Origin of the sequence: Mycolicibacterium sarraceniae (assembly GCF_010731875.1) — a bacterium.
Classification (GTDB): domain Bacteria; phylum Actinomycetota; class Actinomycetes; order Mycobacteriales; family Mycobacteriaceae; genus Mycobacterium; species Mycobacterium sarraceniae.
Genome location: NZ_AP022595.1, coordinates 3,466,858 through 3,524,528, shown reverse-complemented (window position 1 = coordinate 3,524,528; position 57,671 = coordinate 3,466,858). Strand labels below are relative to the sequence as shown.

Genomic DNA, 57,671 nt, shown 5'->3' with positions numbered 1-57,671 from the left:
CGGTCGGCGGCACCGCGACACCGAGGACGTCGCCGAGCGAGTGTGCCTGGTCGGTGGACACCGCCAGCACCCGATCACCGGCCAGCGCCGCGCGCACCGCCGTCGCCGAGGCCAGCGTCGACTTTCCGACCCCGCCCTTGCCGACGAAGAAGCTGATCCGGGCCTGGTCGGTCAGGCCCGCATCGGCGGGGGCGTCACCAGAGGTCACTCAGCCCTCGACCCATTTCTTCAGATCCTTGAGTGCCGTGTCGGTCAACCGCCGCTCAGCCTTGCGCTTGAGCAGCCCGATTATCGGGATGACCAGCTCCACCGAGAGCTCGTAGGTGACGTCGGTTCCAGAACCCTTGGGGGCCAACGTGTATGCGCCGTCGAGCGCCCTCAGCAGCGAGCTGGACACCAGTGACCAGCGCACCGACTTGCGGTCGGCTGGCCATTCGTAGGACAGCACCATGGTGTCCTTGAGCACCGCGGCATCCAGCACCAGCCGGGCGGTCAGCGGGTAACCCTCTTCGTCAGAATCGAGAACCTCGGTCTCCTGGTATTCAGAGACCCACTGCGGGTATGCACCGATATCGGCGATGGCGTCCATCACAGTGCGAGGATCCGCGTCGATGTAGATGGTCTGCGCCGTCTTGTCAGCCACTGTTGCCAATTCCCGTCGCTTTGCGCTGCGCGACCCGAGACGATCGCGCTCCCTCGGCCACAAACGGTACCCTCCCGGCCCAGGGTGTGACCCGATATCAGCGCCCGGGCGTCACGCCCACCGGGCGTCCCGCCTCCAGTGTCGCTTTCACCTCGAAGGCCATCCGTTTTCCAGCGACCCGGCGCGCATGGTTCACCTTGGGCAGCTTCATCTTGGCCAGTTGCCAGGCCGCAATACCGGAGGGCTCGGCGTGCAGGAAATAGTGCAGCAGCACACCGTCGAGCACCGGCTCGAGCCAGATTTCCATAGTGCCGGTGAGCGGGCCGGTGACGGTCCACCGGACGCCCTTGTCGGCACGATCCTCGACGACCTCCAGCCGCAGATCCGGCCACCATCGCCGCCAGCTCGCGCGATCATTGACCGCACGTCCCACCGCCGCCGGATCAGCCGCCACGAAGGTCTCGTCGGCGACCTGGATGCTGTTCATGGGCACTAGCTTCACATATCGGACCCCCGCGGCCACCTCCCGCCCGTTGACTACGCTGGTTGGCATGCGTGAATACAGCGTTCCCGCGTCGTTCACCATCGGTGAACACGACAACGTCGCCAGCTCCGTCTACTCCCACGAGAGCACCGATCCGGACTACGTGATCGCCCAGCGTCTCATCGACGGCGCCTGGGCGGACGTCACCTGTGCCGAGGTGGCCGCCCAGATCCGCTCGGCGGCGCTGGGATTGATCGCCCACGGGGTGCAGGCCGGTGACCGGGTCGCGATCCTGTCGGCGACCCGGTACGAGTGGGTCGTTCTCGATTACGCGATCCTGTCGATCGGCGGGGTCACCGTCCCCATCTACGAGACGTCCTCGGCCGAGCAGGTCCACTGGGTACTGGAGGATTCGGCCGCGGTGCTCGTGTTCACCGAGACCGAGGCGCATGCCCAGATGGTGTCCGAGCTGCATGAGGCTCTGCCTGCCCTGCGCAAGACGCTGCGCGCCGACGCTCTCGACGAGCTGGCCGAGTCCGCGGCCGGCGCCGACCCCGCCGAGCTAGACCGCCGGCTGGCCGGGCTGCGGTCCGCCGACCCGGCGACCCTGATCTACACCTCGGGCACCACCGGCCGCCCCAAGGGCGTCGCGCTGACCCACGCCAACCTGCTGTCTGAAATCCGTGGCGCCACAGCCTGTTTCCCGACCCTGCTGCGCCAGAACGAACGACTGCTGGTTTTTCTGCCGCTGGCGCATGTGCTGGCGCGCGGCCTGTCGATGACCGCGATCACCAACAAGGTGACCGTCGGCTACACCAGCGATATCAAGAATCTGGTGCCGATGCTGCAGGTGTTCAAGCCGACGATCGTCGTGTCGGTGCCCCGAGTATTCGAAAAGGTCTACAACACAGCGGAATTGAATGCCCGCGACGGTGGCAAGAGCAAGGTCTTCGAGCTAGCCACCAAGACGGCGATCGCCTACAGCGAGGCCCTCGAAGCCGGACAGCCCAACCTCCTGCTCAAGGCCGCCCACACCGTCTTCGACCGGCTGGTCTATGGCACGCTGCGTGCTGCCCTCGGTGGCGACTGCCGCGCGGCGATCTCCGGTGGCGCGCCACTGGGCAAACGGCTGGGCCACTTCTACCGCGGCGTCGGACTGTCGATCTATGAAGGCTATGGGCTGACCGAGACCAGTGCGGCGATCACCGTGAACCGGATCGGCGAGCTCAAGGTGGGCACCGTCGGCAAGCTGGTACCGGGTAACAGCATGGCGATCGCCGGCGACGGCGAGCTGCTGGTCAAGGGCGGCGTGGTATCAGACGGCTACTGGCGCAACGACAAAGCCACCAGCGAGGCGATCATCGACGGCTGGTTCCACACCGGCGACTTGGCCAGTGTGGATGCCGACGGGTTCCTGTCGATCACCGGCCGCAAGAAGGAGATCATCGTGACGGCGGGGGGCAAGAACGTTGCCCCCGCGGTACTCGAGGACGCGCTGCGGGCCCATCCGCTGATCAGCCAGGCGATGGCCGTCGGCGACAACCAGCCGTTCATCGGTGTGCTGATCGCCATCGACCCCGAGGCATTCGACGTGTGGAAGTCCCACCACGGCAAGTCGGCCGGCGCCTCCGTCAGTGACCTGCGGGAGGATCCCGATCTGATCGCCGAGATCGAGTTGGCCATCAAGGACGCCAATCAGCATGTGTCGCATGCGGAATCGATCCGCAAGTTCCGGATCCTGCCGTGCGACTTCACCGTTGCCACCGGCGAGCTGACGCCGACACTCAAGGTCAAGCGCAATGTGGTGGCGGAGAAGTTTGCCGCCGATATCGACGCGATCTATACAAAGTGAGCAACACCATGCGATTCATGTACCGCATGATGCGCGTCGCCGGTGTCGTCGGCGCAGGCCCTCAAGGATCAACATGCCGATGAGTGCACGAGCACGACCGAGGACAGGGCGACATGGTGTGCCGAAAACATGAAAGCGCACCCCACCTGGACCCGGAATGCGTTTGACGGGTGCCCCGGCACCGATACCTAGCCACGAACCGCGGTGACGCGGTGCAGCAGCCAGGCCAGCGGAATCGTGACGGCCAGCGTCAGCAGGAACAAGCCCGGAAGTGAGCCGGTGAACAACGGCCAGCCCAGCACCGTGCCGAGCACCACCGCCATCACCAGGACGTGTAGCAGGAAGATCTCGTAGGAGATCTCACCGAGCCAGACCATAAGCTTGCTGGCCAGCAGCCGGTCGACCATCCCGCGCTCACCCAACGTGGGCGCCGCCACCACCAGCGTCGCGATGGCGGCGTACAGCATCGCCTTGGTCAGTGGCTCCCACAGCGGTACCGGGCCAAGAGTGACCGCGCCCGCCAGCGGGGTGGACACCACCAGGAAGAGCAGCCCCGCGGCAACCGCCAGCAACCCGGCCCGCCAGCGCACTCCCATGACATGCAGCACCGCCACGGCCATCCCGCCCGCGAAGGGGGCCAGCTGCGCCGGCAGCCACATCCCCGCCGAATTCGGCAGCCAGTCGGTTGTGTTGAGCACGATCAGCCATACCGGACTGATCGCGGCCAGGCCGGCCAGCCCGATCAGCAGCCGGCGCGGGTGCCATTGATCACCGCACAGCACCACCAGCAGCAGATGGGCCAGCAGCGGCAGTACCGCGTAGAACGCCACCTCCACGGCCAGGCTCCAGGTCTGCGACAAGCCACGATGAAGGTAGGTGACCAGATAGTTGTCGGTGTAGATCTGGGTCAGGGTGAGGTGGCGGACCAACCCCGCGAGACTCTGCCCGGGGTTGGGTCCGGTCGAGTAGAACGAGTAAACCCCGTAGGCCAGTAAGACCGTCACCACGTAGGCGGGCATGATCCGGCGCAGCCGGCGCTGAGCGTAGGCCCGGGCCGACGGTGCCACCGTCGCATCGGCCGCCGCGGCGACCCACGGGCGGAACAACAGGAAACCGGACAGCGCGAAGAAGATCGAGACGCCGACCTCCAGACGAGCCCACACCAGGCCGATGTAGCCGTGGGTGAGCTTGCCGGTCGCGAACGCCGCGTGGGTGCCGACCACCAACAGCGCCGCCACTGCCCGCAGCCCGGTGAGCGCGTCCCGCCGCCCGCCTACCCGGCGGGATACCCCGGCGCGGAGGTCGAGGTGGGGGCCGACGCGCACCCGGATGAGGGTACTCCTCAGATCAGACCGGCGACGAAGGCCGCAACCTGGTCCGGGTAGGGCGGCCGCTCGTAGGCGCTGTGCGCAGCGCGATCGCGTCCGGCCGAGCAGATCGGGTCACCACCGCTGCAGACGTCGATCGCGCGGCCGGCGAACTGGCCCGTGCTCGACAGCGGGCTGCCGAACCGGGCGCCGGGATTGCCGAACACCGCGACCGCGGCGACCTGACCGGCACTGGCCGGCGGCAGCGGTGGAGCCGATCCGATGCTGCCGATCCGCGGTCCGACCGGCGGAACACCGGCCAGCATCGAGACCGCCGCCGCACCCTGGGAGAACCCGCCCAGCACCAGCGATGTCTGCGGGCACCGGACACCCATGTCCGCGATGCGGGCGGCTGCGTCGTCGGCGCCGGAGGCGGCGGCGAGGAAGTTCAGGCTGGCCGGGTAGTTCACTCCGTAGGTGTCCATGGTCCGGCCGCCCAGCCGGGCCGCGAGGGCATCGGCGAACGCCTGGCCCACCCGGCCGACGCCGGGCGGTTCGCCGGTGCCGCGGGCGAAGATCACCTCGACGTCAGGACAGTCGTCGGCCCGTGCGGTGCCGACTGGGGCGAACAGCACCGTCACGGCGGCCAGAATGCCGACGAGTGACGCGATCCTGCTCATGCTCATGCTCATGCTCATGCTCATCGGCACATCGTCACACGGTGCGATCGACCGCACCCAGGAGTTCGGAAAGCCGCGCCGTGTGCGCGGCCCAGTTCCAGTCCGTCTCGACCCACTGTCGGCCGGACTCCCCCATCCGCGCGGCCAATGCGGGATCGGCGAGGATGCCCGAGACGGCGTCGGCGATCTGCTCGATCGAGCGCCCGTCGACCACCCGGCCGGTCTCGCCCTCCTTGACCGCTTCGGGGGCACCGCCCGAGTCACCGGCAACCACCGGCACCCCGGTGGCCGATGCTTCCAGGAAGACGATACCCAGCCCTTCCACGTCCAGGCCGGAACCCCTTGTGCGACAGGGCATTGCGAAGACATCGGCCATCGCGTAGTGGCCGGGCAGTTCGGCGCTGGGCACCGCGCCGGTGAAGATGACGTGATCGCTCACGCCGACGTTGCCGGCCAGCTCGTGCAGGTCCTCGGCGTAGGGTCCGCTGCCGACGATCACCAGAACGGCATCACTGATCCGGCGGCGGATGCCGGGCAGCGCCTTGATCAGCATGTCCTGGCCCTTACGCGGCACCAGCCGGGACAGGCAGACGATCGTCGGCCGCTGACCCAAGCGATAGCGAGTGCGCAATTCGGCCCTGGCCGCGGGGTCCGGCCGGAACCGGTCGGAGTCAACGCCGGCCGGTAGGTGTTCCAGGGCCGCGTTCGGACCGAACGCGGCGGCGACCCGGCCGCGGGTGTAGTGACTGATGAACGTCACGATGTCGGTGTCCTCGCCGATGCGCCGCAACGCCGAACGGGCGACCGGCAGCATCGACCAGCCCACCTCATGGCCGTGGGTGCTGGCCAGCACGCGGCGCGCACCAGCGCCGCGAGCCCGGTTGGCCAGCAGCGCCAACGGCGCGGCGGCGCCGAACCACACGGTTTCGATTCCGTGCTCGCGGATCAGGGCCCGCATCCTGCGGTCCACCCCCGGCTCAGGAATCATCAATGTGCCGGGGTGCCGCACAACGCGGTAGCCGGCCGCCTGGTCGTAGTCGTCGGCGCCCTTCCACTTCGGGGCATAGACCGTGAGCTCGTGTTCACCGGTGTCGGCCAGCCGGTCGATGAAGTGCTCGAGGTAAGACTGGATACCGCCACGGCGGGGCGGAAAGTCATTGGTGACCAGCAGGATCCGCGTCATCGGTTACCTAGGCTAGCGGGTCAGCCACTGTGCCCACCGGGCGCGTAGCGCCGCGGTATCGGCGCCGAGCGCGCGCTGCACCGCGGTCGCGAAGTCGCCGTGACCGGGCCCGCAGGCCTGCCCGTACAGCCGGCGCAACGCGTCGACGCCGTAGCTGTCAGCGACGAACCGCGCGAACCACCAGGCACGGTCATAACCCCGCTCGCGCTGCGGGCCGGCCACGTCCAGGTCGGCGTCGACCGGAAGCGCGGTGTTAGCCGCGGCGTCGGGTGGCAGCGGCTCGGGCGGCCGCGCCACGAAGTCGGCCACCCCCTCGACCAGCCAGCGCGGCGCGTCCAGTGCGGTATCGGCCCGCGCCGCGAAGTGAAACAGCTCGTGGGTCAACACAATTCGCAGCGATCCTGCGCTCATGCCGGCGGCCCCCGGAGCGAACACCATCCGCTGACCGGTGGCGTGGTGGTGGGCGAAGTCGACGCCGTCGGCGACCGATACCGCGGCGATGTCCGCCCAGTTCCCACTCGGCGCCAGGCCGGCCTCGGCGACGAACTGGGCTTGCGAGTCCGCGGCGATCACGACGATCTCGTGGTCCCAGTCGGTGCCCCAGAACCTCTCGACGGCACCGACGGCATCGCCGGTGGCGCTGGCGATCCGGGTGAGCAGGCCATCGGTACCGGCACCACCCAGGCTGATCAGCCGCACGATGCGCCCGTCACCAACGACCAGTGGGGCCGGGGTGGGAACCGCGACGGCCGGCGCGGGTGGCGCACCGGGCGGGACGGACGCCGTGGCGATCAGCGCCGAGCCCACCAGCAGTTCGGTAACCAACACGACGGCGAGAATGACGCCCAGCCGGCGCCGCCGGTCAGTAGCGGCGGACGTTGTAGATCGGGGCGTTGTTGACCGGGGAGATCATCACCGGGCGGCCGAACGTGGAAGCGTGGACCATCATGCCGTCACCGATGTAGATCGCCGAGTGCGAGGCGTCGGAGTAGTAGTTGACCACGTCACCGGGCTGCATCTGGTCCATCGAGACCGGCTGACCGCCGTTGGCCAGCGCCTGACTGGAGTGCGGCAGGAAGATGCCGGCCTGTCGGAAGGCCCACATCACCAGGCCGGAGCAGTCGAACTGGTTGGGACCGGAACCGCCCCAGACGTAGGGGTCGCCGATTCGGGTCAGGGCGGCCTGCACGGCGACGGCAGCCTGGTCGCCACCCGGACCGGGGGCGGGGACCGCGGCCATCGGAATGATCTGCGCTGCGTCCGGTGGCGGCGGGGCGTCTGGCGGCAGCAGAGCGGGCAGCGCGTCCGGCGCTGGCGGGGGCACATCGGCCAGCGGCGGCAGACCCGCCGGGGCATCCAAGGCCACGATGTCGGCCGGCGGGACCGGTCCGGGTGCGGCGAGCGCCGTCCGCTGGTCGGGGGTCAGAGTCTGGTAGCGCGACTTCACCGCCGTGATCTGGACCTGAAGTTGGGACTGCTTGCGCTGCAGGTCGGCGCGCACCGCGGCGGCCTGTTCGGCGGCCGTCTTGGCGTCGGCGGCCGACTTGGCCGAGGCGGCCTCGGCCTGGCGAAGTTCATCGTCAGCCCGCCGATAGTTCTGCATCTGGGCGGACATCTCGGTGGCCATCGCGCGCTGCACGGTCAGCTTGTCGATCAGGCCCTGGGGCGACTCGGCGGTCAGGATGGCGCTCAGTCCGTCCGTGCTGCCGCCCATGTATACCGCGACAGCAAATTTGTCGACCGCGCCTTGATAGGTAGTCAACTGGGCTCTAGCCGCCTCCGCGGCGACGAGGTCGTCGGCGTGCTTCTTCTCGGCGGCACCCTCTGCTTGCAGCTTCTTCTCAAGATCAAGCTGAGCGGAATGCATCGACTCGGTGAGTTGTTCTGCTTGTCGTGACAGTTCGTTCAGCTTTGCCACACCGTCTTCGGCAGGGTCGGCATGCACCGACCCGGAGATAACAACCGAAAAGAGCGTCAGCGCCGCAACTACACCTACTAGCGGGCGTTTCACAACGCGTTTAGTCAGGTAGCTGCGGTCAAAGCTCAAGATTGCGCATCCTTTAAGTGCCGTCGATGTTATCGCATCGAGTGCCTCAGGTCTCGAATAGGTTACGAAATGGCATCAGCGTTGTCCAACCATGGCGACAGTTCTCAACAGACTCTCAGCCTCACCGACAACACCAGTCACAACCTTCCGTCCAACCTATCAGGCCCCTAGCTCGCCAGTCCTGAACCTCCGTGGCGGTGGATCGGCACCAGCTTCAAACGCGGCGCCAAACCGGCCTCAGCCAGCACTTCCAGTGCCGCGCGCTCATCTTCCAGCAAAGTCTGCGGTACACCGAGCAATACGCTCACCACACAGTCGCGGCATCCCGATCCGCGTACGGCGCAGTCGTCGCAGTCGATGACGACCGGTTCGGTTGAGTCTATTTCCATCTCGGGTCTCCTCTCTCATCGTGTTGGCCGCAGGCTAACGCCCACCCCCGACAAGTCCTGGTCCGCCCGGAGTGGCGCCGCCGTCCTGTCGGTGGGGATGCCTACCGTCAACTGCTGTGGCGGGGTACCTAGATGCCGGTGTTGGTGCTGCGCACCGGGGTGGTGCGCAGCTGAGCTTCGCCGATGTCGATCCGGCCGCCGACGTGTCACTGCGGGAGACCACCTTCGTGGTCGTCGACCTGGAGACCACCGGCGGTCGCGCCACCGCCTCCGCCGACGGGTTGCGCGATGCCATCACCGAGATCGGCGCGGTCAAGGTCCGTGGCGGCAAGGTGCTCGGCGAGTTCGCCACCTTGGTGGATCCCCAGCGGAGCATCCCCCCGCAGATCGTGCAGCTAACCGGGATCACCACCGCGATGGTGCACGATGCGCCCACCATCGCCGCGGTGCTGCCGATGTTCCTGGAGTTCGCCCGCGGTGCCGTGCTCGTGGCGCACAACGCCGGCTTCGACATCGGCTTCCTGCGCTCGGCCGCCGAACAATGCGGTATCGAATGGCCCCGCCCCCCGGTGCTGTGCACGGTGAAGCTGGCCCGGCGCGTGCTCACCCGCGAGGAGGCGCCCAGCGTGCGGCTGGCCACGCTGGCCGCGCTGGTCGGCTCCGCCACCCAGCCCAACCACCGTGCCCTGGATGACGCCCGCGCGACCGTCGACGTGCTACATGCGCTGATCGAACGCGTCGGCAATCAGGGCGTGCACACCTTCACCGATCTGCGCGGATACCTGCCCAACATCTCCAATGTCCAACGGGGCAAGCGGGTTCTGGCCCGCGACCTGCCGCACCGCCCGGGGGTGTACCTGTTCCGCGGGCCGACCGGCGAGGTGCTCTACATCGGCACCGCGACCGATCTGCGCCGCCGGGTAGGTCAGTACTTCACCGGTGCCGATCCGCGGGGGCGGATGAAAGAAATGGTGGGTCTGGCCACCAAGGTCGACCACGTCGAGTGCGCTCATCCGCTGGAGGCCGGGGTGCGCGAGCTGCGACTGCTGGCCGCCCATGCCCCGCCGTACAATCGCCGCTCCCGCTTCCCGCACCGCTGGTGGTGGGTGGCGCTCACCGACGAGGCGTTCCCCCGGCTCTCGGTTGCCCGCGAACCGCGCCACGACCACGCGATCGGTCCGTTCCGGTCGCGGGCCGAGGCGACCGACACCGCCGATCTGACGGCCCGGTTCACCGGAGTGCGCACCTGCACGGCCCGCATTGGGCGCGGAGCGGAGCACGGCCCGAAATGTCCCGAGCGCGAGGTCGCCGGATGTCCCGCACCGCGTGGGATCTCCGCCGCCGACTACGCCGCCGCACCCCTGCGGGTCGCCGCGCTGATCAATGGGCTGGACAACAGCGCGCTGGCGGCGGCCGTCGACCAGGTCGCTGAGCTGGCCGGGCGAGCCCGGTATGAAAGCGCCGCGCGGCTGCGCGATCACATCGCCGCGGCAGTCGACGTGCTCTGGCGCGGCCAGCGCCTGCGGGCGCTGGCCGCGCTCGAGGAACTCGTCGCCGCCGCGCCGGACGGTGCAGGCGGCTGGCAACTCGTGATCGTGCGGCATGGGCAACTCGCCGCGGCGGGGGTCGCTGCGCGTCGCGTCCCCCCGATGCCCGTCGTCGAAGCCCTACAAGCGTGTGCGCAAACCGTGCTCCCCCGCCCGGCCCCGCTGGGCGGGGCACTCGTCGAAGAAACCGCACTCATCGCCCGGTGGCTCAACGCTCCCGGCGTACGCATCGTCAATGCGACAACAGGTTTGGCGTCGCCGCTGCATTCAGCGGGGCGGTGGGCGCAGTGGGCTGCAACGGCCCGATCGGCGCGCATCGCCGCCGAGCAAGCCGAACGACTGGACTCAGAGCTGTTGCGTGAAGCGCACCCAACGTGCCAGGAGCTGCTCGGCCGCGCCGGAATCGATCGCCTCGGCGGCGCGCGCCAGCCCGTCCTCCCAGCACGGCAACCATTCGGCGTGGCTGGATAGTCCGCCGTGGGCGACCATCGCCCCGGCCGCATTCAGAATCACCGCGTCGCGCACGGGTCCCTGCGCCCCGCCGAGCACCTCGCGCGCGGACTGGGCGTTCGCCTCGGCCTCGCCGCCGACGAGCTCCTCAATGCGGGCCCGCGCGAAACCGAATCCCAGCGGGTCGAAGGTCAGCTTGTCGATGGTGCCCGCCTGCACCCGCCAGATGGTGCTCGTCGTCGTGGTGGTCAGCTCGTCGAGGCCGTCGTCGCCGTGCACCACGAGCACGCTGCAGCGCCGGGCGGCGAATACCCCGGCCATCACCTCGGCCAGATCGCCGAACGCGCAGCCGATCAGTCCCGCTCGCGGGCTGGCCGGATTGGTCAGCGGGCCAAGCAGATTGAAAACCGTCGGTACGCCGATCTCGCGGCGCGGCGGTCCCGCGAACTTGTAGGACGGGTGGAACACGGGCGCGAAGCAGAACCCGATCCCCACCTCGGCCACGCTGCGGGCCACCGCATCGGGACCCAGATCGATGCGCACGCCCAGCGCCTCGAGCATATCGGCCCCGCCGCTTTTGGAGGACGCCGCCCGATTGCCGTGTTTGACCACCGGGATGCCGGCGGCGGCGACCACGATCGCGGCCATCGTCGAGAGGTTCACGGTGTTGGCGCGATCCCCGCCGGTGCCGACGATGTCGACGGTCTCGGTGCCGATCACATCGGTAGGCACCATCCGCGCGTACGTCAGCATCGTGTCGGCCAACTCACGCACCTCGGCGGGCGTCGGGCGCTTCATTTTCATCGACACGCCGAAGGCGGCGATTTGGGCCGGCGTCGCGGCACCCGTCATGATCTGGTCCATCGCCCAGTGCGCCTGCCCCGGTTCGAGTTCCAGGCTGGCGGTCAACCGGTCTAGGACCTGCGACCATGACGATTTCGGCTGGTCGGCACCGGGCTGCGATGCGGGGTGAGTCACGCGCCGATATTCCCATGCCGCACGGGCACTCCACACCCCGGTTTTCGGACAGTTATGACGAATTCGGGCCCTGGCTTTACCTCAACAACTACAAAGCGTCATACTTCTTGATGTGACGAGCGCTGTTGGCACCTCGGGAACTGCGATCACATCGCGCGTACATTCGCTGAACCGGCCGAACATGGTCAGTGTTGGCACCATCGTGTGGCTTTCCAGTGAGCTGATGTTCTTTGCTGGGCTGTTCGCGATGTACTTCACTGCCCGTGCGCAGGCCGGCGGAGTGTGGCCGCCGCCGCCCACGGAACTGAACCTGTTTCAGGCGGTTCCGGTGACGCTGGTGCTGATCGCGTCGTCGTTCACCTGCCAGATGGGTGTGTTCGCGGCCGAGCGTGGTGACGTCTACGGGCTGCGCCGCTGGTATGTGATCACCTTGGCGATGGGCACCTTCTTCGTCGCCGGCCAGGCCTACGAGTATTTCCATCTGGTCACCCACGGCACGACCATCGCGGGCAGCGCGTACGGCAGCGTGTTCTACCTCGCCACCGGTTTCCACGGCTTACACGTCATCGGTGGCCTGGTCGCCTTCATACTTCTTCTGTTGCGCACGACGATGAGTAAGTTCACGCCCGCTCAGGCAACGGCGGCCATCGTGGTGTCCTACTACTGGCACTTCGTCGACATCGTGTGGATCGCCCTGTTCGCGACGATCTACTTCATCCGATGAGAAGGGGTTCGATGCTCAAAAGATCGGCGCGGGTGAAGGAACCGATGAACGACAAATCGCGTCGTCGCCTTCGTCGCCGCCTGACCGGCGCGGTGCTGCTGCTGGTTGGTCTCGGGTTTGCCGGCGGCTTGGCCGCAACACTCACGCCCACCCCGCAGGTCGCGGTCGCCGACGAATCGCAGTCAGCCCTGCTGCGCACCGGCAAGCAGCTCTTCGACACCTCATGCATCTCCTGCCACGGCACCAATCTCCAGGGTGTCGAGGGCCGCGGCCCCAGCCTGATCGGTGTCGGCGAAGCCGCGGTGTACTTCCAGGTGTCCACCGGCCGCATGCCGGCGATGCGGGGCGAAGCCCAGGCGCCGCGCAAGGACCCGATCTTCGACGAGTCTCAGATCGACGCGCTCGGTGCCTACGTCCAGGCCAACGGCGGCGGCCCGCTCGTTCCGCGCGACGCCAACGGCCAGATCGCCGACCACTCGCTGCTCGGTAACAACGTCGCCCGCGGCGGTGACCTGTTCCGCCTCAACTGCGCCTCGTGCCATAACTTCACCGGTAAGGGCGGCGCACTGTCGTCGGGCAAGTACGCGCCCGATCTCGGGCCGGCCACTCCCGCGCAGATCTACACCGCGATGCTGACCGGTCCGCAGAACATGCCCAAGTTCGGTGACCGCCAGCTCTCCCCCGAGGAGAAGCGCGACATCATCGCCTATGTCCGGATGGCGACCCGCGCGCCGGATCCCGGCGGCTACGGCCTCGGCGGCTTCGGACCGTCGTCCGAGGGTATGGCGGTCTGGATTATCGGCATGGTCGCTGCTATCGCGGCGGCGCTGTGGATCGGAGCGAGGTCATCATGAGTGAGGTGAATCGGCCGAGCGACGAGCAGCTCGCTGCGATGTCACGCGAGGAGCTCCTCGAGCTCGGCGGCAAGCTCGACGGCGTCGACATCATCCTCAAGGAGCCGCGCTGGCCGGTCGAGGGCACCAAAGCCGAGAAGCGTGCCGAGCGCCTGGTGGCAATCTGGCTGCTGCTGGGCGGCCTGTTCGGCCTCGCGCTGCTGCTGGTGTTCATCTTCTGGCCGTGGCAGTGGGACGGCTCGAACGAGGCCTCGCTCGCCGAATACGCCACCCCGCTGTACGGGTTGACGTTCGGCATGTCGATCCTGGCGATCGGCATCGGCGCGGTGCTGTTCCAGAAGAAGTTCATCCCCGAAGAGATCACCGTCCAGGACCGTCACGATGGCGCCTCCCCGGAGATCGAGCGCAAGACCGTGGTGGCCAACCTCACCGACGCGCTCGAAGGCTCGACGATCAAGCGGCGCAAGCTCGTTGGGCTGTCGCTGGGGATCGGGCTCGGCGCGTTCGGCGCGGGCACTCTGGTGGCATTCATCGGTGGCCTGATCAAGAACCCGTGGAAGCCCGTTGTCCCCACCGCCGAGGGCAAGAAGGCGATCCTGTGGACGTCGGGCTGGACCCCGCGGTTCACCGGCGAGACCATCTACCTCGCTCGCGCTACCGGCCTGCCTGGCCAGTCACCGTTCGTCCGGCTTCGGCCCGAGGACATCGACGCCGGCGGTATGGAGACGGTGTTCCCGTGGCGGGAGAGCGACGGCGACGGCACCACCGTCGAGAGCCATGAGCGGCTGGCGGAAATCGCGATGGGTGTGCGCAATCCGGTGATGCTGATCCGCATCAAGCCAGCCGACATGCCCAAGGTGGTCAAGCGTGCGGGCCAGGAGAGCTTCAACTTCGGTGACCTGTTCGCCTACACCAAGGTCTGCTCACACCTGGGCTGCCCGGCCTCGCTCTACGAGCAGCAGACCTACCGCATCCTGTGCCCGTGCCACCAATCGCAGTTCGATGCACTGCATTTCGCACGGCCGATCTTCGGTCCGGCTGCGCGCGCGTTGGCGCAGTTGCCGATCACGATTAACCAGGACGGGTATCTGGTCGCCAACGGCGACTTCGCCGAACCCGTCGGACCCGCCTTCTGGGAGCGCACATCATGAGTCCGAAACTCGGAGACGTCCTGGCCGCCCAAGGTGACGCGATCGATTCTCGTTACCACCCGTCGGCAGCGGTACGTCGCGGCATCCTGAACAAGGTCTTCCCCACGCACTGGTCGTTCCTGCTGGGTGAGATCGCCTTGTACAGCTTCATCGTGCTGCTGCTCACCGGCGTATACCTGTCACTGTTCTTCGACCCGTCGATGGCCGAAGTCACGTATCAGGGTGTCTACCAACCCCTTCGGGGCGTGGAGATGTCCAAGGCCTTTGCATCCGCCCTCGACATCAGCTTCGAGGTCCGCGGCGGCCTGTTCGTCCGGCAGGTGCACCACTGGGCCGCGCTGCTGTTCGCCGCGGCGATCATGGTCCACCTGGCGCGCATCTTCTTCACCGGTGCGTTCCGTAGGCCTCGCGAGGCCAACTGGGTGATCGGCTCGCTGCTGCTGATCCTGGCCATGTTCGAGGGCTACTTCGGCTACTCGCTGCCCGATGACCTGCTCTCCGGTATCGGCCTGCGCGCCGCCCTGTCGTCGATCACGATGAGCGTGCCGATCGTCGGAACCTGGTTGCACTGGGCGCTTTTCGGCGGCGACTTCCCCTGCGGTGGACTCGGCTACCAGTGCAGCACTGTGGGCACCATGCTCCCCCGCATGTACGCCCTGCACATCCTGCTGATCCCGGGCATCATCCTGGCGCTCATTGGCGCTCACATGGCGCTGGTGTGGTTCCAGAAGCACACGCAGTTCCCCGGCCCCGGCCGCACCGAGAAGAACGTCGTCGGGGTGCGCGTCATGCCGGTGTTCGCGGTCAAGTCCGGCGCGTTCTTCGCGATGACCACCGGCATCCTGGGCCTGATGGGTGGTCTGCTGCAGATCAACCCGATCTGGCAACTCGGCCCCTACAAGCCGTCCCAGGTGTCGGCCGGCAGCCAGCCCGACTTCTACATGATGTGGACGGAAGGCCTGGCCCGTATCTTCCCGCCGTGGGAGCTGTACTTCTGGCACCACACGATTCCGGCGGCGTTCTGGGTCGCGATGTCCATGGGCATCGTGTTCGGCTTGCTGATCGCGTATCCGTTCCTGGAGAAGAAGTTCACCGGGGACAACGCGCACCACAACCTATTACAACGCCCGCGTGACGCTCCGACGCGCACCGCGATCGGTGCCATGGCCATCTCGCTGTACATGGTCTGGACACTGGCCGCGATGAACGACATCATCGCGCTGAAGTTCCACATCTCGCTGAACGCGACGACCTGGATCGGCCGCATCGGCTCACTGGTGTTGCCGCCGCTGATCTTCTTCATCGCCTACCGGTGGGCGGTCGGCCTGCAGCGCAGCGACCGCGACGTGCTCGAGCACGGCATCGAGACCGGCATCCTCAAGCGGCTGCCGCACGGTGCCTACATCGAGCTGCACCAGCCGCTGGGCCCGGTCGACGAGCATGGCCACCCCATCCCGTTGGAATACGCCGGCGCGGCATTGCCCAAGCGGATGAACAAGCTGGGCTCGGGCGGCAAGACCGGCCACGGCAGCTTCCTCACCGCGGATCCTGCGTCCGAGGATGCTGCGCTCAACGAGGCCGCACACGCCTCTGAGCACCGGGCGCTCACCGCGCTAAAGGACTGGCAGGACGGCGAGTCCAACGGCAACGGCAACGGCAACGGCAACGGCAACGGCCAGCACCACTAGGCCCACAACGAACGAACCCCGGTCCCCTAAGGGACCGGGGTTCGTTCGTTGGTGAGTGGCCGAGTCTGCGTACCGCGCAGCCAGTCTGCACACCAATCGGCAGTCAGTCCAGATGCACGCGCTCACCGCAGTCTGGCAAGCCACTGCCGAGCTGCCGAACTACTCCGTCACCGCCAGCTGGCCGTCCAGCTGGCGCAGATAGATCACCGGGACAGCCGGCATGGCGATCGTGATGACGGCCGCCAGGCCCAAGGCCACCCAGGCCGCGGTGTCGTTGTCCACCGCCAGCAGATACGTCGCGGTCGACACTCCGACCAGCGCCAGTCCGATCGCGCCGCCCAGCATGGCCGTACAGCGCAGCCACAGCCGGTCCAGCTCGGTGGCGGGGATCAGCGGATCGGCCCGCCGAGACGCCGACGATTGGGCGAAATCGGGCTGATAACGCTCATACGGGTCCACGGTCGAGCCGAACACCTTCAGCTTCTCCGTTCGGGCCTCTGTGCCGCGTGCCGAGGCAGACGGCGTCGCAGAGGCCCCTGACGCCGGCGTGGGGCGGGATGAACCCGCCGGCTTGAGCGGTTCGGGCGGCGTCAGCCGTGCATCGGCCAGCGCGGTCCGCCGGGCCCGGATCAGCAGCGGGATCGCCCCGACGATGATCAGCGCCGACACCGCGATAATGCTGTACAGCAGCCACGGGGTGCGCGAGCTGTCGTTACCGGCGATATGCCCCCGGCTCATATCGACCAGCGCGACGATCGCCACGACCGTCACCGCCAGCAGCACCAGCCAGATCGCGCCGCACACCCCCACCAGCAGTCGATCCACCGTCTCCGGTGATCGCCGGTCCTCCTCCGTTGTCCCGGCCACCGGGAGCTCTGTTTCGCGTGCCATCAGCAACTAGTCTGCGCGGCATTGTTCTGATTGGACGACAACACCACTCCGTCGCTGGTCGTGATCGAGCAATTCAGCCTACTGACCAGGAACAGGCTGGACGCCTGCACCGAGCCGACATCGGACTGCGAAATCGGTGTCACCGTCAGCGACCACGGGATATAGACGTTGCGCTGGGTCCGCTGACGCCCTGAGGCGTCGACGTAGGTCACCGAGATGATGTCACCTGGAGCCTTCGTGCCGGTGACCGAATACGTCACCTGACGCGGGCCGGCCGGCGTCGTCGTGGTGGTCGTCGGGGGCCGCGGCGCCGTCGTCGTAGTCACAGGTGGTGGTGCCTCCGTCGTTACTGGCGGGGTGGTGGTGGCGGGGCGGGGTTCCGTCGTCACCGTCACTGTCTCGGGGGGTGGCGGAGGAGGCTCCTCGGTCGTCACCGGCGGGGGCGGCGGGGCGGCGGCAGGGTGGTGGTGATGATCTCGTCCTGCACCGGCGGGGGCTTGACGGTGGTGGTCGCCGGAGTGGCCAGCTTGTTGGTATCGGTGCTGGTCACCAGCAGCGAGACCGACACCACCAGTGCGATGGCGGCGACGATTGCGGTGATCCCGACAACCCATGGCCACCTGGGCGGCTGGCCCTCGTCGATGAACTCAGTACCCGAGTCATAGGTGTCGTAGTCATACAGTGCGGGGTCGGGCGCCACGAAGGGACCTGCGGTGTACTGCTCAGCTTCCGGCGCGGAATAGGCGTGAAAGCCCGTACCGGTGGGTGTCTCACCCACCTCGCCCGACTCCTCATCCGGCGGATTCGGCCCGCTCATGCTCGCCTGTCCTCTTTCGACTACATCACCGCGGCACGCGGGCCAAGGACTGGCACGCTGCGCACCGGCGGCTCCCGTTGCCCTGGCAAGACCCTACCCAACCAGGCGGGCCAGGTAGACCGCAGCACACCGTTCGCGCGAGGTGAAGTCTCGATTGTTACCTTGGCCCAGGCGTTCAGTGCTTCTCGGGTCCGATGTAGTACTCGAACACCAGACCGCATACCGCCGCGATCACAAAGACCACACCGGCCGCGATCAGCCAGGGCAGCCACAGCGCGGCACCGACTGCTGCCGTCGAGAAGGACAGCGCGATCAGGATGGGCCACCAGCTGTGCGGCGCGTAGAACCCCAACTCCCCTGCGCCGTCGCTGATTTCAGCGTCCTCATAGTCCTCGGGCCGGGTATCCAGGCGACGCGCGACGAACCGGAAGAAGGTGCCGGTGATCAGTGACAGACCGGCGGTGAGCACCAGCGCGGTGGTGCCGGCCCACTCGATGCCGCCGTACTGGAACACCGCGGTCAGCACGCCGTAGACAACAGCGGCGAGGACGAAAAAGGCGGTCAGGATCTCGAAAAGCCTGGCTTCAATATGCATCTGCTCATCCCCTACTTGCTCGCCTGCGGGATCACTTGCTCGCCCCGACGGGTATCGAACGGGTGGGTGGTGATGGCCACTGGCGACTGATTGATCGACTGCAGGGCCTCGGCGTTGGTCTTGCCGGCGATGCGCGCCTGTAGGTAGGCCTTGAAATCATTGGCCGAGACCACCCGAACCTCGAAGTTCATCATCGAGTGATAGGTGCCGCACATCTCCGCGCAACGCCCGACGAACGCGCCGGTCTCGGTGATCTCGGCGACCTGGAACTTGTTCTCGGTGTGGTTGGCTTCCGGGTTCGGGAAGACGTCACGCTTGAACAGGAACTCCGGCACCCAGAACGAGTGGATGACGTCGGCGGAAGCGACCTGGAACTCAATGCGCTTGCCGACCGGCAACACCAGCACCGGGATCTCGTTGCTGGTGCCCAGCGTCTCGACCTTGTCGAAGTTCAGGTAGGTGCGGTCCTGCGGATTCAAGCCACGCACCGCGCCGACCTTCTCCTCGCCGTGGGCGTCGACACCCTCGGGCTTGGAGACCATCGCGGCCTTGCGGGCGGCATCGGCGCCGTCGTAGTTGAGTGTGCCGTCCTTGAAGTCGACCTTCTGGTAGCCGAACTTCCAGTTCCACTGGAACGCCGTGACGTCGATGACGACCTCGGGATTGGGATCCCGGTGCATCATCTTTTCCTGCACGACGACGGTGAAGTAGAACAGCACCGAAATAATCAGGAACGGGATAACCGTGAGCACGAGCTCCAGCGGCATGTTGTAGCCGAACTGGCGGGGCAGCTCCTCGTCGGCAGGGGCGTTCTTCTTCTTGCGATGGAACGCCATCGCCCAGAACGTCAGGCCCCACACGATGATGCCAACCACGAACGCGGAGATGACCGACCAGACCCAAAGGTCTCGGTTGGTCTGCGCCTCATGGGTGATGCCCTTGGGCCAACCCAGGCCGAATACTTCCTGCCAGCTGCACCCGCTGAGAGTGAGCGCCAGCGCACCGAAAGTGACGGCTAGCGCCAGCACCCGAAACCGGGAACCGCGGGTCTTCACGTAGGCGCCTCCTGCTCGCGGGAACTTTTCGCGAATCGAATACTACGCAGCGTAGACCACACCTGAACACCCAGCCCGGTTGATCGCTCGCTTGCGGCATACTAGGCCCGGTGTGCGGACTGCTTGCCCTGGTTAGAGACCCCGCGCTCCCCGTCACTGAAGATATGGTCGAGGCGGTGGCGGGCGCGTCGCATCTGATGCGCCACCGAGGACCCGACGAGCCCGGAACCTGGTCGGACGACCGGGTGGTGCTGGGGTTCAATCGGCTGTCGATCATCGACATCGCCCATTCGCACCAGCCGTTGCGCTGGGGGCCGCCCGAGGAACCCGACCGCTACGTCCTGGTCTTCAACGGCGAGATCTACAACTATGTGGAGTTGCGTACGCAGCTGCGTTCCGAGTTCGGCGCGGTCTTCGCCACCGACGGCGACGGTGAGGCGATCGTGGCCGCCTACCACCACTGGGGCACCACGGCACTGAGCCGGCTGCGCGGGATGTTTGCGTTCGCGCTGTGGGACACCAAGAACCAGGAGTTGTTCTGCGCCCGCGACCCATTCGGCATCAAGCCGCTGTTCATGGCCACCGGGCCGGGCGGCACCGCCGTCGGCAGTGAGAAGAAGTGCCTGCTGGGCCTGGCCGTGGAGGTCGGCATCAATCTGGCCATCGAGGAGCGCGCGTTGCAGCACTACACGGTGCTGCAGTACGTGCCCGAACCCGAGACGTTGCACCGCGGAATCCGCCGGCTCGAGTCCGGCTGCCACGCGGTGATCCGGCCCGGTCAGCAGCCGAAAGTCACCCGCTACTTCGTACCGAAATTCGGCGCCGCCGCATTCACCTCGGGCGGCGCGCAGGCCCGCTACGACGAAATCACCGCGGTCCTGGAGGACTCGGTGGCCAAGCACATGCGCGCCGACGTGACGGTCGGTGCGTTTCTGTCGGGTGGTATCGATTCGACGGCGATCGCCGCGCTGGCCATCCGGCACAATCCACGGCTGATCACGTTCACCACCGGATTCGAGCGGGAAGGCTTCTCCGAGGTCGATGTCGCCGTGGCGTCGGCCGAGGCGATCGGCGCGCGCCATGTCGCCAAGGTGGTCAGCCAAGCCGAGTTCGTGGCCGCGCTGCCCGAAATCGTTTGGTATCTCGACGAACCCGTCGCCGACCCGGCGCTGGTGCCATTGTTCTTCATCGCCCGCGAAGCCCGCAAGCACGTCAAGGTGGTGCTGAGCGGTGAAGGCGCCGACGAGCTTTTCGGCGGGTACACGATCTATCGGGAACCGTTGTCGCTCAAGGGATTCGACTATCTTCCCCGGCCACTCCGCAAGTCACTCGGCCGGGCGTCGCGGCCGTTGCCGGAGGGTATGCGCGGCAAAAGCCTGCTGCATCGAGGCTCGCTGACGCTCGAGGAGCGTTACTACGGCAACGCCCGCAGCTTCTCCGATGAGCAACTGCGCGCCGTGCTGCCGGGTTTCGACCCGTCATGGACGCACACTGACATCACCGCGGCGATCTACGCCGAGTCGGCCGGCTGGGACCCAGTGGCCCGGATGCAGCACATCGACCTGTTCACCTGGCTGCGCGGCGACATCCTGGTCAAGGCCGACAAGATGACGATGGCCAACTCGCTGGAACTGCGAGTGCCATTCCTGGACCCCGAGGTGTTCGCGGTGGCCTCCCGGCTGCCGCATGACCAGAAGATCACCCGGACCACCACCAAGTACGCACTGCGTCGCGCGCTGGAGCCGATCGTGCCCGCGCATGTGCTCAACCGGGCGAAGCTCGGCTTCCCGGTGCCGATCCGGCACTGGCTGCGCGCTGGCGAGCTGATGGACTGGGCCTACGGGATGATCGACGCCTCACAGGCCGGCCATCTGGTCGATATCGCCGCCGTGCGCGCGATGCTCGATGCGCATCGCGCCGGCGAGGGCGATCACAGCCGCCGATTGTGGACGGTGCTGATCTTCATGCTGTGGCACGCCATCTTCGTCGAGCGCAGCATCGTGCCGACGATCAGCGAGCCGCAGTATCCCGTCCAGCTTTAGGCCAGGGCTGCGGCAGTCTTTAGGCCAGGGCTGCGGCAATCTCGTCGGCGGCCTCGGCGCCGTAGGCATCCTTGATCCGCGCGATTCCGGCAGCCTTGTCCCAGGTCCATTCCTGCGGACCCGGCGCCTCCAACACCAGCGTGGCGACCAGCGAGGCAAGCTGCGCGGCACGCTCCAGGCTCAGGCCGGCACCACGCCCGGTGAGGAATCCGGCGCGGAAGGCGTCGCCGATCCCGGTCGGGTCGTCCTTCTGCTTCTCGGGCAGCACGTCGACGTGGATGAATGTGCCATCGCGGCCCACGAGGTCGACGCCGTTTTCGCCCAGCGTGGTGACGCGCAGCTGAATCTGGCTCATCACCTCGGCTTCCGACCAGCCGGACTTCTGCAGCAGCAGATCCCACTCATAGTCGTTGGTGAACAGGTAGGTGGCGCCGTCGATGAGGCGGCGGATCTCGTCGCCGGACAGCCGCGCCAGCTGCTGACTGGGATCGGCGGCGAACGCCAGGCCCAACGCCCGGCACTCCTCGGTGTGCAGGAACATCGCCTCGGGGTCGTTGGCACCGACGATCACCAATTCCGGTGCGCCACTTCGCTCTACGAGATCGGCGAGCTTGATATCGCGGGCCTCCGACATCGCGCCCGGGTAGAACGACGCGATCTGGGCCATGTCCTCATCGGTAGTGCAGACGAACCGCGCGGTGTAGGCGGTCTTGGACACCAGGACGTGGGAGGTGTCCACACCGTGGGCCTCCAGCCAATGGCGGTATTCGTCGAAATCCGACCCGACGGCACCGACCAGTGTCGGGTTGCCGCCGAGCAGGCCCATCGCGTAGGCCATGTTGCCCGCGACGCCGCCGCGGTGCACCACAAGATCGTCGACCAGAAAGCTCAGCGACACCTTCTGCAGGTGCTCAGCCAGGAGCTGTTCGGAGAACCGCCCAGGAAACCGCATCAGGTGGTCGGTGGCAATGGATCCGGTCACCGCGATCGTCACGGAGCGCCGCCCTTCATTCGCTAGTGGGACTAGCACGCTCGGTGCGCTAGCCTGCGTACAAGAGCCGACTATATGGCCCGGCATCGGCCCCGCTGCGGCGGGTGCTTGAAGTTTCGGCCTCCGCAATGATCCCAGGGAGACGTATCGATGGCTGGCCCGATTCCGCCGCATCAGCAGGTCGGGGCCGAGGGTCAACCCATTCCCGGGCCGCCCCCGTGCTCCGAGCCCTACCCCGACGGGCCGTATGGCGCGCCGGGAATGCCCGCCCAGGGGCCCTATCCCGGCGTGTATCCGGGCCAATTGCCGCCACCGGTCAGCTACCCGAAGCCGCGCCGGCGCGTGGGGCTGTGGCTGGGCCTGCTGGCACTGGTCATGGTGGGCGCGATCGTCGCGGGTGTTCTGATCATCCGCACCGGGCAGCCCAGCACGACGACGGCCGGTGGGTTCACCGATGCGTCGGCCAAGGCGGCGATCACGAACTACCTGACGGCGTTGTCCAAGGGCGATACCGAGGCGATCGCGCGCAACAACCTGTGCGGGATGTACGATGGGGTGAAGGACCGTAAGTCGGATCTGGCGCTGGCCAAGCTGTCCAGCGACGCGTTCCGCAGGCAGTTCTCCGGGGCCGAGGTGACCTCGATCGACTCGATCGTGCCCTGGTCGAACTACCAGGCCCAGGTGCTTTTCACGATGAAGGGTGCATCCTCGGGGTCACGCGGTAACCGCGGCGAGGAGCAGGGCGTGGCGCAGTTGCTGCATCAGGGCAATCAGCTGCTGGTCTGCTCGTATCTACTGCGAACGGCCGCCCAGTACTGACTGGACGGCCGCTTGCGGACGAGCGTGAAGGATTGTTTCAGTTGAACGAATCGCCGCAGGCGCAGGAGCCGGTGGCGTTCGGGTTGTCGATCGTGAAGCCCTGCTTCTCGATGGTGTCGACGAAGTCGATCGTGGCGCCCTGGATGTAGGGGGCGCTCATCCGGTCGACGGTCAGGTTGACGCCGCCGAACTCGCTGATCAGGTCACCGTCGAGGGTGCGGTCGTCGAAGAACAGGTTGTAGCGCAGGCCGGCACAGCCACCGGGCTGAACGGCGATCCGAAGCGCCAGGTCGTCGCGGCCCTCCTGGTCCAACAGCGCCTTGGCCTTCGCGGCCGCGGCATCGGTCAGGACCGCTCCGTGGGTCTCGGTCGTGGTCTCGGTCGACTGATCGGAAACAGTCATTGCGTCTCCCTTAAAAGCAGATGTCGGTGGGGATTCATCCCACCTCGTCAACGGTACCTTGTCCGGGAGCTATTCCCGAGTTGATGCGGTGGATACCGCCCAGGTCGGCCGCGGTCCGGCGGGCCAGGCCGGTGAGCTGGTTGGCGGCGTCGTCCATGGCCACCTGCACCGAGCCGGCGTAGTCGGCGATCGCGTGCGCCGCGGTGATCCCCGCGGCCGCCAGCTCCGGCGGCGCAAGGGTGACCTGCCCGGCCAGCACCAGCACCGGGATACCGCGGGCCAGCGCACCGCCGGCCAGCGCACTGACCACCTTGCCGTGCAACGACTGATCATCGAAGCGGCCCTCGCCGGTGACGATCACCTCGGCGGCCGCGATGTCATCGGCCAGCCCGGTGAATTCGGCGATGACAGCCGCCCCGGATTCGCGCCGGCCGCCGACGGCCAGCAGTGCGGCCCCCAGTCCCCCGGCCGCTCCCGCGCCGGGCAGCGGGCTGATCGGGTGACCGGCCAGCGTATCGAGTTCGGCTGCCCACGCGGTCATCCGCTGTTCGAGCATCTCCACGGTCGCCGGATCGGCGCCCTTCTGGGGGCCGAAGACCCGCGCGGCGCCCCTTGGGCCGAGCAGCGGGTGTTCGACGTCGGTGGCGGCGATCAGCTCGACGCCGGTCATCTTCTCCTTGGCCGCGGCGAGCCCGCCGAGAGCCTCGATGAGCCCGCGCCCGCCGTCACTGCAGGAGCTGCCGCCCAGGCCGACGACGATCCGGTGCGCGCCGGCGTCCAGTGCGGCGCCGACCAGTTGGCCCACGCCGCGGCTGTGCGCGGCGACCGCGGTGTCCGGGGTGGGCGCGCTGCCCAGCACAGTCAGCCCACAGGCCTGCGCGCACTCGATGTAGGCCGTCGATGTCGCGGCGTCGTAGACCCATTCGGCGTCGACGGCATCGGTCAGCGGACCGGACACCCGGGTGTGATGAATATCGCCGAGCCGGCTGGCCAGCACCCCCACGAAGCCGGGACCGCCGTCGGACTGCGGCGCAAGAGTCAGCTCGTCGGAGGGCCGGGCTTGGCACCAACCCGCGGCGATGGACTCGGCGGCTTCGACGGCGGTCAGGCTGTCGCCGTAACAGTCCGGCGCGATCAGCACCCGCATTCCTGCAGGGTAGCCTGGCAGGCGTGAAGCTGCTGGGCCGCAAGAACGATGAGGGCGACGCCAAGGCCGAGCCGGCCGAGGTCGACCAACCCGCCGTCTCGCCGCGGGTCACCGCGCCCAAGGGCAAACCGACACCGAAGCGCAGCGAGTCCGCCAAGCGCCGGGGGCCGGTCGCGCCGGCACCGATGACATCGGCCGAGGCGCGCAAGCGTCGCAAGGAGATGCGCTCCACCCTGACCAAGGAGGAGCGCAAGGCCGAGAAGGCGCAGCGCCGCACCACGATGAACGAGCGGCGCGAGCGGATGATGTCCGGCGAAGAGGCCTACCTGCTGCCTCGCGATCAGGGCCCGGTACGCCGCTTCGCGCGCGACATCGTCGACTCGCGGCGCAATGTGCTGGGGCTGTTCATGCCGGCCGCGCTTGGCCTGATCTTCGTCATGCTCGCCGTGCCCCAGGTCCAGCTGTTGATCTCCCCGGCGATGCTGGTGCTGATGGCTGTCATGGCGATCGACGGAATCCTGTTGGGCCGCAAGGTCAACAAGGCGGTCGACGCCAAGTTCCCGGATAACGCCGAAGGTGCGTTCAAGCTCGGGATGTACGCTGCGGGCCGAGCCTCTCAGATGCGCCGTATGCGCGCGCCGCGACCGCAGGTCGAGCGCGGCGCCAAGATCTCCTGAGCCGACCAGACGCGGTGCGCACGCTGGTACTCGGCGGAGTCAGGTCGGGCAAGTCTCGTTGGGCCGAAACGGCGATCGCCGCTGAGCCTGCCGTGCGCTACGTCGCCACCGGTGCGGCCGCCGACGCCGATCCGGCGTGGGCTCAGCGGGTCGCCGCGCATCGCGATCGCCGGCCCGCGTCGTGGAGCACTGTCGAAACCACCGATGTGGCAACCCTTCTGCGCGATGGTCCGCCGGCCGCGACCTTGGTCGACGATCTCGGCGGCTGGCTGACCGCGGCGCTGGACCGCCGCGGATGGGAGGGCGGTTCGGTGACCGCCGATATCGACGGACTCGTCAGCGCCGTCGACGAGTTCGCCGGCCCGCTGGCGTTGGTCAGCCCGGAAGTGGGCCTGACCGTGGTCGCGTCGACCGCGTCTGCCAGGCGGTTCACAGACGAGCTCGGCACACTCAACCAACGACTCGCCCAGTGTTGTGAGCAGGTGATCCTGGTGGTTGCGGGACTACCGGTCTGGGTCAAACCGACGAAGGCGTTGAACTGATGGATTTCCCCGCGGTCACACCGCCAGACTCCCGTGCCGCCGCCGCGGCCAAGCGCCGCCAAGACATCCTCACCAAACCGGCCGGTGCGCTCGGCCGACTCGAGGATCTCTCGGTGTGGGTTTCCGGCTGCCAAGGGCTCTGTCCACCACAGCAATTCGAACGTGCCCGGGTGGTGGTGTTCGCCGGTGACCACGGGGTCGCGCGCACCGGAGTCTCGGCCTATCCCCCGGAGGTCACCGCGCAGATGGTGGCCAACATCGATGGCGGCGGTGCCGCGATCAACGTGCTGGCTGGTGTCGCGGGCGCATCGGTTCGCGTCGTCGACATAGCGGTGGACTGCGACGCGCCGCTGACCGAGGCGATCGGCGCGGACAAGGTCCGCCGCTCCAGCGGCAATATCGCCATCGAGGACGCGCTCAGCGCCGACGAGGTGCTCGCCGCCCTGGAGGCGGGCCGCCGACTCGCCGACGAGGAGGTCGACGCCGGTGCCGATCTACTGATCGCCGGCGATATGGGTATCGGGAACACCACCGCGGCGACGGCGTTGATCGCCACGCTGACCGACACCGAGCCGGTGGCGGTGGTGGGCCGCGGCACGGGTATCGACGACGCGGCGTGGGCGCGCAAGACGGCGGCGGTGCGCGATGCAATGTTTCGGGCCAGGCAGTTTCGCGCGGATCCGGTCGGATTGTTGCGCACGTGCGGCGGGGCGGATCTGGCCGCGATGACCGGTTTCTGCGCGCAGGCCGCGGTGCGGCGCACTCCCCTGCTGCTCGACGGTGTGGTGGTCACGGCGGCCGCACTGGTCGCCGATCGCCTGGCACCGGGCGCGCGGGCCTGGTGGCAGGCCGGGCACCGGTCGACCGAGCCCGCGCACACCCTGGCGCTCGCCCACCTGGACTTGGTGCCGATCGTCGACCTGGGCCTGCGTCTGGGCGAGGGCACCGGCGCCGCAGTGGCGCTGCCGGTGCTGCGGGCGGCCGTCGCGACGCTGGCGTCGATGGCGACCTTCGAGGGTTCCGGCGTTTCCGAGCGCGCATCGGACTGACCGTGTTTCTTTCGCTGCCAACCGCTTTCGCATTCGGAACGGTGTTGCCCGTCCCGCTGCGGGGTGCGGAGTTCGGCCGGTCGACGATGACGGCGCTACCGATCGTCGGTGCCGTCCTCGGCGCGCTGGCCGCGGCGGTGCTGTGGGCCGGCGGATGGGCGTTCGGCGGGCACAACCCACTGGCCGGGGTGCTGGCCGTCGCCGCGCTGCTGCTGGCCACCCGGGGCCTGCACATCGACGGGTTGTCCGACACCGTCGACGGACTGGGCTGTTACGGGCCGCCGGAGCGGGCGCTGCAGGTGATGCGGGACGGCACGGCCGGCCCGTTCGGGGTCGCGGCCATCGTCATCGTGGTGGCCACCCAAGCACTGGCGTTCGCCACCGCACCCGCGACGTGGACCGGGGTGTTGGCAGTGGTGACCGCCCTGACCACCGGCCGGGTGGCCGCGGTGCTGGCCTGCCGGCGGGGGGTGCCTGCGGCCGGTGGGAGCTCGCTCGGAGCGCAGGTGGCCGGCAGTCAGCCGCTCGCCGTCGCCCTGGGTTGGTCCGTACTCGTGGCCGCGCTTGCCGCTACGGCGACGCCTCGGCTGTGGCAGGGACCGCTGGTGGTCTTGGCCGCACTGGGCCTCGCGGTGCTCGTGGTCAACCACGGTGTGCGCCGCTTCGGCGGTATCACCGGCGACGTGCTGGGCGCGGTGATCGAGCTGACGACCACACTCACCATCCTCGGTCTGGTGGCCGGCGCTAGCTGAGCCGGGCCATCCAGCCGTGCGTATCGGCGAAGGTGCCGCGCTGGATGCCGGTCAACGTGTCGCGCAACGCCATCGTCACCTCACCGGGCTGCCCGTCGGCGATGGTGAATTCGCCCCCGGACCCGTCACTACCGTACTTGACGTGCGAGACCGGGGTGATGACGGCGGCAGTGCCGCAGGCGAACACCTCGGTGATCTCCCCCGCGGCGGCGCCCTTACGCCATTCCTCGACGTCGATCTTGCGTTCTTCGACGGCGAAACCGGCATCGCTGGCCAGCTGCAGCAGCGAATCGCGGGTGATGCCGGGCAGCAGCGAGCCGGACAGTTCCGGGGTCACCAGGCGCGCCGAACCGCCGCTGCCGAAGACGAAGAACAGGTTCATCCCGCCCATCTCCTCGATGTAGCGGCGTTCGATGGCGTCGAGCCACACCACCTGATCGCAGCCGTGGTCGGCCGCTTCGGCCTGCGCCAGCAGCGAGGCGGCGTAGTTACCGCCGAACTTCGCCGCACCGGTGCCGCCGGGGCTGGCCCGGACGTATTCGGTGGACAGCCACACGCTGACGGGTTTGATACCGCCCTTGAAGTAGGCACCGGCCGGTGAGGCGATTACCAGGTAGCGGTATTCGGAGGCGGGCCGTACTCCCAGGCCGGGCTCGGTGGCGATGACGAAGGGCCGCAGGTACAGCGACGCCTCGCCACCGGCGGGCGGCACCCACTGCTGGTCGACGTCGATCAGCTGGCGCAGGGATTCGATGAACAGTTCCTCGGGCAGTTCCGGGATTGCCAGCCGCCGCGCCGAGTTGCGCAGCCGGGCAGCATTGGCCTCCGGGCGGAACGACACGATCGATCCGCCGGCCCACCGATACGCCTTCAGGCCCTCGAAAATCTCCTGGGCGTAGTGCAGAACGATGGCCGACGGGTCCAGCTCGATGGGGCCGTAGGGCACGACGCGGGCGTCGTGCCAACCCAGTTCGTCGGTGTAGAGCACCGAGACCATGTGGTCGGTGTGGAATCGGCCGAAACCGGGGTCGGCCAGAATCTGAGCCCGTACCTCATCGCTCGCCGGATTCGCGTTGCGCTCAACCGTGAACTCGAGGGGGCCGTCTGTCATACGGGAAATTGTAGACCGGGCCGCTAGCGAGTTTTGACCTCGACAAAGGGCGGCTTGACCACTTCGCACTCCAATGCGCGGCCCCGGACGTCGACGTTGACCAGCGCACCGTTGTCGATTCCGGCGTCGGCGTCGATGAGGGCAAGGGCGATACCGACTTTCAGCGTCGGCGAGAACGTGCCCGACGTCGTGACACCCACCGGCTGCAAACCATTGAGCACCGTCAGATCGGGGCGCAGCACACCCTTGCCGGTCGCGCGCAGGCCGCGCAGCAGCCGGCGTGGGCCGGCCTCCTTCTCGGCCAGCAGGGCTTCGCGACCCCAGAACGCGTCCTTCTTCCAGCCGATCGCCCAGCCGCAGCGGGCCTGCAGGGGCGAAATGTCCAGCGACAGCTCGTGGCCGTGCAAGGGGTAGCCCATTTCGGTGCGCAGGGTGTCGCGGGCACCCAGCCCGGCGAGTTGTCCACCCGCGCCCTGTACCTTGGCCACCAGGGCGTCGAACACCACCCGCGCAGAGTCCCACGGCGGCAGCAGCTCGTAGCCCTGCTCCCCGGTGTATCCGGTGCGGCAGACCCGCACCGGCACACCGGAGTACGTGGCGTCGGCGTAACCCATGTAGTCCATGTCGGTGGGCAGCCCGAGCGCGCCGAGCACGTCGGCCGAGCGCGGACCCTGCACCGCCAGCACCGCATACGACCGGTGCTCGTTGGTGATCGAAATGCCCTCTGGCGCAGCCGCTTGTAAGGCATCGACCACGGCCGCGGTGTTGGCGGCGTTGGGCACCAGGAAGACCTCGTCATCGCTGACGTAGTAGGCGATGAGATCGTCGATCACCCCGCCGTCCGGTGTGCAGCACAAGGTGTATTGCGCCTTACCCGGACCGACCCGGCGCAGGTCGTTGGTGAGTGCGGAATTCACGAACTCCGCCGCACCCGGGCCGACCACCAGTGCCTTGCCCAGATGGCTGACGTCGAACAGGCCCACGGCTTCGCGGGTGGCGGTGTGTTCGCCGACCGTCCCGGCGTAGGACACCGGCATCAGCCACCCGCCGAACGAGGCGAAGGTGGCGCCCAGCTCACGGTGTGCAGCGTCGAGGGGCCCATGCAACAGATCGGATGTGTCGGTCACGGCCAACAACACTAATGCCCCGCGATTAGTGTGAAACCTCGTGAGCACTGAAGTCGGCTATCCCGCACCCACCGTCACCGTCGCGACCTCGCTGCCCAAGCGGGCACTCGGGGCCGTGTTGATCGTCCCGGTCGTGACCGGGCCCGATGGCGACGGCTCCGCGACGGTCGTGGGCGGCCCGTTCCTCGACGCCGAGACCATCGGTGAGATCCAGGTCAGCCTGCGCGCGCTAGGCGCCAAGGGTGGCCCCGAGCAGGTCACCCGCCTACACGTGCCGTCACTGGCCGTCGGCAGCGTTCTGACCGTCGGGCTCGGCGCCGATCGTGACGAGTGGCCGGCCGATGTGATCCGGCGTGCCGCCGGTGTGGCGGCGCGCTCGCTGTCCGGGGTGGAGACCGTCATCACCACGCTGACCGAGTTGCACTTGGAGGCCGCTGTCGAGGGGCTGATCCTGGGCAGCTACCGCTTCACTGAGTTCCGCAGCGCCAAGACCGCACCGAAGGACGCGGCGCTGGGCAAGATCGTCGCACTGAGCACTGCGACTGGCGCGAAGAGGGACGCGGTGCGGGCCACCGCCATCGCGACGGCAGTAGCCACCGCCCGCGATTTCGTCAACACCCCGCCCAGCCACCTGTTCCCTGGCGAATTCGCCAAGCGCGCCAAGGCTTTGGGCGAGGTGGCCGGCCTGGAGGTCGAGGTGCTCGACGACAAGGCACTGGCCAAGGCGGGCTACGGTGGCATCGTCGGGGTGGGCAAGGGCTCCTCGCGCCCGCCGAGGCTGGTGCGTCTCGCCCATCGCGGCGCGAAGGGCAAGAAGGGCAAGACGGTCGCATTGGTCGGCAAGGGCATCACGTTCGACACCGGCGGCATCTCGATCAAGCCGGCCGCCTCGATGCACCACATGACCTCCGATATGGGTGGTGCCGCGGCGGTGATCGCCACAGTGGTGCTGGCCGCCAAGCAGGGCCTGCCGATCGATGTGATCGCCACGGTGCCGATGGCCGAGAACATGCCGTCGTCGACCGCGCAGCGCCCCGGCGACGTGCTGACCCAGTACGGCGGCATCACCGTCGAGGTGCTCAATACCGACGCCGAGGGACGGCTGATCCTGGCCGACGCCATCGTGCGGGCCTGCGAGGACGAACCCGACTACCTCATTGAGACCTCGACGTTGACCGGCGCACAGACCGTCGCGCTGGGTGCCCGCATCCCGGGCGTGATGGGCAGCGACGAATTCCGCGACCGGGTGGCCAGGATTTCGCAGGATGAGGGCGAGAACGCCTGGGCGATGCCGCTGCCCGACGAATTGAAAGACGACCTCAAGTCGTCGGTGGCCGACCTGGCCAATGTCAGCGCGCAGCGATTCGCCGGCATGCTGGTCGCCGGGGTCTACCTGCGGGAGTTCGTCGCCGATGGCGTGCAGTGGGTGCACATCGATGTCGCCGGGCCGGCGTATAACGCGTCGGGCCCGTGGGGTTACACCGGCAAGGGCGGCACCGGGGTGCCGACCCGGACGATGTACGCCGTGTTGGAGGACATCGCCGCCCACGGTTGACGCAGCGGCAAGTCGACGATCTCATCGCGTCCGGTGACGAAGGTGTCGCGGTTGCGCCACACCGAGTCTGGCGAACAGCCCAGCCAGACATGCCAGGGATCACGGGTGTTCCAGGAATCCTCGGCGGCCTGCACTTCGGCCAGCGCGGAGTCGAGGTCGAAGGCCGGCGGCGCCAAGCGGGCGTGAATGGCTAGATGAGCTTCTGGCGCGCGGTGCTGCGCATGATCTGCGGGGCGACGCGCGATGTCCCGTACAGCAGGTAGGCCTCCGGGGTGACCGGCCGGACCGCCTTGTTCTTGAGGACGGATTCGACGATCGCCTTGGCCACCTTCTCCGGGCCGTAGCCGCGCTTGTCGAACCCGGCGGCGACCTGTTTCTTGCGGGCCGCCACCGCGCCGGCCCTACCCTTGGGCGGATCCCAGCGGGTGGTGTTGATGATGTTGGTGTTGATCACGCCGGGGCAGATCGTCGTCAATCCGATACCGGCGGAATCCAATTCGGCACGCAGGCAATCGGAGAACATGTAGACCGCCGCCTTCGACGTGCAGTACGCGTTCATCGCCTGCAGCGGTGCGTACGCCGCCATCGAGGCCACGTTGACGACGTGCCCACCCAGACCGCGCTCGACCATCCGTCCGGCGAACGAGCGGCAGCCGTTCACCACACCGCCCAGATTCACGTCGAGCACCCGCTCCCATTCCTGGGCGGGGGTGTCCAGGAACGAGCCCGCCTGGCCGATGCCGGCGTTGTTCACCACGACGTCGGGCACGCCGTGCTCGCGGCAGACCCGCTCGGCGAAGTCCTCGACGGCTGCGGCGTCGGACACGTCCAGCACGTAGGAGTGCGCGACGCCCCCGCTAGCCGTGATATCCGCGGCGGTCTTCTTCACGCCGGCCTCGTTGAGGTCGCTGATCACCACCTCGGCGCCGAGCCGGCCGAACAGCAGCGCAGTCTCGCGGCCGATGCCACTGCCCGCACCAGTGACGGATACCAGCTTGTCGCCGAACTGCTTTCGTGGCCTGGTGACCTCGGCGCGCAGCAGCGTGCGACTGGCCGGCGCGCCGTCGAGGTGCTCGGCCAGCTCGGTGACGGCGGCGGCCAGCACCTGCGGATGGGAGAACGGCGACCAATGCTTGGCGCGGATATCGCGGCGCCACAACCGCGGCGCCCAGCGTGCCGTGTCGTCGTAGACCCAGGGCCGCACGTACGGATCGTCGAGGTTGACGATGATCTGCACGGGAACCTCGACGTAGCGGTCGTTGCGGACGCGCAGCAGCGAATGAAAGAAGTTGGCGCGGTAGATCTTCAGACCGTTGGCGGCATCGGCGGTGTAGGTCTGGCCGTAGTGCCGCTGCTCGACGGGGATACCCCGGTTCAGCAGCTGCTTGAGCGGCCCGGCGGCGGCGCGCATCAGCGCCGGGGCCAGCACCGGTATCGAAAATCCGGCCATATAGCTCAGGTGGGCACCTTGAGACAGCGCGCGGGAGAACAACTTCGGGCGGTACGGCCGCTTCAGGCCGTCGCGGACATAGCGGCTGAAGTGATCGGCCGCTGGGCCCGACACCGAGGTGAACGACGCCACCGTGTCGACGGCTTCGGGACGGGCCACGTACTCCCACATGGTGGCCGATCCCCAGTCGTGGGCCAGCACGTGCACCGGCTGGCCGGGGCTGAGCTCGGCGATGACGGCGGCGAAGTCATCGGCGAGGTGGGCCATCGTGTAGTACGAAAACGACGCGGGGCCCGAGGAGGCGCCGGCGGCCCGATTGTCGTAGCGGATGACCCGGAACTTGTCGGCCAGCAGCGGCACGACGGCGTCCCACAGCGCGTGCGAATCCGGCCAGCCGTGCACGAGCACGACGGTCGGGCCGTCTGGGTTGCCTTCCTCGTAGACAGCGAGGCGGGTCCCATCGTTGCCGTCGACATAACGCAGGGTCATCACGACTCCAGATCTAGGTCTCGTTGGCGGCGGCGTTCGATCCGCCGTCGGGCGTCATAGTCGCGCATCCGCTGCGGATAGCCGACCTTTTGCACGTCGTACACGGGAATCCCGAGCTGCTCACCGAGCCGGCGGGCGCCGACGGCACCGCCAGACGGACGACGAGTCCACTCGCCGTCGGTGGCCACCAGCACGATGGTCATCGGCGTGACGCTGGTCTGGGGCTCGACGAATGCCTCGACCCCAGTGTGCTGCGCGGCCCAATCCCGTAGATGTTTCTGGTCGGCGGCGACATCTGATTCGCCCCGGCGACCGGGCCGGAACCTGTCGAACAGCCCCAACTCCGACGCACTCCTCTCAGTGGTTCTTTCCATCGATGGTGCCAGAGAAAACTCACGTCGCCCTGAGTGCGTGTCAGCGGTCCGGCAATGACAGGATGGGTACACGACGCTGTGGTAAGCCAGAAGTCCCACCCGCACGACTGACCGTTCGAGGGAGTCAACACAATGGCCGTCTCCGTCCAGATGCCGGCACTTGGTGAAAGCGTCACCGAGGGGACCGTCACCCGGTGGCTGAAGCAAGAGGGCGATACCGTCGAGGTCGACGAACCTCTGCTTGAGGTGTCGACCGACAAAGTCGACACGGAGATCCCTTCACCGGTGTCGGGTGTGCTGACCAAAATCGTCGCCCAGGAAGACGCCACCGTCGAGGTCGGCGGCGAGCTCGCGGTCATCGGCGAAGCCGGCGAGGCAGCCGAATCAGCGCCCGCTCCCGCAGCCGAGGAGCCGGCCGCTCAAGAACCCGAACCAGCCGGCGAGCCAGCCTCTGAGTCGTCGGGGTCTTCGACCTCGGTGGTGATGCCCGAGCTCGGTGAGTCCGTCACCGAGGGCACCGTGACCCGGTGGCTGAAAAAGGTCGGCGACTCGGTCGCCGTCGACGACCCGCTGGTCGAGGTGTCCACCGACAAGGTCGACACTGAAATCCCCTCACCGGTGGCCGGGACGCTGATCAGGATCACCGCCGAAGAGGACGACACCGTCGCAGTCGGTGGCGAGCTGGCCAAGATCGGCGATGCCGGTGCCGCACCGCAAGCCGCACCCGAGCCCAAGCCGGCACCCGCGCCCGCGCCCAAACCGGAACCGGAACCCAAGCCCGAACCGAAGCCGGAACCCGCACCCAGGCAGGCACCTGCCCCTGCGGCGGCCGATAAGGGCGCCGCAGGCGACGGCAGCCCCTACGTCACCCCGCTGGTGCGAAAGCTGGCTGTCGAGAACGGTATTGACCTCGCCAGCGTCAAGGGCACCGGCGTCGGCGGCCGAATCCGCAAGCAGGATGTGCTGGCTGCTGCTGAGGCCAAGAAGGCCCCCGCCGCTGCGGCCGCTCCCGCGGCTGCGGCACCGGCGGCCGCCGCCCCGGCAGCGGCATCGGCGCCGTCACCGCTGGCCCACCTGCGCGGCACGACGCAGAAGGCAAACCGGATCCGGCAGATCACCGCTAAGAAGACCCGCGAATCTCTGCAGACCACCGCGCAGTTGACGCAGACCCACGAAGTCGACATGACCAAGATCGTGGCGCTGCGGGCCAAGGCGAAGACCAGCTTCGCCGAACGCGAAGGGGTCAACCTGACCTATCTCCCGTTCATCGCCCGCGCGGTGATCGATGCGCTCAAGGCGCATCCGAACATCAACGCGAGCTACAACGAGGACACCAAGGAGATCACCTACTACGACGCCGAGAACCTCGGCTTCGCAGTGGACACCGAGCAGGGTCTGCTCTCGCCGGTGGTGCACAACGCCGGTGACCTGTCCCTGGCCGGGCTGGCACGCGCCATTCACGACATCGCCGACCGGGCCCGCAGCGGCAACCTCAAACCCGATGAGCTGTCCGGTGGCACGTTCACGATCACCAACATCGGCAGCCAGGGCGCGTTGTTCGACACTCCGATCCTGGTGCCGCCGCAAGCCGCGATGCTCGGTACCGGCGCGATCGTGAAACGCCCCCGGGTGATCGTCGACGACTCCGGTAACGAGTCAATCGGCGTGCGATCGGTGTCCTACCTGCCACTCACCTACGATCACCGGCTGATCGACGGGGCCGATGCCGGCCGATTCTTGACCACCATCAAGCGGCGGCTCGAAGAAGGGGCATTCGAGGCCGACTTGGGCCTGTGACGACATGAGCCAACCGGTAGAGGGGCTCGTCGTTGCGATAGCCGGTTCATCCGGCCTGATTGGTTCGGCGCTGGTGTCGGCGCTGCGTGCCGCTGATCACCGAGTGGTCCGCATCGTGCGCCGAGCGCCGGCCAACAGCGACGAGCTGCACTGGAGTCCCGACAGCGGCGAGTTCGATCCGGCCGGCCTGGAGGGTGTCGACGCGGTGATCAACCTGTGCGGGGTGAACGTCGGCGAGAAGCGGTGGTCGGGTGCGTTCAAGCAGAGCCTGCGCGACAGCCGCATCGGTCCCACCGAGGTGATCTCGGCGGCCGTCGCCGACGCCGGCGTTCCGGTGTTGATCAACGCCAGCGCGGTCGGCTATTACGGGGATACCCGCGGTCGCGTCGTGGACGAAACCGCGCCTGCCGGAGCAGGATTCCTCTCTCGGCTCTGCGTCGACTGGGAGTCCGCGGCGCTGGCCGCCGAGGACGCCGGGGCTCGGGTGGTGCTGGCGCGCTCAGGGTTGGTGCTCTCCCCCGGGGGCGGCGTCCTGGCCCGGCTGCGGCCACTGTTCGGCCTCGGCCTGGGTGCCCGGCTGGGTAGCGGGCGCCAGTACATGCCGTGGATCAGCCTCGAGGACGAGATCCGCAGCCTGCTGTTCGCGATCAATAACGACGACCTCTCCGGCCCGGTGAACTTCACCGGGCCCGCGCCGGTGACCAACTCGGAGTTCACCGCGGCACTCGGGCGGGCACTGAACCGGCCGACCCCCTTACTGGTGCCCGCGTTCGCGTTGCGCACTCTGCTCGGCGAATTCGCCGACGAGGGGCTGCTCGACGGGCAACGAGCCATCCCCGCCGCGCTCGAACGGGCCGGATTCGCCTTCCACCACAACACCATCGGCGAGGCGTTGGCCTACGCCACCGCGTCTTCTTCCGGGTAGTACCGTCGAAGGGTGCGGCAGTCCATCCGATCCAGCTCGGCAGAGGTGCAGGTGCGCCGGCTGGGTACCGTCGATTACCTGGCCGCCTGGGATTTACAGCGCGAGGTTGCCGACGCCCGGGTGGCCGGCGGCCCCGACACGTTACTGGTGCTGGAACATCCCGCGGTATTTACCGCGGGCAAGCGCACCGAAGCCCACGAGCGGCCGATAGACGGCACCCCCGTCATCGACACCGACCGCGGCGGCAAGATCACCTGGCACGGTCCCGGGCAGCTGGTGGGCTATCCGGTGATCGGTCTGGCCGAGCCGCTCGATGTGGTCAATTATGTTCGCCGCCTTGAGGAATCGTTGATTCGAGTGTGTGCCGATTTAGGCGTCGATGCTGGCCGGGTGCACGGGCGTTCGGGGGTGTGGGTGTCTGGCGAGGGCGCTCGCCCGGACCGCAAGATCGCCGCGATCGGCATCCGGGTGGCCCGCGGCACCACGCTGCACGGGTTCGCTTTGAACTGCGACTGCGACCTGGGCGCGTACTCGACGATCGTGCCGTGCGGGATCTCCGATGCCGGGGTGACGTCGCTGACGGCGGAACTGGGCCGTCACGTCGGTGTCGAGGAGGTCTGCGCTCGCGTCGTCGAGACGGTGTGTGACGCCCTCGACGGCCGCCTGCCCGTAAGCTTGACCACGTGAGCGTTGAACCGGCCGGCCGCAAACTGCTGCGCCTGGAGGTCCGCAACGCTGAAACGCCGATCGAGCGCAAACCGCCGTGGATCAAGACCCGAGCCCGAATGGGCCCGGAGTACACCGCGCTGAAGAGCCTGGTCAAGCGCGAAGGTCTGCATACCGTCTGCGAGGAAGCCGGCTGCCCCAATATCTTCGAGTGCTGGGAAGACCGGGAGGCAACGTTCCTCATCGGCGGCGAGCAGTGCACCCGGCGCTGTGATTTCTGCCAGATCGACACCGGCAAGCCCACAGAGCTGGATCGCGATGAGCCCCGGCGGGTGGCCGAGAGTGTGGCCACGATGGGGTTGCGCTACGCGACGGTGACCGGGGTGGCCCGCGACGACCTGCCCGACGGCGGCTCGTGGCTGTACGCCGAAACGGTGCGCGCCATCAAAGAACTCAACCCGGCCACCGGCGTGGAGTTGTTGGCCCCGGACTTCAACGGCGAGCCGCACCTGCTGCAGGAGGTGTTCGATTCGCGGCCAGAAGTGTTCGCGCACAACGTGGAAACCGTGCCCCGGATCTTCAAGCGGATCCGCCCGGCGTTCCGCTACCAGCGCAGCCTCGACGTGTTGACCGCCGCCCGCGAAGCCGGACTGGTCACCAAGAGCAACCTGATCCTGGGCATGGGCGAGACCATCGACGAGGTGCACACGGCGCTGGCTGATCTGCACGGCGCCGGGTGCGACATCGTCACCATCACCCAGTACCTGCGCCCGTCGGTGCGGCATCACCCGGTGGAGCGCTGGGTGAAGCCCGAGGAATTCGTGGACCTGGCCACCTACGCCGAAGGGCTGGGATTCGCCGGGGTGCTGTCCGGACCGCTGGTGCGGTCGTCCTATCGCGCCGGCCGCCTGTATCAGCAGGCTGCGGCGGCGCACAAGCTCACCCGGTGACCGCGGCGTCACGCTGATCGCCGGCCCGTATTCTTGGTAGTTATGGCGAAATCCCGCAACGCTGCCCAAGACAAGGCGGCCAAGGCCGAGGCAAAGGCTGCCAGCAAGGCCGCTGCCAAGCAGCGCCGTAGTCAGCTGTGGCAGGCATTCCAGATACAGCGCAAGGAAGACAAGCGGCTGCTCCCCTACATGATCGGCGCGTTCGTGCTCATCGTGGCCGCCGCGGTGGTGGCCGGGGTGCTGATCGGCGGGTTCACCATGTACATGCTGATCCTGCTGGGAGTGGTGCTGGGTGCGCTGGTCGCGTTCATCATCTTCGGCCGGCGCGCGCAGAAGTCGGTGTTCACCAAGGCCGAGGGTCAGACCGGCGCTGCCGCCTGGGCCCTGGACAACCTGCGCGGCAAGTGGCGAGTCACCCCGGGCGTGGCGGCCACCGGGCATTTCGATGCGGTGCACCGGGTGATCGGACGGCCCGGCGTGATCTTCGTCGCCGAGGGCTCCCCGGCGAGGGTGCGTCCATTGCTGGCCCAGGAGAAGAAGCGCACCGCTCGCCTCGTCGGTGACATCCCGATCTACGACGTCATCGTCGGCAACGGCGAGGGCGAGGTGCCGCTGTCCAAGCTGGAGCGGCATCTGACCAGGCTGCCGGCCAACATCACTGTCAAGCAGATGGACGTGCTGGAATCCAAGCTCACCGCGCTCGGCACCCGGGTGGGTCCGGCAGCGATGCCCAAGGGTCCGCTGCCCGCACAGGCAAAGATGAAGGGCGTGCAGCGCACAGTCCGCCGGCGCTGACACGTTTTCGGGGCACGTTATCTGTACTGCATGTGAGTGGGCACCGCACTTCAGCGCCTTCGGAACCGGTGTCATCACGCGCCGCACTGCGCTGCGCGCGGCTGCCGTGACGGCGGTGGCGACGGCGGCCGCCTGCGCGAAGCCGCCCGCGGCCGTGGGCGCCAAGACCGCTGACTTCGTGTTCCGCGGTGGGCGGATCTACACCGTGGTGCCGGCCAAACCCTGGGCGCAGGCGGTGGCCGTCACGGGTAACACGATCGCGTACGTCGGGGACGATGCCGGCGCGATGGCGCTCGCGGGCCCGGACACCCACGTCGTCGACCTCAAGGGCAACCTGCTGCTGCCGGGGTTCGTGGAGGGCCACATCCACCCGTTCCTCGGCTCGTTCCTCACCAGTGGTGTGGACCTGCAGGTGCCGACGGGGGCGGATGCGCTGGCCGCGATCGCCGCTTACGCGAAGGAACATCCCGACGGCCCGGTGCGCGGATTCGGTTGGCGGGTGGACATGTTCGGCCCGAACGGGCCGACACGTCAGGAGCTGGACCGGGTGCTGCCCGACCGGCCGGGTTTCTTTTTCGCGATCGACGGCCACAGCATGTGGGCTAACAGCAAGGCGCTGGAGAAGGCCGGGGTAAGCCGCGACACCCCGGATCCGATTCCCGGGTTCAGTTACTACGCCCGCGATGAGCATGGCGAACCCACCGGGTATGTCCTCGAGGTCGACGCGGTGCTGAGCCTGGTCAACGCCGTCGACCCGATCTCAGCGCACTCGATGCAGACGCTGCTGGAGACGTGGCTGCCCAAAGCCTCGGCCGCCGGGATCACGTCTGTCTTCGATGCCGGGGTGCCGCCGATCGGCGAAGACCAGGGCGCGATCATCAGCCTGTACACCGACCTGGAGCAGCGCGGGAAGCTGCCATTCCGGGTGGTCGCCTCCTACAGCGTGAAATCCCCGCCGGTCGATGACGCGGTGGCCAAGCTGACGGATATCCGCAACCGGGTCTCGACCGAGCTGGTCAACGTCGGCGTGGTGAAGATCATCGGCGACGGCACCCAGGGCGGATACACCGCGTGGCTCATCGAGCCGTACGCCGACAAGCCCGACTCGATCGGCGGATCCCCGTTCACCGAAGAGCAGTGGCACCAGCTGGTCCGCGAGGTCGATGCCGCCGGGTTCGATGTCCACATTCATGCGTGCGGTGAGCACACGGTGCGCACCGGGCTGGATTCCATCGAGGCGGCGATCGCGGCCAATCCACCGCGCGACCGCAGGCACACCGTCGCCCATCTGGTCTACGTCGAGGATCCCGATGGTCAGCGGTTCGGCAAACTCGGTGCGATCGGCCAGTTTTCGGCCAACTGGATGTCGGCCGATCCCGACACTGTACTGAACATGGCCGCACGGTACGGCAAGCCTCGGCAGGATCTGATGTATCGGCCGCAGGACCTCCTGCGCTCCGGCGGCCGCATCTCGCTGGGTACCGACTGGCCAGCGGCCGGGTACTTCTCCACGTACAAACCGCTGGAATCCATCCAGATCGGGGTGACCCGTCAGCTGGTCGGCGAACCGAACGCCCCCGTGCTGGCACCGGCCGATCAGCGGCTGACCGTCGAGGAAGCGGTGCACGCCAACACGATGGGTGCGGCCTACCAGATCCGACTGGACGATAAGGTCGGCTCGGTAGAGGTGGGCAAGCGTGCTGATCTCATTGTGTTGGATACCAACATCTTCGAGGTCGACCCGCACGACATCCACCGGGCGACCATCACGATGACGATGATGAACGGTCAGGTCCGCCACCAGATCTAGAACGGTGGTGGTGTGTTGCGTTCGGCGACGCGGGCGTCGTTGAGTTTGCGCTCGGCGGTGATGCGGTAGGCGCGTTGGGCGGCCCGGGTTTTTCGCCGGGTGGGCATCATGATCCCAATGGTGGGCGGGGGTTGGCCGACCGGTGGCGGCAGGGTCGCGGTGGTGACGTTCCAGCGTGGCAGCACGAGTCGGCTGCCGGGTTGAGTGACGTAGGTCCGCCCGGCCGGTGAGGTCCAGGTGATGGTGCCATCGGGAGCTTGCTCATCGCGCCAGCCGTCCCAGAAGGTCTTGAGCAGGTGGTGCTTTCGGCATTTGCACGCCAGGTTCGAGGCGTGGGTGGCACCCCGGGGCCACGGGATGGTGTGGTCGACGTCGCAGTATTCGGCGGGCCTATCGCAGTTCGGGAACCGGCAGGTCAGATCCCGCATCCGGACGAATTCATCCAACGCGGTCGAGGGCCGATACTGCGGCTCGGGCTCCTCACCCGGGCGGCGCAGATACCGCACCTTCGCCCCGGAGCGGATCAACTCGGCCAACAGCGGCGCGGGCACGATCCCACGATTGCCGGTCAACACCCCACCGGCGGCCGGCTTGGTCGGCTCAGGTGCCGGCTCGGCGGACGCCTCGCCGTGCATCGCTGGATCGGGTTCAACCTCAAGGACATCGGCGTCGGCCACAATATGGACCACTACGCTGGCGCCGCGGCCGTCGGGCTCGGCGGCCGGGCAGTCAGGATTACCGCACAGGCACGCCAGGTGATCTGCGCCGGCGGCGATCGCTCCCAGGGCATCGGAGCGGCGTTGACCGATGGTGCGCGGATCGTCCTCACATACCCCGTGGGCCATCACCGCCAGCCGGCGATCGATCGCCGCACCATCGGCGGCGGATACGTCGCCTCGGATCTCGACGACCCCATCGTGGATGTTGAGTAGGTCGACCACGATGTCGCGATCCCGCATCCGGGACTGGGTGCGCCGCAGGGCACCTGGGTCGTAGCGATCCACCCAGAAATCGATCGCGCGCCGCAGTTTCAGGGCCGATTTCGGTCCCCATTCCACGGCGTCGGTGGCGATCGCGCGATCGAGGACAGCGAGGGTGTCGGGATCGCGGACGAGGTGGGTGCGGTCGACGATCGCTTCGCAGACCCGATAGCTCAGGGTTCCGGCCGTGAACAGCGCGGCCACCTGGGGAAAGCGATGCCGCAGCCCGACCGCGGTCATCATCTCGCTCGACGCTCGCCCGTGGGTCACCCCCAGGATCGCGGACACCTCAGCTGCCGCGGCATCCCACTGATCGCAAGCCCAGTGCGCCCGGTCGTCATCGGCGCAACGGCGGGCTACCAACTCCGCGATCGACGCCAACCGGCCGGCAGCGTCCTGGTTTTCCTTCCGGGCGAAGCTGCCGATGGCATCGACCACCGCCACATCACCCGAAGACCGAAGACCAGCATCAAACACATGTTCGAGTATGCTACCGGGGTACGACAGAAAACGTCAGCGCCGAACGACCGCCGTCGCGGTGAACTTGTCCTGCAGGCCACGGCCATCGGCGTCGGTGAACAACCCTGGGATCACCAACGAGAGCAGCAGGCCACGCGCGATCGCCCGCCCGCTGCCGACATGCTGGCGGTTGTCGACCGGAACCACCATCAGCCCCAGCGCGTACTGCCCAGGGGTGAACCCGAACAACCGCACCGACAGCACACCGAGTACGAACCAGATCGCCAACACCGCCGTCGACAGCGTGGGGATGCTGACGATGCCCACCGTCATTGCCAAGGCGGAAAGCCCGTACGCGATCAGCCAGTCGATCAAAAGCGCCAGGAAGCGCCGTCCCATCCGTGCCAGCGAGCCCGGCCCGGACTTCGGCAGGCCGAGCGCCTGACCCGGCCATCCTGCCTCGTCATCGGGCCTTACCCCTTCGGGCCCGGACAGCCAGGATCCGATCTCGCGCGCCATGGCCCCAGGATATGCGGGCCTGCGGCAGGCCCCAGCGTCGCGCCGACACCTAGGATGCGTAACGTCGGCGCAACATGACCTTGATGGGCAGGCAACATCGACTTCATAGCGTCAACGTCGGGTTAACAAACCCCTGTGCCGAGACCTGGGCAAAAACCGGCTGCACCGAAGGAGATTAGTAAGTGGCAGAAAAGAACGCTGACGACCTGTTCAAGCTGATCAAAGACGAGAAGGTCGAGTACGTCGACATCCGCTTCTGCGATCTGCCTGGCGTGGTCCAGCACTTCTCCATCCCCGCCTCCGCTTTCGACGAGAGCGTGTTCGAGGACGGCCTCGCGTTCGACGGTTCGTCGGTGCGTGGCTTCCAGTCCATCCACGAGTCCGACATGATGCTGTTGCCGGACCCCGAAACCGCGCGTATCGACCCGTTCCGCGCCGCCAAGACGCTGAACGTGAACTTCTTCGTGCATGACCCGTTCACCCGTGAGGCGTACTCGCGCGACCCGCGCAACGTCGCCCGCAAGGCGGAGAACTACCTGGTCAGCACCGGCATCGCGGACACCGTGTACTTCGGTGCCGAGGCCGAGTTCTACATCTTCGACTCGGTGAGCTTCGACTCCAAGATCAACGGCACCTTCTACGAGGTCGACTCCGAGTCGGGCTGGTGGAACACCGGTGAGCCGTTCGAGGCCGACGGCTCGGCCAATCGTGGTTACAAGGTCCGCCCCAAGGGTGGCTACTTCCCCGTCGCTCCCTACGACCACTACGTCGACCTGCGCGACGAGATGGCCACGAACCTGCAGAACGCGGGCTTCACGCTGGAGCGCGGCCACCACGAGGTGGGCACCGCCGGCCAGGCCGAGATCAATTATAAGTTCAACACGCTGCTGGCCGCGGCCGATGACGTGCTGCTCTTCAAATACATCATCAAGAACACCGCGTGGGCGAACGGCAAGACGGTCACCTTCATGCCCAAGCCGCTGTTCGGCGACAACGGTTCGGGCATGCACGCCCACCAGTCGCTGTGGAAGGACGGCAAGCCGTTGTTCCACGACGAGGCCGGCTACGCGGGCCTGTCCGACATTGCCCGGCACTACATCGGCGGCATCCTGCACCACGCGCCGTCACTGCTGGCGTTCACCAACGCGACGGTGAACTCCTACAAGCGCCTGGTGCCCGGCTACGAGGCCCCGATCAACCTGGTGTACAGCCAGCGCAACCGCTCGGCGTGCGTGCGTATCCCGATCACCGGCAACAACCCGAAGGCCAAGCGCCTCGAGTTCCGTTGCCCGGACAGCTCGGGCAACCCGTACCTGGCGTTCTCGGCGATGTTGATGGCCGGTATCGACGGCATCAAGAAGAAGATCGAGCCGCTGACTCCGGTCGACAAGGACCTCTACGAGCTGCCGCCGGACGAGGCCGCCGCGATCCCGCAGGCGCCCACCTCGCTGTCGGCCGTCATCGACAAGCTCGAAGAGGATCATGAATACCTCACCGAGGGTGGCGTTTTCACCGAGGATCTTATCGAGACCTACATCTCCTACAAGCGTGAGAACGAGATCCTGCCCGTGCAGATCCGGCCTCACCCGTACGAGTTCTCGCTGTACTACGACGTATAACGCCTGACGAAGCCCACCCGTGCCGCAATGCGGTACGGGTGGTTTCGTCTTTCTAGGCGAAAAGTGTTGACGCTGCAAATGGCCGTCGCCTACTTCACCCAACACATCGAGAAGAGCTTCTGGCCGGTCGTCAATGGCGGCGAACTCGCCGTCGCCATATGCTTCGGATTCCTGCTACTGGTGTTCACCGGCGGTGGCGCCTACGCCGTAGATGCCGCCCACGGACGTCGCTGAACCGCATGGCTGTCAAGCACGTGAAGTCTGGCAGGACGACAAATTCCGAACCCGCTACGAACCCGTCCGCGGGGGTTGTTCGACCACTGTGCGGAGGCACACCTGCGCGGTGATGTCGACGGCACCGATGCAACGGTGGCCGAAAAGCGGATCGCCGACCCGCAGCGCCCCATCGGCGACCATCATCCCGCTCATCGTAAGCCTCACACGCACTCCAGCAGGTCGTCGGGCGCTTCGCCGACCGGTCCGATGGTGGCGTGGGTGCGCAACAGTCCGCTGTTGCAATCTGTTGCAGTGCAAATGATCCCGCATCGACCGGCGTCGACGCGCCGAGCGATGACGGGAGAGCGCTCCAGCAACGCCACACCCACCTCGACGATATGCGCGGCGGTGACCGTATCGACGGAGTCTGCGCCGGCACCCCGCCGAACGATCGACGACAGCGCCTGTTGGACAGCGGTCCTGGTGGCTCCTTCGGGTATCACCGCTTCATCCCAAGCCCGCAGCGCGGCGCGCATGGCTGCGCATTCGTTGTGGCCGAGCACCACGATCAGCGGCACTTCGAGCGTTTCGACCGCGTATTCCATCGTGGCCAGGACACCGGCATCGATCACATGCCCCCACGTGCTGACATCGAGCAGGGAACCCCAGCTCTGGCCCAGAACCATCTCGCTTCCGATTGGGGCGTCGGCGCAACGGAATACCGCCGCGATTGGCTGGTCGACAACCGGCTCGCCGCGGCGACCGCGGACCGGGGCGAAGAAAAGCTCGTTGCCAGCACGCAGGCGCTGCCAAGCGATCAGAGGGTCGGACATGGTGTTTCCCTTTCTTCGTGGGTGTGCATTCTCAGCTGAAGTACTCGGGTCGACTGACGTAGGTTTCAGTCACGAACATCACCCCGGACGAGGCGTCCAGCAGCGGCCGCAGACCGGCCAGCAGCGCGTCGGCTTTGGATTCCGGGACCACGGTGATGAGTAATTCCAGGGCCGCCTGCTGGTTGAACAGCAGCCGGCCCTGCCGGTAGCCGTGATGTCCGAGTCCCGACACGCCGGACAGGCTGGTGAAGCCGGTGGCACCGACGCTTTGGATCAGCTCACGGACAGCCGAGGCGTCACCTCCGGGGACCACCACCTCGATCTTTATCATCTTGGTCAGGGTCGGTACGTTCATGACGCCATCTCCTCATCGAGAATTGTTGGTGTGGAATCGGATTCGAACCAGGGCCGCCAACCGCAGCGACTCCATCGGTGCCATGGCGCGTTGCCGTCCGCCCGGGCGGCCACCGCGACCCAGTCGTTGCCGAACAGATCTTCCAGGATCGGGTTGCGCTCGACGATCATGTCGATCCGGGTCAGCGGCGCCTGGATCGCGGCCAGCAGCCGAAGCGGTTCGTGCCGCAGCTGGTACCCGTCGGCCAGCGATTGCCAGGGCAAGCCGAGGCGTAGATCGCCGCTGTACCCGGTGATCACCCCCGCGGTGCCGACCACGTTGTGGACAGTCTTGGTGCCTGCCCCGAATACCTCCGGGGCGACCGTCGAGAAGTAGTACTGGCAGTTGATCCACTGCGCGACCACCAGCGGCGCGGTGAGGATGGTCTCCAGTGCGGTGCCGTCCTTGTCGACGTCAGCCCGGTAGGAGTGCAGGAAGGTACGGCGCTTCAGATCCAGGCCGGCGGTGACGTCGCGGGGGGCGACGATGAAGGCGGCGTTGCCGGCCAGCCCCCACTCGGGATAGACCTGGGCCCAGTCGAGTGACCTGGCCGCAACGTGGCGGGCCGCCCGTCGCGGTGTGAGGCCGCGCCGCGCGCCGGGCAGCGTCGCGCAGCGCTCGGCTGCCAGCTCGCTACCGGCGCGGACCAGGTCGGCGCCGAGCCGCTCAACATCCCCGTAGTGATCCGGCGGGATCAAGTGCCGATCGAGAATCGCGACCTGATCTGTCGCGGTGTCGTGTTGTGCGGCCAGGAAATACGTGCTGTCGGGGATGTCGATTCCCACCGCCCGCAGTTCCTCCCGCACCTGGGGCTGGTTGAGGATCATCGCTGCCGTCCGGGCGTTGGGACCTCCCGGCTGTCCCCCGCAGGCACCGCAGTCCAGCGCCGCCTGGTAGGGATTGTTCTCGGTCGAGCTGCCGTGTCCGGCGAAGACCACCAGGCGGCCGAACCCGCTGACCAGCCCCATGGTGGTGAGCGCCACCTGCGCGAACAGGGCCCGCTCGGCCAGCGGTATGGCGTCGACGTTCAGCACGGTGGGAGCATCGGGCACCATCAGGCGGTGCAGACGGTTGCGGATGCCGCCGCTGGCCGCAGGCGCCAGTGTCTTGGCCACCGACAGCGGAGCCGAAGCCCAGCCGGACACCTCGGCCAGCACGAAAGGTGCGGCCAGCGCCTCTTTGGCGGCGTGGAATGCCGACTCGGCACCGGCCAGGCGCAGGACCCCTGACACTCGCCTCGCCGCCTGTTCGGCGGTGTGCGGTGCGGATGTTTCCCGGATGTCGTGGCTTGGCGCGATAAGTACCGGGCAGAGGTCGCTGGGGGTTCCCCCGAGCAGGTCCGAGAAGCGGATGGCGACCGCGAAGAACCCGGCGAAGCCGAGGGACTGGTAGCCCCCGAGTGACTCCAGGTGGCGGCGCAGCCCCTCCGATCGGGTGTCGATGCAGGTCACCAATTGGGTATGCACCGGCCCGGCGCTGCCGGATGCACCGCTGCGCTCCAGTCCGACCAGCAGCTGATCCCGGTAGCTACCCTCGAACGCGTTCTGCCACAGCATGTCTCGTGCCGTCACCGGCAGGGCCGAGAGCACCCTCGCGGCAGCGGCGCGTTGCTGGTCGGTGACGGCGGTCAACCCCCACACCCGCTCGAGATGAGTGGCCCGTTCCCGCGCCGAGGGCAGCGGCGCCGGGATCTGCTCGACGGCGGCGGCGCGATGACCGGCCAGCAGGGCAGTCTCGTAGGCCAGCCGCATCGCGAGGTACTGCAGAAGGTCGATCCCGGCGCCCCGGCCCGCGCACCACTGAATGTGCGCTGCCCAGCCGGGCAGGCGGGTCAGGTGCGCCTGCAGGTAGGCGATCCGAGCCGAGTCCCCGACGTCCAGCGCGGACAAGGCCGCCAGTACCGCGTCGTCGGGCCGCGGTGCCGTCCCGCGCAACCGCGCCCGGACTCTGCGCTTGAGGGTGGGGTCCCCGGCAGCCAGGGCACGCCAGGCGGCGTAGAAGCCGTCCTCCCGGCCGGGCATCGGCCACGCGCCGTACCCAAAGAAGGCCGAGCACCATTTGGCCGCCTGGTCGTCGACACTGGCCGCGAGCCGCGGGGCGTGCTGCTCGGACCGAATTCGGGACCGCCGCAGTGGTTCCGGTGCCCCGGTGCCGCACAGCAGATCGGCCCTCATCAGTTCCAGCGCAGTGACCTCCAGCGCACCCAGGCTCAGTGCGGGCGCCGCGCCGAGGTTGGGGTAACGGCGCAGCAACGCCGCATCCAGGTCGGCGTCGGTTATCCGGCCCGCCATGTGCAGATTGCGGAAGGTGTGAAGCGGCAGAGTGCCCGGCATGCCGTACAGGTCGCCAGCCCGCCGGATCGCCAGCTCGAAGGGCATGCCCTCCAGACCGGCCAGCGGGTTGACCGCGATGAACGTCTCCAGCGGATAGTGGGTGGGCAACACCCGCGCTGCGATCGCGACGTCACTGCGCAGCCGAGCGCGTTGGGCGTCAGAGTGGGTCATGAACGTACTCCTTTCGGTTGAGCGAGCACCGGCATCTGGAGATGGCCGGCACTGATGGCTCGCGCATACACGGCGCGGTGCAGCACGGTCGCGGGCATCCACCGCAGCACCGCCAGACCGGCCAGTACCGCGCAGGCGGTGCCGGTGACCAGCCAAGCAAGCGCGGCCGGTGCCGCCTCGGCAGGCAGTGCGGGAGCAAGGAATCCGCTGACCGCGGCCACCAACGCGCGGTAGGCCAGGGCGACCGGCAGCAGCACCGCCGCGGCCGAGAGGGCGGCACCGATGCTGCGACGCCGCGCCAACCAGCCCCACGTGGCGGCCGCGCCGGTGGCCCACGCGAAGATCAGCAACGCCGGTTCGGCGGTGTGGTCGCCGACAGTCAGGGGGATCACCCGGACGGCCGCGTACAGGGCGATGGCCGGCAGCGCGACCGCGGCGGCCACGCTGAGCGCGCGCCGCCGGGCAGTGATAGCGGGCATCGGCGGGCGCGAAGCTGCGCGTCGCCGCTGGGCGATCGCCGAACCTGAGGACAGGAACAGCGTGGCCTTGTAGAACCCGTGCGCGACGAGGTGAAAGACCGTCGCGCCCCACAGCCCCAGTCCGCAGGTGAGGATCATGAAGCCCATCTGCGCCATGGTCGAATTCGCCAGTGCGCCTTTGATGTCGGGCTTCACCAGCATGATCACCGTCGCGTAGACCATGGTGAGAGCGCCGGCGGTGATCGTCAGTCCGCGGGCGAGTTCACCGGTGACCAGGGGGGCCAGCCGCACCAGGAGGATGCCACCGGCGTTGACCACGCCGGCGTGCAGCAGCGCGGACACCGGGGTGGGTGCCGCAAGGGTGGCGGGCAGCCATCGATGAAAGGGAATCTGGGCCGACCGGGACAGCGCGGCCACCACGATCAGGCCGGCGATCACCGGCAGCAATGGCCCGTCGGGTCGGTCGGCACCGAGGGTGCGCAGGTCGATCGCACCCCAGCGCGCGGTGGAGATGCCCACTGCCGTCCACAGCACGAGATCGCCGATCAGGAACGCGGTCGCGGTCCGTCGTACCCCGTCTCGTGCCGCGGGAAGGTGCCAGTACATGCCGAGCAGCAGGCAGAGCGCGACGCCGGCGACGGTCCAGCTTGCGGCCAGGCCCACCAGGGTCGCGGACGTGACCAGCCCGGCCGAGGCCGACGTCAACAGGGACGCCCCCACGGTGAACCAGGCGGCCCGCGGATCACCGGCGAGATAGCGGACCGCGAAGGCTTGGACCACCGAGCTGACCCCGAACACCAGCAACAACAGCACTGCCGCAAGGCGATCGGCCGACACGACGAGCCCGGCGACCGTGGCCGAGGCGGGCGTTCCACTCGCGGCTTGGACGGCCATGGCGCAGGCTCCGAGGAACCCCAGTCCGGCGGTCAGAGCACCTGCCCGGCCCCATGCCCGGGAGTGCCGCGAGCCGAAGGTGCCCGCACCCAGCGCCATCGCCGCCGGCACCACCAGCATTGCCATCAGGCCGGCGCTTGAGATGCTCAACATGCGACGCAAATTACGTGTATTGTATAACGTGTGTCAAGCTTCTGGAATTATGAATCGCATGTGTGTCGATGATCGCCGGGCGCGGCGCATTTCCTGTCTTGCTATTGGGGAACTAAAATTCCGGTATGGCGGAGTGGACGTTCTTGACCAACCACGCTCACACCCTGCTGTGCATCGCCCGCGACCCCGGGATCCGGCTGCGCGACGTCGCCGAACGGGTCGGAGTCACCGAGCGTGCGGCGCAACGCATCGTCAGCGACCTGGTCTCAGCCGGTTACCTGGATCGGTTACGGGAAGGCCGGCGCAACTACTACCGGATCCGAGCCGACCGCCCGTTGCGGCACCCCGTGGAACGCGGTCATCACATCGGCGAGATCCTGGCGGTGCTTCATGAACCTGCGGGCACCGACGGGTCAGCCTGATGCTCACCCCTACCGCGGAGCATTGATCGCGGTCGGCCGGACGGTAAGCAGCTCACCGGACGACACCGCGGTCGTCGAGCCCGACTTGCGCGCCCATCACAACCCCAGCCGACGAATCATCCTGACCCGCTTGGGTCGGAGTCTCGCAAAGCGGCTCTTTCCCGCCTGACCGAGCTGCGGCACAACGGGATTCGGCCACATCGACACTAAGGGCGGCTTGCCCTGCAGCATTTGTCAGTCACCGACCCACGGCACTGCACCTGCTGCAACCCGTGAACAATTAGGCGTCCAACGCCAGATCCTTACGGAATCGTCGCATTCCGTCAATCTTCTCCGCCAGCGAAGCATCCGGCCCGGAGTAGAACATCCACGGCATCGTCACGATCCCGGTGATGCCCGCGGCCGCCGCCCGCTCGTAGTGCGGAATGGTGAAGGCGTCGGTCAGCGGTGTCAGGATCTCGAAACCGTCCATCGTCAAACCGTTTTGGGCGCGTAGCTCACGCAGCTTCTCGACCCGCAGAATGGCCTGGTCCAGGCTGATCAGATCGCCGATCCAGCCGTCCAGGCCTGCGGCCCTGCGCAGCGCGATATCGGAGAGTCCCCCGCTGTAGATCGGGATGTGCGGCGGCGTCGGCATCATCTCCAGCCGCGGGGTCTGATAGAACTCGCCGTCGAACTCCGTCCAGCCTGGCTGCCACAGCGCCCTCATCAACTCGATCATCTCGTCGGTGCGCTTGCCGCGCTTGGCGAACTGCTGGCCCATCAGCGTGAACTCTTCCTCACACCAGCCGACGCCGATGCCGAGTTCCACCCGGCCGTTGGCCAGATAGGCCGCGGTGCCAATCGATTTGGCGGCAGAGTACGGGTCGCGCATCCCCGGGATGTAGACCGTCGTCACGAACTTGATCTCACTTGTGGCCTGAGCCAGCGCACCGACCAGCACCCACGGGTCTGGCCAGTCGGTGAACGGCTGCCAGCGCCGCTCGCCGTTCTTGGTGTATGGGTATGGGGTGGCCAGGGTTTCCAGGTTCACCACGTGATCGGGGATGCCGAGACCTTCATAGCCCAAATCATCGGCGGCCTTGGCGATCTCGATGATCTCGCTGGTCTCCAGGAACGCAACGCTGACATAGAACTTCATGCATCCCTCGCCCACGCCGGCATAATGAAAACTCCTTCTGCTTCTACGGTGATTCCCTGTGCGTCGCGCAGAAATCCGCGCGCATATGTCTTGTAACCCTCGTGCCCCTCGACCCACGCCTCGCCGCGCAAGGGGCCCAGCGGTGTGCCGCGCAGGTACTTCAGCGTGATCGTGCCGGTGAACTTGGGCTTGCTCAGCTGCCTGGTCGCAACCTCACCGAGAAGCTGATCGAGCAGCAGCGCGCAGATGCCACCGTGCACCAGACCGGGCGGCCCCTCGTAGACCGACCCCAATGTGAACTCCGTCCACACCCGGCCCTCGTCATGATGGGTCTCCATTGGCGGGGCCAGTGGATTGTGCCGTCCCACAGCGGGGTTGCGCCACACCACCGGCAAGCCGGTGCCCTCGTGCCGCAGTACCCGCGGCCGGTCAGTCGGTGTGCGCTCGAGCATCTCGGTGACCTCGTCGATGGTCTGCCGGGCCGCCATGATTGTCTCCGCGTCGGCGCCGCTGTGCAGGCTGGCGTCGACGAGCCTGCGTATCGCCTCGGCCAGCGGCTCGTGCAGCGCACCGATCCGGTCGTGCTCGTCGGCGCTGATGACGCCCCAGTCGAAGTCCACGCCGCCTAACCTCCGAAAACCTTGAGCACAACGGCTTTCGCGCGCCGGGTCACCCGCAGATAGTTGTCCAGGAACTCGCTACCGTCTTCGTTATGCCAACCTGCCGCCACCGCGACCGTATTGAGCTGACGCCCCGGGCCGGGCAGCTGGTCGGTCGGTTTGCCGCGCACCAGCACCAGCGCGTTGCGCGCACTGGTCGCCGTCAACCAGGCCTGGCGCAGCAGGTCGACATCATCCTCGCCCAATAGTTCGGCCGCACCTATGGCGTCCAGCGTCTGCAGTGTCGAGGTGTTGTGCAGCGACGGCACGTTGTGGGCATGACGCAGTTGCAGCAGCTGCACGGTCCATTCCACGTCAGCCAACCCGCCGCGACCGAGCTTGGTGTGGGTATTGGGATCGGCGCCACGCGGCAGCCGCTCGGCATCCACCCGGGCCTTGATGCGCCGGATCTCCTGCACCGCTTCAGCGGACACCCCGCCGGCCGGGTATCGCGTCTTATCCACCATCAGCAGGAAACGGCGCCCGAGCTCCATATCGCCGGCCACCGCGTGGGCACGCAACAGGGCCTGGATCTCCCACGGTTGAGCCCACTGCGCATAGTAGGCCTCATACGACGCCAGGGTGCGCACCAGTGGACCTTGGCGGCCCTCCGGACGCAGATTGGCGTCGACCTCCAAAGGCGGGTCGGCACTGGGTGTTCCGAGCAGTGTCCGCACCTGCTCGGCGACCGTCACCGACCACTTCACCGCACGTGACTCTTCGACGCCGGGGTTCGCCTCACAGACGAACATCACGTCGGCGTCCGAGCCGTAGCCCAGTTCCCCACCGCCGAGGCGGCCCATTCCGATCACCGCGAACCTAGCCGGTACGAGACCGTCGGCGGGGGTGTTGGCGCGGATCACCGCATCCAGCGCCGACTGCAGCACCGCGAGCCACACCGAGGTAAGCGCGCTACAGACATCTCGAACTTCCAGCATGCCCAGCAGATCCGCGGAAGCCACCCGGGCCAGTTCCCGACGGCGCAGGGTCCGCGCGGCCGCGATCGCGCGGACCGGGTCGGCATGACGTGCGCTCGACGCGATCAGCGCCCGGGAGACCGCCCCGGGATCGACGTCGAGCAACTTGGGGCCGCCAGGACCGTCGGCGTACTGCTGGATCACCTCCGGTGCCCGCATCAGCAGCTCGGGTACGTAGGCCGAGGTGCCCAGCACCCGCATCAGCCGCTTGGCGACCGCACTCTCGTCCCGCAAAGTGCTCAAATACCAACGCTGTTCGGATAGCGCCTCGCTTACCCGCCGATAGGCCAGCAGACCACTGTCCGGGTCGGGAGCGTCCGACAACCAGTCGAGAAGCCGGGGCAACAGCACCGCTTGGACCCGGCCGCGGCGCCCGCTCTGATTGACCAGGGCACTCAGATGCGTCAGTGCACTCTGCGGGCCCTCGTAGCCCAGTGCGGCGAGCTGACGCTCGGCGCCCTCTGGTGTCAGGCCGGGCTCGAGCCCCACCGACGGCCCGACCGACTCCAGCAGCGGTTGATAGAAAAGCTTGGCGTGCAAACGCGATACCCGAAGGTTCTGCCGCTTGATCTCCTCGCGCAGGACGCCGAGCGAATCGTGGGTGCCGTCGGGACGCATGTGCGCCGCGCGGGCCAGCCAGCGCAGCCCCTCTTCATCCTCGGCGGGCGGCAGCATATGGGTTCGCTTGAGGCGCTGCAGTTGCAGCCGGTGTTCCAGCAGCCGCAGGAATTCATAGGACGCCGTCAGGTTCGCGGCATCGTCGCGTCCGACGTAACCACCGGCCGCCAGCGCCGCGAGCGCGTCGACCGTCGAGGCCACGTGCAGCGACTCATCGGTGCGGCCATGCACCAATTGCAGGAGCTGGACCGCGAATTCGACATCGCGCAACCCGCCCGTGCCGAGTTTGATCTCACGGTCGCGCACGTCGGCGGGCACCAATGCTTCGACCCGGCGGCGCATGGCCTGCACCTCGGGTACGAAATCCTCACGCTCGCAGGCTGTCCACACCATCGGCATCAGTGCGGCCATGTACTGCTGCCCGAGTTCGGCGTCACCAACGGCCGGCCTAGCCTTCAGCAGCGCCTGGAATTCCCACGTCTTGGCCCACCGCTGGTAGTAGGCGATGTGCGAATCGAGGGTGCGCACCAGCGCACCCTGCTTACCTTCGGGGCGCAGCGCGGCGTCCACTTCGAAAAACGTGTCCGACGCCAGCCGCATCATCTCGCCGGCCACCCGGGTGGTCACTGGGTCCGCGTCTTCGCCGACGAAGATGACGTCGACATCGCTGACGTAGTTCAGTTCTCGGGCACCACATTTGCCCATCGCGATGATCGCGAGGCGAGGCGCTGCGCTGCCCTCTTTACAGACTGTCGCGCTCGCCACTTTCAGCGCGGCGTCCAGCGCCGCGTCAGCGATGTCCGAGAGGTGTTCGCCGATCGTGGAGAACGCCGGCACCGGTTCGTTCTCCACCGTCGACGCCAGGTCGAGTCCAGCCAGGACCAACAGCTGGTCGCGATACAGCACGCGCAGCCGCGGCATGATCGTGGCCGGGGCGGTGCCGAATTCGGCGATGCAGTCGTCGAATTGGCGGCCCAGCGCGGCCGGTTCGGGAAGTGCCGCCGCACCTTCGAGTAGATGCCATGACTGCGGGTTGGCCACCAGATGATCGCCAAGGGCTAGTGACGAGCCGATCACCGCGAACAACCGGCCGCGCAAGCCACGGTCCTTGACCAGAGCGGAATTCAGCTGCGGCCAGTCACCGCCGAGCGCGTCAGCCAACCGAGTCATCGTCTGCAGGGCCACATCGGCATCGGGTGCCCGCGACAGTGACCACAGCAGTTCCACGTGGGCATCGGTGTCCCAGCCGAGCCGGGTCAGGTCAGCGACAGCGGAAGGTTCGACCAGACCGAGTCGGCCCACGCTAGGAACGCGTGGGCGCTGCGTCGCTGGTTTAGCCACGTGCACGACGGTAGCGCAACGTCGATTCGCCGGTCGCTACGCTTCCTGCCCACCGGTACCTAGCCGCACTAAAGAGATAGGTACGCCTTCAGCTCGTACGGCGTGACGTTGCTGCGGTACTCCTCCCACTCCGCGCGCTTGTTGCGCAGGAAGTAGTCGAAGACGTGCTCACCCAATGCCTCAGCGACCAGCTCGGAGCTCTCCATCTCCGCCAATGCGATGCCCAGGCTGGACGGCAGCTCCCGGTAGCCCATTGCGCGCCGCTCCTCGGGGGTCAGCATCCACACGTTGTCCTCGGCCTGTGAGCCCAGCACGTAGTTCTTCTCGATACCGCGCAGCCCGGCCGCCAGCAGAACCGCGAACGCCAGGTACGGGTTGCACGCCGAGTCAGGGCTGCGCACCTCGATGCGGCGCGAGGACGCCTTGCGCGGGGTGTACATCGGCACCCGCACCAGCGCCGAGCGGTTGGACGCGCCCCATGATGCCGCCGTCGGCGCCTCGCCGCCGTGCACCAGCCGCTTATAGGAGTTCACCCACTGATTGGTGATCGCGCTGATCTCGCTGGCATGCTCCAGGATGCCCGCGATGAATGACTTCGCGACATCGGAAAGCTGCAGCGGGTCGTCAGGGCTGTGGAACGCATTGTTCTCACCCTCGAACAGGCTCATGTGGGTGTGCATGGCCGAGCCGGGGTATTCGGCGAACGGCTTGGGCATGAACGAGGCCCGCACCCCTTCGGCGAGCGCGACTTCCTTGACGACGTAGCGAAACGTCATCACGTTGTCGGCCATCGATAGCGCGTCGGCGTAGCGCAGGTCGATTTCCTGCTGGCCGGGTGCGCCCTCGTGGTGGCTGAATTCGACCGAGATGCCCATCTGTTCCAGCGCATCGATGGCGTGCCGGCGGAAGTTGGGTGCCGAATCGTGAACGGCCTGATCGAAATAGCCGCCGTTATCAGCCGGTACCGGCACCGAGCCGTCGTAGGGGCCAGGTTCGAGCAGGAAGAACTCGATCTCGGGGTGCACGTAGCAGGAGAACCCGAGGTCGCTGGCCTTGGCGAGCTGCCGGCGCAGCACATGGCGGCTATCAGCCCAGGACGGTGAGCCGTCGGGCATGGTGATGTCGCAGAACATTCGGGCCGAGTGGTGCTGGCCCGCACTGGTGGTCCACGGCAGCACCTGGAACGTCGACGGATCCGGGCGGGCGACGGTGTCGGATTCGAAGACGCGCGCGAACCCTTCGATCGAGGAACCGTCGAAGCCGATCCCCTCTTCGAAGGCACCCTCGAGCTCCGCGGGAGCGATCGCGACCGACTTCAGGTAGCCGAGCACATCGGTGAACCACAGCCGGACGAATCGGATATCCCGTTCCTCCAGCGTGCGCAGCACGAATTCCTTCTGGCGGTCCATGACGCGAGCGTATGCAGCGGGTGTTAATTCCGTGTTACGGGGCTGCTGCACCTGGCGGTCAGCAGGTCAGATTGCCCGGAACCGTCTGGTCGACGAAGTACTTCACAATCGTCGAGTCGATGCATTCGTTGCCATTGAACACCGCGGTGTGCTGCGTGCCCTCGAACGTGATCAGCGGTGCACCCAGCTCGCGGGCGAGGTTGACACCGGCCTCGTACGGGGTGGCCGGATCGTGGGTCGTGGACACCACGACGACGCTGCCCGGCGGGGCTGCGCGGGCGGGATGGGGTGCCGACGTGGGTGGCACCGGCCAGAACGCACACAGGTCGCGGGGGGCGAAGCCGGTGAACTGGCCGTAGGCCTGGAAGGGTGCGAGCTCGCGGGTGCGCCGGTCGATATCGGCCCACACCGCCGGGTCGGTGGGCGTCGGACCGTCGACACAGCGGACCGCGTTGAACGCGTCCTGCCCGTTGCTGTAACGCCCGTAGGGATCACGGCCGTCGTACTCGTCGGCGAGCATCAACAGATCACCGGCATCGCTGCCGCGTTGCAGACCGAGTAGACCGCTGGTGAGGAACTTCCAATACTGCGGTGTGTAGAGCGCGTTGAACGTGCCGGTGATCGCGTCCTGATAACTCAACCCGCGCGGATCGGACGTCGGGCCGGGCTTGGTCACCAGCGGATCGACCAACTGGTGGTAGCGGTCGACCCAATGCGCCGGGTCGGTGCCCAGCGGGCAGCCGGCCGATTTCGCGCAGTCGGCGGCGTAGTCGTTGAACACCACCTGAAAGCCGGTCATCTGCTGGATGATCGAGTCCACGGTGCCTTGTGCGGGGTCGATTGCGCCGTCGAGCACCATGGCGCGGACTCGGTCCGGGAATTTCTCGACATACGCGGTGCCCAGTTCGGTGCCGTAGCTGAAACCGAGATAGTTGATCTGGGCATCGCCGAGGACCTGACGGACGGTGTCCATATCCTTTGCGGCCGAATCTGTTCCGACACCAGCCAGGAACGCCGCGCCCATCTTGTCCGCGCATTCCTTGGCGAGGTTGCTGTTGATCTTTTCGATCGCGGCCACTCCGGCAGGGCTGTAGTCGACCATCGGGTTGCGCCGCCAGGCGTCGAACTCGGCATCGGTGCGGCAGCGGATCGCGGGCGTCGAGTAGCCGACACCGCGCGGGTCGAACCCGACGATGTCGAAGTGTTGCGTGATCGGGCTACCAGCCAGCGCGAAACTCATACCGGCGG

At 67.5% G+C, this 57,671-nt stretch carries 54 protein-coding genes and 2 pseudogenes (2 of these 56 only partly in view); 22 read left to right on the top strand and 34 right to left on the bottom strand.

Translation table 11 applies throughout. The features are described 5' to 3' along the window. The 3 genes from G6N13_RS17640 to G6N13_RS17630 all read right to left on the bottom strand — a co-directional run. Positions 1-208: the 5' portion of an ArsA family ATPase gene (locus G6N13_RS17640; protein ID WP_179965008.1), read on the bottom strand. 1,079 nt of this gene lie to the left of the window's left edge; the window shows 208 of its 1,287 coding nt (coding positions 1-208); the start codon lies at positions 206-208; its stop codon lies beyond the left edge, outside the window. Continuing rightward, positions 209-643: an SRPBCC family protein gene (locus G6N13_RS17635; RefSeq protein ID WP_163699043.1), complete on the bottom strand. Its 435-nt coding sequence runs from the start codon at positions 641-643 to the stop codon at positions 209-211. A 97-nt stretch (positions 644-740) separates the two neighbouring features. Further along, positions 741-1,130, bottom strand: a complete 390-nt coding sequence (locus G6N13_RS17630) for a polyketide cyclase / dehydrase and lipid transport (protein WP_163699041.1) — start codon at positions 1,128-1,130, stop codon at positions 741-743. Positions 1,131-1,194: 64 nt separating this feature from the next. Here G6N13_RS17630 and G6N13_RS17625 point away from each other — a divergent pair, with 64 nt between their 5' ends. Then, complete coding sequence (locus tag G6N13_RS17625; RefSeq protein WP_163699039.1) at positions 1,195-2,979, top strand: AMP-dependent synthetase/ligase; 1,785 nt, start codon at positions 1,195-1,197, stop codon at positions 2,977-2,979. Positions 2,980-3,167: 188 nt separating this feature from the next. Here the strand turns inward: G6N13_RS17625 and G6N13_RS17620 are convergent, their stop codons facing one another. From G6N13_RS17620 to G6N13_RS17595, 6 genes are all read right to left on the bottom strand, one after another. Then, on the bottom strand, positions 3,168-4,304 hold the full coding sequence (locus G6N13_RS17620; RefSeq protein WP_163699036.1) for an acyltransferase family protein: 1,137 nt from the start codon (positions 4,302-4,304) through the stop codon (positions 3,168-3,170). Positions 4,305-4,321: 17 nt separating this feature from the next. Beyond that, positions 4,322-4,972 carry a cutinase family protein gene (locus G6N13_RS17615; protein ID WP_407663936.1) on the bottom strand — a complete coding sequence of 217 codons (651 nt, stop codon included), beginning with the start codon at positions 4,970-4,972 and terminating at the stop codon, positions 4,322-4,324. Between the two features lie 28 nt (positions 4,973-5,000). After that, the gene (locus tag G6N13_RS17610; RefSeq protein ID WP_163699032.1) at positions 5,001-6,149 is read right to left on the bottom strand and encodes a glycosyltransferase family 4 protein; all 1,149 of its coding nucleotides are present in this window, start codon (positions 6,147-6,149) and stop codon (positions 5,001-5,003) included. Between the two features lie 12 nt (positions 6,150-6,161). Continuing rightward, on the bottom strand, positions 6,162-6,989 hold the full coding sequence (locus G6N13_RS17605; protein WP_235678095.1) for a hypothetical protein: 828 nt from the start codon (positions 6,987-6,989) through the stop codon (positions 6,162-6,164). Positions 6,990-7,011: 22 nt separating this feature from the next. After that, complete coding sequence (ripC, locus tag G6N13_RS17600; protein ID WP_163699030.1) at positions 7,012-8,196, bottom strand: peptidoglycan hydrolase RipC; 1,185 nt, start codon at positions 8,194-8,196, stop codon at positions 7,012-7,014. Positions 8,197-8,363: 167 nt separating this feature from the next. Further along, positions 8,364-8,585 (bottom strand): hypothetical protein, encoded by a 222-nt coding sequence (locus G6N13_RS17595; RefSeq protein ID WP_163699028.1) that lies wholly within the window; start codon positions 8,583-8,585, stop codon positions 8,364-8,366. A 71-nt stretch (positions 8,586-8,656) separates the two neighbouring features. Here G6N13_RS17595 and G6N13_RS17590 point away from each other — a divergent pair. Then, positions 8,657-10,540, top strand: a pseudogene (locus G6N13_RS17590) (DEDD exonuclease domain-containing protein); the annotation flags it as partial. Here the strand turns inward: G6N13_RS17590 and trpD are convergent. Next, positions 10,478-11,560 (bottom strand): anthranilate phosphoribosyltransferase, encoded by a 1,083-nt coding sequence (gene trpD, locus G6N13_RS25305; protein ID WP_163699024.1) that lies wholly within the window; start codon positions 11,558-11,560, stop codon positions 10,478-10,480. The pseudogene G6N13_RS17590 and the gene trpD overlap by 63 nt on opposite strands. Before the next feature lie 112 nt (positions 11,561-11,672). Between trpD and ctaE the strand changes: the two genes are divergently transcribed. Genes ctaE through qcrB form a run of 4 tightly spaced genes read left to right on the top strand, consistent with a single transcriptional unit; the run spans position 11,673 to position 15,977 of the window. Further along, positions 11,673-12,284: an aa3-type cytochrome oxidase subunit III gene (ctaE, locus tag G6N13_RS17580; protein WP_163699022.1), complete on the top strand. Its 612-nt coding sequence runs from the start codon at positions 11,673-11,675 to the stop codon at positions 12,282-12,284. Positions 12,285-12,328: 44 nt separating this feature from the next. Next, entirely contained in the window at positions 12,329-13,138 is an 810-nt protein-coding gene (gene qcrC, locus G6N13_RS17575; RefSeq protein WP_163699020.1) for a cytochrome bc1 complex diheme cytochrome c subunit, read from the top strand. Further along, complete coding sequence (gene qcrA / locus G6N13_RS17570) at positions 13,135-14,289, top strand: cytochrome bc1 complex Rieske iron-sulfur subunit (protein WP_163699018.1); 1,155 nt, start codon at positions 13,135-13,137, stop codon at positions 14,287-14,289. Before qcrC ends, qcrA begins: the two co-directional genes overlap by 4 nt. Next, positions 14,286-15,977, top strand: coding sequence for a cytochrome bc1 complex cytochrome b subunit (gene qcrB, locus G6N13_RS17565; RefSeq protein ID WP_163699016.1), 1,692 nt, complete (start codon positions 14,286-14,288; stop codon positions 15,975-15,977). The genes qcrA and qcrB overlap by 4 nt, the downstream gene beginning before the upstream one ends. Before the next feature lie 159 nt (positions 15,978-16,136). Here qcrB and G6N13_RS17560 read toward each other — a convergent pair whose 3' ends face one another. The 4 genes and pseudogenes from G6N13_RS17560 to ctaC form a co-directional block, all read right to left on the bottom strand. Beyond that, a complete protein-coding gene (locus G6N13_RS17560) occupies positions 16,137-16,868 on the bottom strand; it encodes a DUF2561 family protein (RefSeq protein WP_163699014.1) in 732 nt (243 codons plus the stop codon). Continuing rightward, positions 16,868-17,685 (bottom strand): annotated as a pseudogene (locus tag G6N13_RS17555) (MmpS family transport accessory protein). The gene G6N13_RS17560 and the pseudogene G6N13_RS17555 overlap by 1 nt, the downstream one beginning before the upstream one ends. 175 nt (positions 17,686-17,860) lie before the next feature. Then, a complete protein-coding gene (locus G6N13_RS17550; protein ID WP_163699012.1) occupies positions 17,861-18,280 on the bottom strand; it encodes a cytochrome c oxidase subunit 4 in 420 nt (139 codons plus the stop codon). 11 nt (positions 18,281-18,291) lie between these two features. After that, positions 18,292-19,371, bottom strand: coding sequence for an aa3-type cytochrome oxidase subunit II (gene ctaC, locus G6N13_RS17545; RefSeq protein ID WP_235678093.1), 1,080 nt, complete (start codon positions 19,369-19,371; stop codon positions 18,292-18,294). 74 nt (positions 19,372-19,445) lie between these two features. On the opposite strand from ctaC, the gene asnB reads away from it, so the two are divergent. Then, positions 19,446-21,377 carry an asparagine synthase (glutamine-hydrolyzing) gene (asnB, locus tag G6N13_RS17540; RefSeq protein WP_163699007.1) on the top strand — a complete coding sequence of 644 codons (1,932 nt, stop codon included), beginning with the start codon at positions 19,446-19,448 and terminating at the stop codon, positions 21,375-21,377. A gap of 19 nt (positions 21,378-21,396) precedes the next feature. Here the strand turns inward: asnB and G6N13_RS17535 are convergent, their stop codons facing one another. Then, positions 21,397-22,371, bottom strand: a complete 975-nt coding sequence (locus G6N13_RS17535) for a carbohydrate kinase family protein (protein WP_163699005.1) — start codon at positions 22,369-22,371, stop codon at positions 21,397-21,399. Positions 22,372-22,518: 147 nt separating this feature from the next. On the opposite strand from G6N13_RS17535, the gene G6N13_RS17530 reads away from it, so the two are divergent. Continuing rightward, the gene (locus G6N13_RS17530) at positions 22,519-23,187 is read left to right on the top strand and encodes an Rv0361 family membrane protein (RefSeq protein WP_179965007.1); all 669 of its coding nucleotides are present in this window, start codon (positions 22,519-22,521) and stop codon (positions 23,185-23,187) included. A 37-nt stretch (positions 23,188-23,224) separates the two neighbouring features. Here the strand turns inward: G6N13_RS17530 and G6N13_RS17525 are convergent, their stop codons facing one another. After that, positions 23,225-23,590: a HesB/IscA family protein gene (locus G6N13_RS17525; RefSeq protein WP_108054082.1), complete on the bottom strand. Its 366-nt coding sequence runs from the start codon at positions 23,588-23,590 to the stop codon at positions 23,225-23,227. 34 nt (positions 23,591-23,624) lie between these two features. Continuing rightward, positions 23,625-24,737, bottom strand: coding sequence for a glycerate kinase family protein (locus G6N13_RS17520; protein ID WP_163699003.1), 1,113 nt, complete (start codon positions 24,735-24,737; stop codon positions 23,625-23,627). Between the two features lie 23 nt (positions 24,738-24,760). Between G6N13_RS17520 and G6N13_RS17515 the strand changes: the two genes are divergently transcribed. The 4 genes from G6N13_RS17515 to G6N13_RS17500 are packed head-to-tail and all read left to right on the top strand — an operon-like array spanning position 24,761 to position 27,757. Beyond that, positions 24,761-25,414: a DUF3043 domain-containing protein gene (locus G6N13_RS17515; protein WP_163699000.1), complete on the top strand. Its 654-nt coding sequence runs from the start codon at positions 24,761-24,763 to the stop codon at positions 25,412-25,414. A gap of 14 nt (positions 25,415-25,428) precedes the next feature. Next, on the top strand, positions 25,429-25,956 hold the full coding sequence (locus tag G6N13_RS17510; protein WP_163698999.1) for a bifunctional adenosylcobinamide kinase/adenosylcobinamide-phosphate guanylyltransferase: 528 nt from the start codon (positions 25,429-25,431) through the stop codon (positions 25,954-25,956). Continuing rightward, positions 25,956-27,005 carry a nicotinate-nucleotide--dimethylbenzimidazole phosphoribosyltransferase gene (gene cobT / locus G6N13_RS17505; protein ID WP_163698996.1) on the top strand — a complete coding sequence of 350 codons (1,050 nt, stop codon included), beginning with the start codon at positions 25,956-25,958 and terminating at the stop codon, positions 27,003-27,005. The genes G6N13_RS17510 and cobT overlap by 1 nt, the downstream gene beginning before the upstream one ends. Positions 27,006-27,007: 2 nt before the next feature. Continuing rightward, positions 27,008-27,757 carry an adenosylcobinamide-GDP ribazoletransferase gene (locus G6N13_RS17500; protein ID WP_163698993.1) on the top strand — a complete coding sequence of 250 codons (750 nt, stop codon included), beginning with the start codon at positions 27,008-27,010 and terminating at the stop codon, positions 27,755-27,757. Here G6N13_RS17500 and G6N13_RS17495 read toward each other — a convergent pair. Together G6N13_RS17495 and gcvT are read right to left on the bottom strand one after the other, a co-directional pair. Then, a complete protein-coding gene (locus G6N13_RS17495; RefSeq protein ID WP_163698991.1) occupies positions 27,750-28,868 on the bottom strand; it encodes a branched-chain amino acid aminotransferase in 1,119 nt (372 codons plus the stop codon). The genes G6N13_RS17500 and G6N13_RS17495 overlap by 8 nt on opposite strands. A gap of 23 nt (positions 28,869-28,891) precedes the next feature. Beyond that, complete coding sequence (gene gcvT, locus G6N13_RS17490) at positions 28,892-29,995, bottom strand: glycine cleavage system aminomethyltransferase GcvT (protein WP_179965006.1); 1,104 nt, start codon at positions 29,993-29,995, stop codon at positions 28,892-28,894. Between the two features lie 40 nt (positions 29,996-30,035). Here gcvT and G6N13_RS17485 point away from each other — a divergent pair, with 40 nt between their 5' ends. After that, positions 30,036-31,550, top strand: coding sequence for a leucyl aminopeptidase (locus tag G6N13_RS17485; RefSeq protein ID WP_163698987.1), 1,515 nt, complete (start codon positions 30,036-30,038; stop codon positions 31,548-31,550). Here the strand turns inward: G6N13_RS17485 and G6N13_RS25930 are convergent. Genes G6N13_RS25930 through G6N13_RS17470 form a run of 3 tightly spaced genes read right to left on the bottom strand, consistent with a single transcriptional unit; the run spans position 31,472 to position 33,830 of the window. Beyond that, entirely contained in the window at positions 31,472-31,726 is a 255-nt protein-coding gene (locus G6N13_RS25930) for a DUF1348 family protein (RefSeq protein ID WP_322789276.1), read from the bottom strand. The genes G6N13_RS17485 and G6N13_RS25930 overlap by 79 nt on opposite strands. Positions 31,727-31,740: 14 nt before the next feature. Next, positions 31,741-33,489, bottom strand: a complete 1,749-nt coding sequence (locus G6N13_RS17475) for an SDR family oxidoreductase (RefSeq protein WP_163698985.1) — start codon at positions 33,487-33,489, stop codon at positions 31,741-31,743. After that, positions 33,489-33,830, bottom strand: coding sequence for an oxidoreductase (locus G6N13_RS17470; RefSeq protein ID WP_163702250.1), 342 nt, complete (start codon positions 33,828-33,830; stop codon positions 33,489-33,491). Before G6N13_RS17470 ends, G6N13_RS17475 begins: the two co-directional genes overlap by 1 nt. A 165-nt stretch (positions 33,831-33,995) precedes the next feature. Here G6N13_RS17470 and sucB point away from each other — a divergent pair, with 165 nt between their 5' ends. Genes sucB through G6N13_RS17440 form a run of 6 tightly spaced genes read left to right on the top strand, consistent with a single transcriptional unit; the run spans position 33,996 to position 40,806 of the window. Then, positions 33,996-35,660: a 2-oxoglutarate dehydrogenase, E2 component, dihydrolipoamide succinyltransferase gene (sucB, locus tag G6N13_RS17465; protein WP_163698982.1), complete on the top strand. Its 1,665-nt coding sequence runs from the start codon at positions 33,996-33,998 to the stop codon at positions 35,658-35,660. 4 nt (positions 35,661-35,664) lie between these two features. Continuing rightward, positions 35,665-36,585 carry a TIGR01777 family oxidoreductase gene (locus tag G6N13_RS17460; protein ID WP_163698979.1) on the top strand — a complete coding sequence of 307 codons (921 nt, stop codon included), beginning with the start codon at positions 35,665-35,667 and terminating at the stop codon, positions 36,583-36,585. 12 nt (positions 36,586-36,597) lie between these two features. After that, positions 36,598-37,272: a lipoyl(octanoyl) transferase LipB gene (gene lipB / locus G6N13_RS17455; protein ID WP_163698977.1), complete on the top strand. Its 675-nt coding sequence runs from the start codon at positions 36,598-36,600 to the stop codon at positions 37,270-37,272. Beyond that, positions 37,269-38,201 (top strand): lipoyl synthase, encoded by a 933-nt coding sequence (gene lipA, locus G6N13_RS17450; RefSeq protein ID WP_163698975.1) that lies wholly within the window; start codon positions 37,269-37,271, stop codon positions 38,199-38,201. Before lipB ends, lipA begins: the two co-directional genes overlap by 4 nt. 42 nt (positions 38,202-38,243) lie before the next feature. Next, entirely contained in the window at positions 38,244-38,996 is a 753-nt protein-coding gene (locus G6N13_RS17445; protein WP_163698973.1) for a DUF4191 domain-containing protein, read from the top strand. A 19-nt stretch (positions 38,997-39,015) separates the two neighbouring features. Next, positions 39,016-40,806 carry an amidohydrolase gene (locus tag G6N13_RS17440; protein WP_163702248.1) on the top strand — a complete coding sequence of 597 codons (1,791 nt, stop codon included), beginning with the start codon at positions 39,016-39,018 and terminating at the stop codon, positions 40,804-40,806. Here G6N13_RS17440 and G6N13_RS17435 read toward each other — a convergent pair. After that, a complete protein-coding gene (locus G6N13_RS17435; protein ID WP_197746804.1) occupies positions 40,803-42,263 on the bottom strand; it encodes an HNH endonuclease signature motif containing protein in 1,461 nt (486 codons plus the stop codon). The genes G6N13_RS17440 and G6N13_RS17435 overlap by 4 nt on opposite strands. Before the next feature lie 36 nt (positions 42,264-42,299). After that, on the bottom strand, positions 42,300-42,764 hold the full coding sequence (locus G6N13_RS17430) for an RDD family protein (protein ID WP_163698971.1): 465 nt from the start codon (positions 42,762-42,764) through the stop codon (positions 42,300-42,302). A gap of 182 nt (positions 42,765-42,946) precedes the next feature. On the opposite strand from G6N13_RS17430, the gene glnA (G6N13_RS17425) reads away from it, so the two are divergent. Together glnA (G6N13_RS17425) and G6N13_RS17420 are read left to right on the top strand one after the other, a co-directional pair. Continuing rightward, on the top strand, positions 42,947-44,383 hold the full coding sequence (gene glnA, locus G6N13_RS17425; RefSeq protein WP_163698969.1) for a type I glutamate--ammonia ligase: 1,437 nt from the start codon (positions 42,947-42,949) through the stop codon (positions 44,381-44,383). A 66-nt stretch (positions 44,384-44,449) separates the two neighbouring features. Next, on the top strand, positions 44,450-44,617 hold the full coding sequence (locus G6N13_RS17420) for a DoxX family protein (RefSeq protein ID WP_179965005.1): 168 nt from the start codon (positions 44,450-44,452) through the stop codon (positions 44,615-44,617). A 54-nt stretch (positions 44,618-44,671) separates the two neighbouring features. Here G6N13_RS17420 and G6N13_RS25735 read toward each other — a convergent pair whose 3' ends face one another. The 5 genes from G6N13_RS25735 to G6N13_RS17400 are packed head-to-tail and all read right to left on the bottom strand — an operon-like array spanning position 44,672 to position 49,856. Then, positions 44,672-44,803, bottom strand: a complete 132-nt coding sequence (locus G6N13_RS25735; RefSeq protein ID WP_268949063.1) for a hypothetical protein — start codon at positions 44,801-44,803, stop codon at positions 44,672-44,674. Positions 44,804-44,820: 17 nt separating this feature from the next. Beyond that, positions 44,821-45,432: a carbonic anhydrase gene (locus G6N13_RS17415; RefSeq protein ID WP_163698967.1), complete on the bottom strand. Its 612-nt coding sequence runs from the start codon at positions 45,430-45,432 to the stop codon at positions 44,821-44,823. A 31-nt stretch (positions 45,433-45,463) separates the two neighbouring features. Then, a complete protein-coding gene (locus G6N13_RS17410; RefSeq protein WP_163698965.1) occupies positions 45,464-45,787 on the bottom strand; it encodes a P-II family nitrogen regulator in 324 nt (107 codons plus the stop codon). Continuing rightward, positions 45,784-48,330 carry a DUF2309 domain-containing protein gene (locus G6N13_RS17405; RefSeq protein ID WP_163698963.1) on the bottom strand — a complete coding sequence of 849 codons (2,547 nt, stop codon included), beginning with the start codon at positions 48,328-48,330 and terminating at the stop codon, positions 45,784-45,786. Before G6N13_RS17405 ends, G6N13_RS17410 begins: the two co-directional genes overlap by 4 nt. After that, a complete protein-coding gene (locus G6N13_RS17400; protein WP_163698960.1) occupies positions 48,327-49,856 on the bottom strand; it encodes a proton-conducting transporter transmembrane domain-containing protein in 1,530 nt (509 codons plus the stop codon). Before G6N13_RS17400 ends, G6N13_RS17405 begins: the two co-directional genes overlap by 4 nt. A gap of 125 nt (positions 49,857-49,981) precedes the next feature. On the opposite strand from G6N13_RS17400, the gene G6N13_RS17395 reads away from it, so the two are divergent. Continuing rightward, positions 49,982-50,278 carry a helix-turn-helix transcriptional regulator gene (locus tag G6N13_RS17395; RefSeq protein ID WP_163698959.1) on the top strand — a complete coding sequence of 99 codons (297 nt, stop codon included), beginning with the start codon at positions 49,982-49,984 and terminating at the stop codon, positions 50,276-50,278. Between the two features lie 280 nt (positions 50,279-50,558). Here G6N13_RS17395 and G6N13_RS17390 read toward each other — a convergent pair whose 3' ends face one another. The 5 genes from G6N13_RS17390 to G6N13_RS17370 all read right to left on the bottom strand — a co-directional run. After that, entirely contained in the window at positions 50,559-51,419 is an 861-nt protein-coding gene (locus G6N13_RS17390; protein ID WP_163698956.1) for a TIGR03619 family F420-dependent LLM class oxidoreductase, read from the bottom strand. Next, a complete protein-coding gene (locus G6N13_RS17385; RefSeq protein ID WP_163698955.1) occupies positions 51,416-52,039 on the bottom strand; it encodes a PaaI family thioesterase in 624 nt (207 codons plus the stop codon). Before G6N13_RS17385 ends, G6N13_RS17390 begins: the two co-directional genes overlap by 4 nt. A 5-nt stretch (positions 52,040-52,044) precedes the next feature. Continuing rightward, entirely contained in the window at positions 52,045-55,014 is a 2,970-nt protein-coding gene (locus tag G6N13_RS17380; protein WP_163698953.1) for a bifunctional [glutamine synthetase] adenylyltransferase/[glutamine synthetase]-adenylyl-L-tyrosine phosphorylase, read from the bottom strand. Positions 55,015-55,082: 68 nt separating this feature from the next. After that, the gene (glnA, locus tag G6N13_RS17375) at positions 55,083-56,423 is read right to left on the bottom strand and encodes a type I glutamate--ammonia ligase (protein WP_163698951.1); all 1,341 of its coding nucleotides are present in this window, start codon (positions 56,421-56,423) and stop codon (positions 55,083-55,085) included. Positions 56,424-56,481: 58 nt separating this feature from the next. Continuing rightward, a protein-coding gene (locus G6N13_RS17370) for an alpha/beta hydrolase (protein WP_163698949.1) crosses the window boundary here: on the bottom strand, positions 56,482-57,671 show its 3' portion. Its footprint extends 343 nt past the window's final position; 1,190 of the gene's 1,533 nt are visible here — the last part of the coding sequence; its start codon lies off the right edge, out of view; its stop codon occupies positions 56,482-56,484.

Bases quoted from the DNA above. Each gene is read 5' to 3' on its own strand.
- qcrB (WP_163699016.1), top strand. From the start codon at position 14,286: ATGAGTCCGAAACTCGGAGACGTCCTGGCCGCCCAAGGTGACGCGATC.
- qcrA (WP_163699018.1), top strand. From the start codon at position 13,135: ATGAGTGAGGTGAATCGGCCGAGCGACGAGCAGCTCGCTGCGATGTCA.
- G6N13_RS17615 (WP_407663936.1), bottom strand. From the start codon at position 4,972: ATGAGCATGAGCAGGATCGCGTCACTCGTCGGCATTCTGGCCGCCGTG.
- G6N13_RS17625 (WP_163699039.1), top strand. From the start codon at position 1,195: ATGCGTGAATACAGCGTTCCCGCGTCGTTCACCATCGGTGAACACGAC.
- G6N13_RS17595 (WP_163699028.1), bottom strand. From the start codon at position 8,585: ATGGAAATAGACTCAACCGAACCGGTCGTCATCGACTGCGACGACTGC.
- G6N13_RS17525 (WP_108054082.1), bottom strand. From the start codon at position 23,590: ATGACTGTTTCCGATCAGTCGACCGAGACCACGACCGAGACCCACGGA.
- G6N13_RS17395 (WP_163698959.1), top strand. From the start codon at position 49,982: ATGGCGGAGTGGACGTTCTTGACCAACCACGCTCACACCCTGCTGTGC.
- G6N13_RS17400 (WP_163698960.1), bottom strand. From the start codon at position 49,856: ATGTTGAGCATCTCAAGCGCCGGCCTGATGGCAATGCTGGTGGTGCCG.
- G6N13_RS17550 (WP_163699012.1), bottom strand. From the start codon at position 18,280: ATGCATATTGAAGCCAGGCTTTTCGAGATCCTGACCGCCTTTTTCGTC.
- G6N13_RS25735 (WP_268949063.1), bottom strand. From the start codon at position 44,803: ATGATGGTCGCCGATGGGGCGCTGCGGGTCGGCGATCCGCTTTTCGGC.
- G6N13_RS17430 (WP_163698971.1), bottom strand. From the start codon at position 42,764: ATGGCGCGCGAGATCGGATCCTGGCTGTCCGGGCCCGAAGGGGTAAGG.
- qcrC (WP_163699020.1), top strand. From the start codon at position 12,329: ATGAACGACAAATCGCGTCGTCGCCTTCGTCGCCGCCTGACCGGCGCG.
- sucB (WP_163698982.1), top strand. From the start codon at position 33,996: ATGGCCGTCTCCGTCCAGATGCCGGCACTTGGTGAAAGCGTCACCGAG.
- G6N13_RS17410 (WP_163698965.1), bottom strand. From the start codon at position 45,787: ATGAACGTACCGACCCTGACCAAGATGATAAAGATCGAGGTGGTGGTC.
- G6N13_RS17630 (WP_163699041.1), bottom strand. From the start codon at position 1,130: ATGAACAGCATCCAGGTCGCCGACGAGACCTTCGTGGCGGCTGATCCG.
- G6N13_RS17560 (WP_163699014.1), bottom strand. From the start codon at position 16,868: ATGGCACGCGAAACAGAGCTCCCGGTGGCCGGGACAACGGAGGAGGAC.
- G6N13_RS17390 (WP_163698956.1), bottom strand. From the start codon at position 51,419: ATGAAGTTCTATGTCAGCGTTGCGTTCCTGGAGACCAGCGAGATCATC.
- G6N13_RS17460 (WP_163698979.1), top strand. From the start codon at position 35,665: ATGAGCCAACCGGTAGAGGGGCTCGTCGTTGCGATAGCCGGTTCATCC.
- G6N13_RS17405 (WP_163698963.1), bottom strand. From the start codon at position 48,330: ATGACCCACTCTGACGCCCAACGCGCTCGGCTGCGCAGTGACGTCGCG.
- G6N13_RS17445 (WP_163698973.1), top strand. From the start codon at position 38,244: ATGGCGAAATCCCGCAACGCTGCCCAAGACAAGGCGGCCAAGGCCGAG.
- glnA (WP_163698951.1), bottom strand. From the start codon at position 56,423: ATGGACCGCCAGAAGGAATTCGTGCTGCGCACGCTGGAGGAACGGGAT.
- G6N13_RS17530 (WP_179965007.1), top strand. From the start codon at position 22,519: ATGGCTGGCCCGATTCCGCCGCATCAGCAGGTCGGGGCCGAGGGTCAA.
- G6N13_RS17415 (WP_163698967.1), bottom strand. From the start codon at position 45,432: ATGTCCGACCCTCTGATCGCTTGGCAGCGCCTGCGTGCTGGCAACGAG.
- G6N13_RS17520 (WP_163699003.1), bottom strand. From the start codon at position 24,737: ATGCGGGTGCTGATCGCGCCGGACTGTTACGGCGACAGCCTGACCGCC.
- G6N13_RS17610 (WP_163699032.1), bottom strand. From the start codon at position 6,149: ATGACGCGGATCCTGCTGGTCACCAATGACTTTCCGCCCCGCCGTGGC.
- cobT (WP_163698996.1), top strand. From the start codon at position 25,956: ATGGATTTCCCCGCGGTCACACCGCCAGACTCCCGTGCCGCCGCCGCG.
- G6N13_RS17475 (WP_163698985.1), bottom strand. From the start codon at position 33,489: ATGACCCTGCGTTATGTCGACGGCAACGATGGGACCCGCCTCGCTGTC.
- G6N13_RS17495 (WP_163698991.1), bottom strand. From the start codon at position 28,868: ATGACAGACGGCCCCCTCGAGTTCACGGTTGAGCGCAACGCGAATCCG.